The 44,677-nt window shown below is 60.7% G+C and carries 35 protein-coding genes and 1 pseudogene; 17 read left to right on the forward strand and 19 right to left on the reverse strand.

Translation table 11 applies throughout. From position 1 onward, the window contains the following. Positions 1–139: 139 nt before the first annotated feature. On the reverse strand, positions 140–2,665 hold the full coding sequence (locus HGO40_RS19145; protein WP_250964320.1) for a PepSY domain-containing protein: 2,526 nt from the start codon (positions 2,663–2,665) through the stop codon (positions 140–142). A gap of 320 nt (positions 2,666–2,985) precedes the next feature. Further along, positions 2,986–4,149 carry a type III PLP-dependent enzyme gene (locus tag HGO40_RS19150; protein ID WP_250964293.1) on the reverse strand — a complete coding sequence of 388 codons (1,164 nt, stop codon included), beginning with the start codon at positions 4,147–4,149 and terminating at the stop codon, positions 2,986–2,988. A gap of 798 nt (positions 4,150–4,947) precedes the next feature. Between HGO40_RS19150 and HGO40_RS19155 the strand changes: the two genes are divergently transcribed. Together HGO40_RS19155 and HGO40_RS19160 are read left to right on the forward strand one after the other, a co-directional pair. After that, on the forward strand, positions 4,948–6,393 hold the full coding sequence (locus tag HGO40_RS19155; RefSeq protein ID WP_250964294.1) for a DUF2599 domain-containing protein: 1,446 nt from the start codon (positions 4,948–4,950) through the stop codon (positions 6,391–6,393). A 45-nt stretch (positions 6,394–6,438) separates the two neighbouring features. Further along, complete coding sequence (locus HGO40_RS19160; protein ID WP_250964295.1) at positions 6,439–8,010, forward strand: hypothetical protein; 1,572 nt, start codon at positions 6,439–6,441, stop codon at positions 8,008–8,010. Between the two features lie 3 nt (positions 8,011–8,013). On the opposite strand, the gene HGO40_RS19165 is transcribed toward HGO40_RS19160, so the two are convergent. Genes HGO40_RS19165 through HGO40_RS19180 form a run of 4 tightly spaced genes read right to left on the reverse strand, consistent with a single transcriptional unit; the run spans position 8,014 to position 11,480 of the window. Next, positions 8,014–9,171, reverse strand: coding sequence for an osmoprotectant ABC transporter ATP-binding protein OsmV (locus HGO40_RS19165; protein WP_250964296.1), 1,158 nt, complete (start codon positions 9,169–9,171; stop codon positions 8,014–8,016). Continuing rightward, positions 9,168–9,821 (reverse strand): ABC transporter permease, encoded by a 654-nt coding sequence (locus HGO40_RS19170; RefSeq protein WP_250964297.1) that lies wholly within the window; start codon positions 9,819–9,821, stop codon positions 9,168–9,170. The genes HGO40_RS19165 and HGO40_RS19170 overlap by 4 nt, the downstream gene beginning before the upstream one ends. A gap of 15 nt (positions 9,822–9,836) precedes the next feature. Beyond that, positions 9,837–10,739 (reverse strand): glycine betaine ABC transporter substrate-binding protein, encoded by a 903-nt coding sequence (locus HGO40_RS19175; protein ID WP_250964298.1) that lies wholly within the window; start codon positions 10,737–10,739, stop codon positions 9,837–9,839. A 24-nt stretch (positions 10,740–10,763) separates the two neighbouring features. Continuing rightward, entirely contained in the window at positions 10,764–11,480 is a 717-nt protein-coding gene (locus HGO40_RS19180; protein ID WP_250964299.1) for an ABC transporter permease, read from the reverse strand. 331 nt (positions 11,481–11,811) lie between these two features. Here HGO40_RS19180 and HGO40_RS19185 point away from each other — a divergent pair, with 331 nt between their 5' ends. Next, the gene (locus tag HGO40_RS19185) at positions 11,812–13,395 is read left to right on the forward strand and encodes a peptide chain release factor 3 (RefSeq protein WP_250964300.1); all 1,584 of its coding nucleotides are present in this window, start codon (positions 11,812–11,814) and stop codon (positions 13,393–13,395) included. Between the two features lie 295 nt (positions 13,396–13,690). Here HGO40_RS19185 and HGO40_RS19190 read toward each other — a convergent pair. Beyond that, positions 13,691–13,828, reverse strand: a pseudogene (locus tag HGO40_RS19190) (DUF6124 family protein); the annotation flags it as partial. Between the two features lie 744 nt (positions 13,829–14,572). Between HGO40_RS19190 and HGO40_RS19195 the strand changes: the two are divergent. Then, the gene (locus tag HGO40_RS19195) at positions 14,573–14,824 is read left to right on the forward strand and encodes a hypothetical protein (protein WP_250964301.1); all 252 of its coding nucleotides are present in this window, start codon (positions 14,573–14,575) and stop codon (positions 14,822–14,824) included. Between the two features lie 216 nt (positions 14,825–15,040). Here the strand turns inward: HGO40_RS19195 and HGO40_RS19200 are convergent, their stop codons facing one another. The 8 genes from HGO40_RS19200 to HGO40_RS19235 form a co-directional block, all read right to left on the reverse strand. Further along, on the reverse strand, positions 15,041–16,021 hold the full coding sequence (locus HGO40_RS19200; RefSeq protein WP_250964302.1) for a peptide ABC transporter ATP-binding protein: 981 nt from the start codon (positions 16,019–16,021) through the stop codon (positions 15,041–15,043). Beyond that, positions 16,021–16,989 (reverse strand): ABC transporter ATP-binding protein, encoded by a 969-nt coding sequence (locus tag HGO40_RS19205; RefSeq protein WP_250964303.1) that lies wholly within the window; start codon positions 16,987–16,989, stop codon positions 16,021–16,023. Before HGO40_RS19205 ends, HGO40_RS19200 begins: the two co-directional genes overlap by 1 nt. A 10-nt stretch (positions 16,990–16,999) precedes the next feature. Then, entirely contained in the window at positions 17,000–17,911 is a 912-nt protein-coding gene (locus HGO40_RS19210; protein ID WP_250964304.1) for an ABC transporter permease subunit, read from the reverse strand. A gap of 10 nt (positions 17,912–17,921) precedes the next feature. Further along, on the reverse strand, positions 17,922–18,932 hold the full coding sequence (locus HGO40_RS19215) for an ABC transporter permease subunit (RefSeq protein WP_250964305.1): 1,011 nt from the start codon (positions 18,930–18,932) through the stop codon (positions 17,922–17,924). A gap of 75 nt (positions 18,933–19,007) precedes the next feature. After that, positions 19,008–20,603 carry an ABC transporter substrate-binding protein gene (locus tag HGO40_RS19220; RefSeq protein ID WP_250964306.1) on the reverse strand — a complete coding sequence of 532 codons (1,596 nt, stop codon included), beginning with the start codon at positions 20,601–20,603 and terminating at the stop codon, positions 19,008–19,010. A gap of 74 nt (positions 20,604–20,677) precedes the next feature. Then, positions 20,678–22,093, reverse strand: coding sequence for an OprD family porin (locus HGO40_RS19225; RefSeq protein ID WP_250964307.1), 1,416 nt, complete (start codon positions 22,091–22,093; stop codon positions 20,678–20,680). 169 nt (positions 22,094–22,262) lie between these two features. Beyond that, the gene (locus tag HGO40_RS19230) at positions 22,263–23,864 is read right to left on the reverse strand and encodes an ABC transporter substrate-binding protein (RefSeq protein ID WP_250964308.1); all 1,602 of its coding nucleotides are present in this window, start codon (positions 23,862–23,864) and stop codon (positions 22,263–22,265) included. A 305-nt stretch (positions 23,865–24,169) separates the two neighbouring features. Continuing rightward, positions 24,170–25,795 carry an ABC transporter substrate-binding protein gene (locus tag HGO40_RS19235; protein ID WP_250964309.1) on the reverse strand — a complete coding sequence of 542 codons (1,626 nt, stop codon included), beginning with the start codon at positions 25,793–25,795 and terminating at the stop codon, positions 24,170–24,172. Between the two features lie 1,441 nt (positions 25,796–27,236). Here HGO40_RS19235 and HGO40_RS30905 point away from each other — a divergent pair. The 4 genes from HGO40_RS30905 (at position 27,237) to HGO40_RS19255 (ending at position 29,361) form a co-directional block, all read left to right on the forward strand. Beyond that, positions 27,237–27,551, forward strand: coding sequence for a DUF6124 family protein (locus tag HGO40_RS30905; RefSeq protein ID WP_502943331.1), 315 nt, complete (start codon positions 27,237–27,239; stop codon positions 27,549–27,551). Between the two features lie 342 nt (positions 27,552–27,893). Further along, complete coding sequence (locus HGO40_RS19245; protein WP_144922719.1) at positions 27,894–28,178, forward strand: type II toxin-antitoxin system Phd/YefM family antitoxin; 285 nt, start codon at positions 27,894–27,896, stop codon at positions 28,176–28,178. Next, positions 28,144–28,452: a Txe/YoeB family addiction module toxin gene (locus tag HGO40_RS19250; RefSeq protein WP_250964311.1), complete on the forward strand. Its 309-nt coding sequence runs from the start codon at positions 28,144–28,146 to the stop codon at positions 28,450–28,452. Before HGO40_RS19245 ends, HGO40_RS19250 begins: the two co-directional genes overlap by 35 nt. A gap of 525 nt (positions 28,453–28,977) precedes the next feature. Further along, the gene (locus HGO40_RS19255; RefSeq protein WP_250964312.1) at positions 28,978–29,361 is read left to right on the forward strand and encodes a DUF6124 family protein; all 384 of its coding nucleotides are present in this window, start codon (positions 28,978–28,980) and stop codon (positions 29,359–29,361) included. A 200-nt stretch (positions 29,362–29,561) separates the two neighbouring features. On the opposite strand, the gene HGO40_RS19260 is transcribed toward HGO40_RS19255, so the two are convergent. Then, a complete protein-coding gene (locus tag HGO40_RS19260) occupies positions 29,562–30,290 on the reverse strand; it encodes an SIMPL domain-containing protein (RefSeq protein ID WP_250964313.1) in 729 nt (242 codons plus the stop codon). Between the two features lie 341 nt (positions 30,291–30,631). Between HGO40_RS19260 and HGO40_RS19265 the strand changes: the two genes are divergently transcribed. The 9 genes from HGO40_RS19265 (at position 30,632) to HGO40_RS19305 (ending at position 42,508) form a co-directional block, all read left to right on the forward strand. Next, positions 30,632–31,891 (forward strand): ATP-binding protein, encoded by a 1,260-nt coding sequence (locus tag HGO40_RS19265; RefSeq protein ID WP_207963268.1) that lies wholly within the window; start codon positions 30,632–30,634, stop codon positions 31,889–31,891. After that, the gene (locus HGO40_RS19270) at positions 31,888–32,448 is read left to right on the forward strand and encodes a response regulator transcription factor (protein WP_003177957.1); all 561 of its coding nucleotides are present in this window, start codon (positions 31,888–31,890) and stop codon (positions 32,446–32,448) included. The genes HGO40_RS19265 and HGO40_RS19270 overlap by 4 nt, the downstream gene beginning before the upstream one ends. A 91-nt stretch (positions 32,449–32,539) precedes the next feature. Beyond that, the gene (locus HGO40_RS19275) at positions 32,540–34,267 is read left to right on the forward strand and encodes an ABC transporter ATP-binding protein/permease (RefSeq protein ID WP_250964314.1); all 1,728 of its coding nucleotides are present in this window, start codon (positions 32,540–32,542) and stop codon (positions 34,265–34,267) included. 145 nt (positions 34,268–34,412) lie between these two features. Continuing rightward, a complete protein-coding gene (locus HGO40_RS19280) occupies positions 34,413–35,159 on the forward strand; it encodes a FadR/GntR family transcriptional regulator (RefSeq protein ID WP_250964315.1) in 747 nt (248 codons plus the stop codon). Positions 35,160–35,669: 510 nt separating this feature from the next. Next, entirely contained in the window at positions 35,670–36,581 is a 912-nt protein-coding gene (gene kdgD, locus HGO40_RS19285; protein ID WP_250964316.1) for a 5-dehydro-4-deoxyglucarate dehydratase, read from the forward strand. 129 nt (positions 36,582–36,710) lie between these two features. Next, complete coding sequence (locus HGO40_RS19290) at positions 36,711–38,156, forward strand: aldehyde dehydrogenase family protein (protein ID WP_250964317.1); 1,446 nt, start codon at positions 36,711–36,713, stop codon at positions 38,154–38,156. A 166-nt stretch (positions 38,157–38,322) separates the two neighbouring features. Continuing rightward, the gene (locus tag HGO40_RS19295; RefSeq protein ID WP_250964318.1) at positions 38,323–39,687 is read left to right on the forward strand and encodes an MFS transporter; all 1,365 of its coding nucleotides are present in this window, start codon (positions 38,323–38,325) and stop codon (positions 39,685–39,687) included. A gap of 12 nt (positions 39,688–39,699) precedes the next feature. Further along, positions 39,700–41,253 carry a galactarate dehydratase gene (gene garD / locus HGO40_RS19300; RefSeq protein WP_250964319.1) on the forward strand — a complete coding sequence of 518 codons (1,554 nt, stop codon included), beginning with the start codon at positions 39,700–39,702 and terminating at the stop codon, positions 41,251–41,253. 313 nt (positions 41,254–41,566) lie between these two features. Then, entirely contained in the window at positions 41,567–42,508 is a 942-nt protein-coding gene (locus HGO40_RS19305) for an AEC family transporter (RefSeq protein WP_186710660.1), read from the forward strand. 143 nt (positions 42,509–42,651) lie between these two features. Here the strand turns inward: HGO40_RS19305 and HGO40_RS19310 are convergent, their stop codons facing one another. Genes HGO40_RS19310 through HGO40_RS19320 form a run of 3 tightly spaced genes read right to left on the reverse strand, consistent with a single transcriptional unit; the run spans position 42,652 to position 44,517 of the window. After that, positions 42,652–43,032 carry a carboxymuconolactone decarboxylase family protein gene (locus HGO40_RS19310; RefSeq protein WP_003177973.1) on the reverse strand — a complete coding sequence of 127 codons (381 nt, stop codon included), beginning with the start codon at positions 43,030–43,032 and terminating at the stop codon, positions 42,652–42,654. Next, positions 43,029–44,090, reverse strand: coding sequence for a calcium/sodium antiporter (locus HGO40_RS19315; protein ID WP_250964321.1), 1,062 nt, complete (start codon positions 44,088–44,090; stop codon positions 43,029–43,031). Before HGO40_RS19315 ends, HGO40_RS19310 begins: the two co-directional genes overlap by 4 nt. Positions 44,091–44,139: 49 nt before the next feature. After that, a complete protein-coding gene (locus HGO40_RS19320; protein ID WP_122568889.1) occupies positions 44,140–44,517 on the reverse strand; it encodes a septal ring lytic transglycosylase RlpA family protein in 378 nt (125 codons plus the stop codon). Positions 44,518–44,677: the final 160 nt, after the last annotated feature.

A 44,677-nucleotide genomic window follows, 5' to 3' on the forward strand; every position in this document is an offset into this window, starting at 1 on the left:
CCGCTCCGCCACTCCGCCCCCCGCGGCGCCCCCTCCGGCCGCCCTATACCGGTGGCCCCGCCCACAAAGGCCGGTCTGACACACCGCTATCGCGAGCAGGCTCGCTCCCACAGGGGGTAGTGCCCTGGCAGGGGGCCCCTCAGTAAACATCCCGCCGATACCGCCCCTGCTCGATCAGTCGTTCCACTGCCTCGCGCCCCAGCACGCTGTTGAGCACGTGGTCCACCCCGGAGGCCATGCCCTGCAAGCTGCCGCAGACATAGATCACCGCACCATCGGCCAGCCATTGCTTGAGCAGCGCGGCCGATTCCAGCAGGCGGTCCTGGACGTAGATTTTCTGCTTCTGATCCCGGGAGAACGCCAGATCCAGGCGTTCCAGGTCGCCGGAGGTCACCCATTCCTGCAGCTCATCACGGCAGTGGAAATCGTGCTCGCGATTGCGTTCGCCAAACAGCACCCAGTTGCGCTGCATGCCTTCGGTGACACGCGCCTTGAGCAGGCTGCGCAGGCCCGCCAGGCCGGTGCCGTTGCCCAGCAGGATCATCGGTACACCCTGGGCCGGTAGGTGGAAGCTGCTGTTGCGGCGCAGTCGCAGGCTGATGGCGCTGCCCAGCGCTGCGTGCTCGGTCACCCAGCCGGAGCCGACGCCCAGGCTGCCGTCGGGGTGGCGTTCCTGGCGCACGATCAGCTCCAGCATGCCGTCGGCCGGGATCGAGGCGAGGGAGTATTCGCGTATCGCCAGCGGTGCCCGCGCATCCACCAGGGCCTGGGCATGCAGGCCGACCAGATGAGCGCGGTTTTCCGGCAACTGGCGCGTCGCCAGGGCCTGGTCGAGGCTCTGGGGCAGGCCATCGACCTGTACGCGCGCGTGGCCGGCGAGGCCGAGGCCAGTGAGGAAGTGTTCGATGGCCGACAGGTCATTGCGCGGCAGGATTTCCACCAGGTCACCGGCCAGCCAACTGCTCGGCCCGGGGGCGGTGAGGCCCAGCAGGTACACGCCCGAGCCGCTGCTGTCGGGGTTGAGCAGGGTGCGTTGGCTCAGCGTCCAGTTTTCAAAACGAGGGGCCTGCCAGGTCTGCGCGGGCGCGTGGCCGGTCAGTTCGGCCAGTTGTTGTTGCCAGTGACGCAGGGCATAAGGGTCGCCGCTGTCGACTTCCACCGGCGCGAACAGGGTCTTGCCGCCGTGTTCCGCCAGCCAGGCGTGCAGTCGCCGGGCGAAGCCGCAAAAGTGTTCATATTGGCGGTCGCCCAGGCCCAGCACCGAATACTGCAGGCGCTCCAGGCTCAAGGCCTGGCCCAAGACCTTGCGTTCGAAACCGCGGGCACTGTCCGGGCCTTCGCCGTCGCCAAAGGTGCTGACGACAAACAGCGCGTGGGTGGCGTTGTTCAGGTCTTGCTCACGAACACCGGCCAGTGGCTGGACGTTCACGGGCAAGCCGGCGGCCTGGAGTTGGCCTGCGGTCTGCCAGGCCAGTCGCTCGGCGAAACCGCTTTGGCTGGCGAAACCGATCAGCCAGGCCGGTGCATCGGTCGGGTTGGCGCTCAGGGCCTGGCGGGCGTTCCTGGCCTGGCGCTGCTTGCGGCGACGGTCCAGGTACAGCAACCAGCCGGTGATGAAGAACAACGGCATGGTCAGCGCGGCCACGGTGACCAGGATCCGCCCGACCAAGCCGAAATAGCTACCGATATGCAGGGCATAGACGCTGGTGAGCAACTGTGCCTTGAGGCTCTTGTCGCTGTAGCGGCTGTGCCGACTGACGACGCCAGTGGCCGGGTCGAGGATGAGCTGGTTCAGTGCCCTGTCGTGGGGCGAATTTTCCAGCAGATAGAACACGGTCGCCGGTTGCCCGGCCATCGGCGGCATGCGCACGTTGTAGGCGGACAGGCCCGGGCCGGCGGCGCTGTAGATGCTGCTCCACATCGCCCGATAATCAGCCACGGGAAGTGGACCGCTCGGCGCCGGGCCGCGATTGCGCACCCGTTCCTCTTCCGGCGAATCGGAGAGCAGGCGGGTCACGCCTTTGTTGTACCACTCGTAGGACCAGGTCAGTCCGGTGAGTGCCGCCAGTAGATAGAACACCAGGCACCAGGTGCCCGCCACCGAGTGCAGGTCCCAATTGAAGCCGCGGCCTTTTTTTCGCCAATCGAGGGTCAGCCAGGCGCGCCAGTTTTTCCACTGGCGCGGCCAGCGCAGGTACAACCCGGACAGGCAGAAGAACACCAGGATCAGCGTGCAGGCACCGGTGATCTGCCGACCCACGTCGTCCAGGGTCAGGACGCGGTGCAGCCTGAGCACCAGGCCGAAGAAATCCTGGCCGGTCACCTCACCCATGAACTGCGCGGTGTAGGGGTTGAAATAGCGCATGGCGCCGCGTTTTTCCCCAGGGGGCGCGGCGAAGATCACCCGTGCGGCGTTGCCGCTGTCGGTTTCGACCCAGAGCATGGCGACGGTCTTACCGGCGGCGGCTTCGATCTGTTCCACCAGTTCGGCGGGCGGCAGGACGCCGGCCGGCTGTTTCGCCACCGTCAGCACCTGCGGGTTCAAGGCCCGCAGGATTTCATCCTGGAACGACACCACCGCCCCGGTAACGCCCATCAACGCCAGGACCAGCCCGGCACTGATGCCGAAAAACCAGTGCAACTGGAACAGGGTTTTCTTCAACACGTCGCCTGCCTTGTTCATTTACTGTTCATCACGGCGTGCATTATGCCGTGTGTTATCGAGAAGCATTCATAAACACACCTAAAAGCCTCGATCATTTGCATGAACGGGCAGGCGACGAAATCCTGTGAGAGCGAGCTTGCTCGCGAAGAGGCCGGCACATCCAACATCTTCCTCGATTGAGACGCCGCCATCGCGAGCAAGCTCGCTCCCACCATTGGATCGGAGTACGAGCGGAAAAAAACGGCGCCTTCCATTTCTGAAAAGCGCCGTTTTTTATTACGCAACAGGGCAAGGACTACGAGCTCAAACGCCCAAACGCATCACACGTAAAACGATTTCAGCGGCGGGAAGCCATTGAATTCCACCGCGCTATAGCTGGTGGTATAGGCCCCGGTCGACAGCCAATACAAGCGCTCACCAATGGCCAGGTTCAACGGCAACCCGTACTTGTAGTTCTCATACATGATGTCGGCGCTGTCGCAAGTCGGGCCAGCGATGACCACTTCTTCCATCTCGCCTTTCTTCTCGGTCCAGATCGGGAACTTGATGGCTTCGTCCATGGTTTCGATCAGGCCGGAGAACTTGCCCACAACTGTGTACACCCAACGCTCGACAGCGGTACGGGACTTACGCGCCACCAGCACCACTTCGCTGACCAGGAACCCGGCGTTGGCGATCAACGAACGGCCCGGCTCCAGGATGATTTCCGGCAGGTCGTCACCGAAGTCTTCCTTCAGGAAGCGGATGATTTCCTCGGCGTAGGTTTCCAGGCTGTTGGTGCGGGTGATGTAGTTGGCCGGAAAGCCGCCACCCATGTTGATCAGCTTCAGGACGATGCCGTCTTCTTCCTTCAAACGCTCGAAGATCACCTTGACCTTGGCGATGGCCGCGTCCCAGACGCTGATGTCGCGCTGTTGCGAGCCGACGTGGAACGAAATGCCGTACGGCACCAGGCCCAGGTCGCGGGCCAGGATCAGCAGGTCCATGGCCATGTCGGTCTGGCAGCCGAACTTGCGCGACAACGGCCAGTCAGCGGTGGTCGAGCCTTCGGTGAGAATTCGCACATAGACCTTCGAGCCCGGCGCGGCCTTGGCGATGTTGCGCAGGTCGGCTTCGGAGTCGGTGGCGTAAAGGCGCACCCCCTTCTCGTAGAAGTAGCGAATGTCCTTGGATTTCTTGATGGTGTTGCCGTAGCTGATCTGCTCCGGGCCGACGCCACGGCTCATGACCTTGTCCAGCTCATAGATCGAGGCGATGTCGAAGTTCGAGCCTTTCCCCTTGAGCAGGTCGATGATTTCCACCGCCGGGTTGGCCTTGACGGCGTAGTAGACCTTGGCGAACTCGAAACCGGCGCGCAGGTCGTCATAGGCCTGGGAGATCATCGCGGTGTCGATCACCACGAACGGGGTTTCCTGCTTGTCGGCGAACGCTTTCATTTTCTGGAAAGTTTCGCGCGCGAAATAATCTTCGACCTGGATCGACATACTTGGGACTCCTACTGGCAAACATCAGGATCAATGGGTGTGAGGGCAAGCAGCCCTCGTGAACGTCCTCCGTATCCCCACTTTGGTTCGCCTACTTCCCAAGGCATGTCGCCGAAAGCAAAAAGGCCATGGGACGCTTGATTCCCTTGGCCTTGCTGTCTCGTCGTCAGTACTTGAGCCGGATGGATCGTTTCCAGCATGGACGTTCGGCGCGAACTTTAGGGCGTGAGGGGCCTGAGATCAACTAAAAATGTCGCGTTTTTGCACGTCTCCGTCGTGCGGCCCGCGACAGCTCATGATGTAACCGACCAGCGTGACAGATTGACGTTCCCTCGGATCGGTTTCACGCATGCTCTTGTGGCGAGGGAGCTTGCTCCCGCTGGGTGGCGAAGCCGCCCTGAAAAGCGCGATCAGGCGGACATTGCGACTACGTCGTTAGGCGCTTTTGAAATACCCGGATGTTTTTAGACTATCGAGCCGTCCGCATTTTTCAAAAAAAACGCGCCGCTCCTGCGTTCAACCAAGCGCATGAATGAGCGGCATAGACCATGGTGCCTCGACGCTTCCCTCAGTTCGTTTGTTGATAAATGATCGGTTGGTTATGAGGAAAACGTTTAGATAAGTTCTATGAACTGTAAGTTCTGACAGTAGGCGCGTCGAAGTGACTACCGAACAATGAAGGCCGGATTTTTCCAGCGCTCAATGGAGCAGGTATTTGGATTTTGTCCAAGTGCGCAGTTTTATTGAGCGGGTTTTTAATGCTGGCCGAGTTGAGCGCGAAGCGCGCTAGGAGAGATCATGTGCAAGCGTCGGGTCATACAGTTATTAAATACGTCTTTGTTTTTGGGGGTTGTATCAGCTTCCAGCCTGTTACAGGCAGATCCAGGCACTGATACCGCCAAATTGATGGAATACTGGTATCGATTGACCGCACGGGATTGTGGAAGCGGCAGGCTGGCGTCTGATTGCTCTGGGCTAATACTTCGAGGTATCGCCAGTAAACAAAGTTATTTGCCGTGGGATGCCAGTCCGTTTTCACATAGTCTTGAGGCTGGGGGGACGGGTATTGCGGCGGGTGGCACATCGGTTTCATATTTAAGAAAAGATGCAGAGTTCAACGGGCTAGGCATGCTTAGGTTCAACGGTTTTGCCTTTACGCCAAACGATTTTGTGGATGAAAAGACCCAGTTCAAAATCAAAGTGCTGTGTGCCTTTCCTATCGATTCCTGGACGAATGACCGAACCAATAGCGGTTGTGGTGACTACCAGGAGAAGGCGAATACACTGGGCGTCGTCGAGGACCATTGCCAGAAACTGAGTATCAGCAATGCCAAGGCGTGGATGGAGCACTATAACCGGCAAACCCGGGATCCTGAGGCGACCAAGGCACACAGATTTCAATGCGGTTTCGATACCACGAAAGACTACTTTGGTACCTATAACAAGGCCGATGCATTCAACACCTTTATCGAAGCACGGAAAATTCTTGCCACCGATCCTGATGAAATGGGCGATGCGATACATACCCAGACGGAGCTGCGAATTGAAACCTGGCCGGATAATAAATACTGGAAAAGGGATTGGAGCAGCCGCGAACGGGTGAAGTTTGATGCGTCCGTCGCCAGTGATGGTGACTCGGCGAAGGCCACGTATCTGGAACTTCCCATTGCCGCATTTATTTATGAAAGTGGTGTGGATTATATTGACAGAACTACGAAAACGTATACCGCGCGTGATCTCGCACGAGATGATCAACGCCGTTGGGTGGAGCAAGGTAATACTTGGAGGCCCATCGTCAAAATACAATTTCCGAACTCGATCGCTGAAGACGCGAAATTTCTTTACGTTTCCGTCGATCAGCAGGTTCAACCCCCCGTGGACAGTCGTTCCTGCGACAACTACATAGAAAAGATCGAGTGGGATAACAATTATATAGAGCCCGTCCTCGGGAAAATTTCATCACTCAAGATCACGCCTACGGCGTGTGGTAGAAAAGCCGGCGTAGGGAAAACCAACGTCGTCCTGGCCGAATTGGCGATCAAGGCTGCTGCCCTTGACCCGAATCGCAAGGACTGGAGTTTCGACAACATGGGCAGCAGCATGCGCCGGCAGCTGGCATGTCATCTTGATTCCCCCGACATTGCCGAGAATAAATCGATGTGGAGCCTTGAGCCCGCGCGTCCCTACGTTGCCCATGACGTGATTATGAAGTTGCCAGGTGATAACCGGTGCAATCCTCATTAAAAGGCTGGGATAGCCTGTTGGCCTGTCCGGAATCACGGAGAGAACATGACAAATTTTATTCGTAAAGAATCAAAGAGGATGTTGATACTGCTGGCGGGTTTTTGTCTTTCTCCGCTTTCTTTTGGCGAAGCGCTGGTGGATAAGACCGCGCAATCAGGGGAAGCGACGGCGGCTGCCTTGACCCGCAGCTATTACGACACTGCGGTTAACTGCGGTTCTGCCACGGCTCCGGCATTTTTATGTTCAGGTGTCGTAGCGCGCACGACCTACGCAGGAAACTTCGATCCTTGGGACCATAGCGAATTTTCCAGGACGACCGGTGCGGGTTCGTTTTCCTACCTGAGGGCCGACGCCAAGTTTGGTGCTGCGCCTTGGGGCAACAACGACGCCCGGCATGGCTATATTTTTTATCCCACCCTTCACGCACCACAGGGAAAGATAAGGCCCTCGATCCTCTGTTATTTCCCCTACGATGGCGCCACGGTCTATCGCAGTAAACCGGGCGCTCGAGGCTGCCGTGACAGTATCACTCAGTTTGTCTACCCCTTGAGCAAGCCCTGCAATGAACAGAATATTTTCACTGCCAAGGCCTGGCTGGTTCATTTTCGAAGGGTGGGTTACGGAAATCCTGCCAGTTGCGCCTGGATGGTCAATGATGCGTTGAATGAGCAAGCGGTGGCTAACTTCAATGCGGGACTGCAAGTCAGAAAGCTTGTTGAACTCGATGCCGGAGGCGCCGAGTACAACTTCAAGGATCACAACGAACTTCGAATCGAAGCCTGGGCGCAAAGAAACCCGGCACCGCTGCCTATCCAGGCATTCTTCTGGATCTCTGGCTCAAACGATCTGGAAGCTTCCAGGACCGCCCAAAAGAACTTTCATGAGCGCACCAACGGCCTCTTTGTCCCTATCGTTCGGGTCACATTGCCCGCCACCCCACAAGGTCATTTCAGTTTCCAATATGTGAAGACGGACCAAGCTGTCTCTGCGGTTATCCCTACACCTGTTTTGGTCGCGCCCACCGTCCCCAAGGCTTACAGCGCCGAATCTGGCGACCGTCTAATCACCCGCGATATCTATCGAGATGAATATCTCAGCGTGCAATTACCCATCGATGGCATTGCGGCCGCCGATAGCTTGAGCATTCATTGGGGAGGCCGCGTGCCGTACCGTAGCCCGCCGCTCGTGTATGGCGACCTCCCGGCAAACAAACAGGTGCAGATTCCCCGCACCGAGGTGATCGATAGCATCGGGCTCATCGTCCCGGTGAGCTACACCATCACGAAAAGCGGCACCGGTGAAACCCTGGAGTCCGGGACGCGTTTTCTGACGATTGATCCCCAGGCGTTGTTTCTTTCGGCGCCCAGTTACTCGTCGCGGACCGTTACGGTCAACGCTCCAGCTCCGTCCGGCTCGACCTTGCGCGTACGAGCCGTGGGAGAGAGCATTCTTGATACGCCCCACCAGTTGGTGACGGCCGGTAGACCCAACCTTTTTGTTCTTGACCCGATCTGGGTATCGAAAAACAAGGGCAGAACCGTAGAGATCAACTATTCGGTGTTCACCAAGCTCAGTCCGCAATGGTTGTTTTCCCAGGTGCTCAGGGTCCAGTTATAAGCGTCAGGTGGACGCTATTTCGGCCGGCGAAACAATACTGGTCTTGCCCCCACGAGACTTACCGGAGCTCAGGTACTCGGCAATCGATTCCTGGGTCACTTCGCCAAGGAACACCCGCTCGGCATCCAGCACCGGCAGCCACGAGCGATTGAACTCGTACATGCGCGACAGCAGGATCCGCAGGTGTTCGTCGTAGGCGGCGGTGGCGTTGAACTCGCGCAGGTATTGTCCGCACGTGCCGGTCTGGCGGTGCAGGTCGCGACGGCGGACGTAACCCAGGGCCTTGTTCTCGGCACAGGTGACCACCACGTAGCGCCGGTCGTGTTCGTCCATCAACTCCAGCGCCTCGGCCACCGGCGTCTCGGGGCTGACCGACGGGGCGTTGTCCGCCGCGTCTTCGGCCTTCACCAGCAACAGCCGCTTGAGCGTACTGTCCTGGCCCACGAAGTTGCTGACGCACTCGTCGGCCGGATGCGCCAGCAGCGTATCCGGGTGATCGCATTGCACCAGCTTGCCGGCGCGGAAGATCGCGATCTTATCCCCCAGCTTGATGGCCTCGTCGATGTCGTGGCTGACCATGATTACGGTCTTGTTAAGCGCCCGTTGCATCTCGAAGAACTCGTTCTGGATCATCTCGCGGTTGATCGGGTCGACTGCGCCGAACGGTTCGTCCATCAGCAACAGCGGCGCATCGGCCGCCAACGCACGGATCACGCCGATCCGCTGCTGCTGACCGCCGGACAATTCACGGGGGTAGCGGTGCAGGTATTGCTTGGGTTCGAGTTTGATCATGCTCATCAATTCGCGGGCACGGTCGTGGCATTTCTGCTTGTCCCAACCCAGCAGGCGCGGGACCACGGTGATGTTTTCCTCGATGGTCATGTTCGGGAACAGACCGATCTGCTGGATCACGTAGCCGATGTTGCGGCGTAGGGTCACTTCGTCGAGGCCGGTGGTGTCTTCGCCGTTGATCAAGACCTTGCCCGAGGTCGGCGGGATCAACCGGTTGATCATCTTCAACGTGGTGCTCTTGCCACAGCCCGACGGCCCGAGGAACACGCAAATCTCGCCTTCGTTGACGATCAGGTTCACCGAGTCCACGGCCTTGACGTCTTTGCCGTTGCTCTTGAAGGTTTTGCTGAGGTTCTGAAGTTCGATCATTTCAATAATCCTTTTGGGGTCAGCGAGCGTTGCAGCCATTGCAGAAGCAGGTCGGCGAAGATGGCCAGGAGGCTGACCAACACGGCGCCGACGATCAGCATCGACATGTCGCTGCGGCTGATGGAAGCGAGGATGAGCACGCCCAGGCCACCGGCGCCGATGGTGGCGGCGATGGTCATGACGCCGATGTTCATGACCACGGCGGTGCGTACGCCGGCCAGGATCACCGGCACGGCGATGGGCAGTTCGACCATGCGCAGGCGCTGGGCGAAGGTCATGCCGATGCCGCGAGCGGCCTCACGGATGCCCGGTTCGACGCCGGTCAAGGCCAGGTAGGTGTTGCGCATGATCGGCAGCAGTGAGTAGAGAAACACCGCGGTGATCGCCGGCATCGGCCCCAGGCCCTGGCCGAACTTGGAGTAGAACGGCAACAGCAGCCCGAACAGCGCGATTGACGGGATCGTCAGCAGCACCGTGGCGCTGGCTTGCAGAGGGCCGGCAAGCGCCGGGAAGCGGGTCATGAAAATGCCCAGTGGCACACCGATGACAATCGCCAGGGTCACGGCGATGCCCACCAGGGTAATGTGCTGCCAGGTCAGGTGCAGCACCAGCGGCCAGTCCAGATGGGAAAAGGCGTCAAGAAAATCCATGGCTTTTCCTCCAGGTCATTGGGTTGAGAGCAGCGAATGCTGGCGCAGGAAATCGGCGGCAACGGCGGAAGGGCTTTCGTGATCGACGTCTACCCGGGCGTTGAGCTGGCGCATGGTTTCATCGTCGAATAGCTCGGCCAGGGGCTTGAGCTGCGCGGCCAATTGCGGATGCGTATCGAGGAATGCCTGGCGCACCACCGGCGCGGCGGTGTAGTCGGGGAAGTAATGCTTGTCGTCTTCCAGCAGCTTCAATTTGAACGCATTCAGGCGCCCGTCGGTGGTGTAGACCAAGCCGGCGAAGACTTGGCTGTTGCGCAGGGCGGTGTAAACCAGGCCCGCGTCCATTTGCCGGATGCTCTTGCGGGTCAGGTTCATGCCGTACTGTTCGACCATGCCGGCCAGACCGTCGGAGCGGTTGGCGAACTCGGTGTCCAGCGCCACCAGATGGTGCTCGTCGGCCTCGGCCTGCAACACCGCGTTCAACTGGCTGATGGAGTTGATCTGCGGGTATTTCTTCGCGACTTTCTCCGGCAGGGCCAGGGCGTAGGTGTTGCTGAATTTCGACGGTGCGAGCCAGACCAGGCCTTTTTTCGCGTCGAGTTCTTTCACCCGGGCGTAGGACTGGGCGCTGTCGAGTTTTTCCGTGACATGGTTGTAGGACACCAGTGACACGCCGGTGTATTCCCAGAGCAAGTCCAATTGCCCGGTCTCATGGGCACTGCGGGCCAGGGTGCTGCCCAGGCCGCCGGTGACCTGCGCGTCGTAGCCCTTGCTGCGCAAATACTGTGCGGTGATTTCCGCCAGCAGTGTCTGCTCGGTGAACACCCGGGCGCCGAGACGGATCAGCGGTTTTTCTGCGGCTTGGGCAAACCCTGCGAACAGCAACAGGCAGCCCAGGAGCAAGCTCAACTTCTTCATAACGATTCCTTTATCCAGCCAGGCTCAGGACGGGCGCAAGCCACGTTCCAGCCAGAGGCGGCTGGCGAGTGTCACCAGACCGTCGAGCAGCAATGCCAGCAGCGCCGTGCAGGCGGCGCCGAGCAACAATTGCGGCTGGTTGTTCAAGGCAATGCCGGGGAAGATCAGGCTGCCGAGGCTGTTGGCACCGATCAGGAAAGCCAGCGGGGCGGTGCCGACGTTGATCGCTAACGCTACGCGCACGCCACCGACGATGATCGGCACGGCGTTGGGCAACTCGACTTTCCACAGCACCTGGCGCGGGGTCATGCCGATGCCGACGGCGGCTTCCTTGAGGGAGCCCTGGACGTTTTTCAGGCCTTCATAGGTGTTGCGCACAATGGGCAACAGCGAGGCGAGGAACAGGGCGAAGATGGCGGGCCCGCTGCCGATGCCCAGGATGCCGAGGGCGATGGCCAGCACAGCCAGGGGCGGCACGGTATTGCCGATGTTGAACACTTGCATGAAGCGTTCGGCGCGCCCGACCATGCCGGGGCGGCTGAGGACGATGCCGGCGGGGATGCCAACCATCAGGGCCGCCAACATGGAAGCCAGTACAAGCATCAGGTGCGCTTGCAGGTAGAACAGCAGATCGTCGCGGTAGCGTTGGATCGTATCGATGCCGATCCAGTGGACCAACAGGGCCAGGAGGGCGACGACGACCGCACCCCCGATAAGCCCTTTGCCATAGCGGATAGCCACAGGCGGACTCCTTTGTCTTTCAGTCGGCGCACGCCTCCCCGGGCGGCAAACCATCACGGGTTGCCGGGAAAACGTTCGCGAGAAGCAGCTCTTTTCGAGGCCGGTAAACGACCGTCAAAGCGAGCCATGAGCGCAGCCTCGTCAGGCTAACTTGCTGATTTTTCAGGCCCTGACGGTTGCTCGTATCAGGGAGGTGGACGCCTCCACGGGGCAAAAGGTTCCCATGTGGGGCAGCATTTGGCCACCCCGGATATGCTCAACGGTTCGGTTCCTGGCACAAGTTGAGCTATAATCGCCGCCCTTTTTTGAATCACCTGCCAGGCGATTTCCCATGACCAAACAGGCCGCCGAAGTCGCGAAACGCCGCACTTTCGCCATTATTTCCCACCCCGATGCCGGTAAGACCACCATCACCGAAAAGCTCTTGCTGATGGGCAAGGCGATTGCGGTGGCCGGCACGGTGAAATCCCGCAAGTCCGACCGCCATGCCACCTCCGACTGGATGGAAATGGAAAAACAACGGGGTATTTCCATTACCACGTCGGTCATGCAGTTCCCGTATCGCGAGCACATGATCAACCTGCTCGACACCCCGGGCCACGAAGACTTCTCCGAAGACACCTACCGCACCCTGACCGCGGTGGACTCGGCCTTGATGGTCCTCGACGGCGGTAAGGGCGTCGAGCCACGGACCATCGCGCTGATGGACGTCTGCCGTCTGCGGGACACGCCGATCGTCAGCTTCATCAACAAACTCGACCGTGACATCCGCGACCCGATCGAATTGCTCGACGAGATCGAAGCGGTCCTGAAGATCAAGGCCGCACCGATCACTTGGCCGATCGGTTGCTACCGCGACTTCAAGGGCGTGTACCACCTGGCCGACGACTACATCATCGTCTACACCGCCGGTCACGGGCACGAGCGCACCGAAGTCAAGATCATCGAGAAGCTCGATTCCGACGAAGCCCGCGCCCACCTGGGCGACGAGTACGATCGTTTTGTCGAGCAACTGGAACTGGTGCAGGGCGCCTGCCATGAGTTCAACCAGCAGGAATTCCTCGACGGCCAACTGACCCCGGTGTTCTTCGGGACCGCCCTGGGCAACTTCGGCGTCGACCATGTGCTCGACGCGGTAGTCGACTGGGCCCCGCGTCCGCTGGCCCGTGTCGCCAACGAACGCACCGTGGAGCCGGTGGAAGAAAAGTTCGCCGGCTTCGTGTTCAAGATCCAGGCGAACATGGACCCCAAGCACCGCGACCGCATCGCCTTCATGCGCATCTGCTCTGGCAAGTACGAAAAAGGCATGAAGATGCGCCACGTGCGCACCGGCAAGGACGTGCGCATCGGCGACGCCCTGACGTTCTTTTCCTCGGAGCGCGAGCAACTGGAAGAGGCCTTCGCCGGTGACATCATCGGCCTGCACAACCACGGCACCATCCAGATCGGCGACACCTTCACCGAAGGCGAAGCCCTGGGCTTCACCGGCATCCCGCACTTCGCCCCGGAACTGTTCCGCCGCGTGCGCCTGAAGGACCCGCTCAAGTCCAAGCAACTGCGCCAAGGCCTGCAGCAACTGGCCGAAGAGGGCGCCACCCAGGTGTTCTTCCCGGAGCGCAGCAACGACATCATCCTGGGTGCCGTCGGTGTGCTGCAGTTCGACGTCGTCGCCAGCCGCTTGAAAGAGGAATACAAGGTCGAATGCTCCTACGAGCCGATCACCGTGTATTCCGCTCGTTGGATTGAATGCGACGACAAGAAAAAGCTCGAGGAATTCTCCAACAAGGCCGTGGAAAACCTTGCGCTGGATGGTGGTGGGCATTTGACCTACCTGGCGCCGACACGGGTCAACCTGGCGCTGATGGAAGAGCGCTGGCCGGACGTGAAGTTCCGTGCGACGCGGGAGCATCACTAAGTATCAAGTGTGACCCATTGTGGGAGCGAGCTTGCTCGCGATAGCGCTGGATCAGTCAGCATTTATGTTGAATGTGCCGCCGTCTTCGCGAGCAAGCTCGCTCCCACAGGGGATTTGTGTTGGGCACTGCAACTGTGTCCAACCCCCTGCCTCACATGGGGCCTGTGCCAGTACTCAATTTCCCGGTCAGCCGAAACTCCCCTGTGGGAGCGAGCTTGCTCGCGATGGCGGTGGGTCAGCTTGCATAAAAGCGGGCTGCCGGGCTGAGGTCCAGCCCTTTCATTGGAGCAAGTTGCTAACGTGGATCGGCGATATCCAGCGCCCGGTTCGCCAGCAATTCACTGACCTCAATCACTTGCAGGATCCCCATCGCAACCTGTCGACGAGAGCCTTCAAGGGCGAATGCCAGGTCGCTGATCATGGCGTTGGCGGAATTTTTCCGGGTCTAGGCTGGAGTAGGAAGATGTTGGGTCTGATTCTGGTGGGTTGGGTGTGGCTTTGAACATGGTAACGCTCCTATGGGGAATAGAAGCCGCCAAGACCTGTCGCTAAACAGAATGGCGGCGACTGCACGCAGGTTAGCGAACCGGACATAGGCACCCGGCAGACCCGAAGGTCTCCCACATACAGCCGCCATAACGTAATTGCGATGAAATCCCGCAATAAAGCATGGCTGCTTACGTGCCTATGGTTCAGGTCGCTAAACCCGACCGCTGATTTTCAGCGACCCGGTAACCATAAAGTCCCGCCCCCAGGCGCACAAGCGGGCGGATTCTGGCTTAGTTGTAGGCAAAGGCGCAAGGCGATGTAGCCTCGGGACTAGCACTCCGTGTGCCTGGGTATTTGTCTGTAAGGCTCGATGCCTGCCGTTAAAGTGGCCGGGGTCTTCACACCAATCTCGTGGACCCAACCTGTGGGAGCAAAGCCTGCTCGCGATAGCGGTGGGTCAGCTTGCCTGGATGTTGGATGTGCCGGCCTCTTCGCGAGCAGGCTCGCTCCCACACTGGGTTTGGGTGTTAGTTGGTTTTGAGATAACGCTTATTCGAAACCATTCTGTCGTGCGGGGGCATTTCTGGTGGTTCGGTGGCGTCTTATCTGGTGAACCGGGCAGTTCAGAACTAGATTCTCTTGAATGCCGTCGGGCCCCGGCTTTAATCCGGAAAAGAAGGAAATGGCTATGAATAATCTGCTACGCATGATGTTTTTGCTGAAGGTGTTGGTGATGCTGTCCCTCGGTTCAACGGTTGCCTGGGCTGAGTGCGATGAGCATGAAAAACATGCATCGAGCGGATCGGTGGCGCAGGGCGAGTTGATGCTTGCCGCGACCGATGCGGATGCAGGCGATCCGGATGATGGCGAGGATGATGATGGTTCGCCAATCGACACGCCGGATGACGATGAGGATGCGGAGGGCGATAGCCAGACGTAGATGTCCGACATAAAAAACCTCCAGCCCTGATCGGACTGGAGGTTTTTTATTGCCCGTGGCGAGGGAGCTTGCTCCCGCTGGGGCGCGTAGCGGCCCTTTTTGGGGACTGCTGCGCAGTCCAGCGGGAGCAAGCTCCCTCGCCACAAGGGCTTTTCTGCCTTAAGTGCTTTGCTGCCTTTTAGCCTTTTAGCCTTTTAGCCTTTTAGCCTTTTAGCCTCACGCCGCGCCGTCGAGGAACCGCTCGGCGTAGTGACACGCCACCAGCCGGTTATCCAACGGCCGCAACGCCGGCTCTTCAGCCTTGCAACGCTCGGTGGCATACGGGCAGCGCTTGTGGAAAGCGCAGCCGGACGGCGGGGTGAGCGGGTTGGGCAGTTCGCCGACGATCTTGATCTTCGGCTTGGTCGGGGCCGGGGGGATGGCCGGGGTGGCCGACAGCAGCGCCTGGGTGGACGGGTGCAGTGGGCGGCTGTAGATGGACTCGTTGGGGCCCATTTCAACTGGGCGGCCGAGGTACATCACCATCACGTCGTCAGCCACGTGCTGCACCACCGCCAGGTTGTGGGAAATGAACACGTAGGCGGTGTTGAATTCCTGCTGCAAATCCATGAACAGGTTCAGCACCTGGGCCTGGATCGACACGTCCAGCGCCGACGTTGGCTCATCCGCCACCAGCACCTTGGGCTGCAGCATCATGGCGCGGGCCAGGGCGATGCGCTGGCGCTGGCCGCCGGAGAACATGTGCGGGTAGCGCTGGTAGTGCTCGGGACGCAAGCCCACCTGCTTCATCATCGCCTGGACTTTCTCCCGCCGCTCGGTGGCCGACAGGTTGGTGTTGATCAGCAATGGCTCGGCCAGTTGATCACCGATTTTCTGCCGCGGGTTGAGGGACGCGGAAGGGCGCTGGAAGACCATCTGCACGTCTTTGCGCAGCTGCTTGCGTTCGGCCTTGTTGGCGCCGGCCACTTCTTGCCCGGCGATCTTCAAGGAGCCGGCGGACGGCTCTTCGATCAGCGTCAGGGCCCGGGCGAGGGTGGATTTGCCGCAACCTGATTCGCCCACCACGGCCTGGGTCTTGCCGGCTTCCAGTTCGAACGACACACCGTTGAGGGCGCGCACGGTCGCATGGCCCTTGAACATGCCACGGGACACTTCGTAATGACGGGTCAGGTCACGGGCGGTAAGTACGACGGCCATCACGCCACCTCCTGGTTCAACGGGTAGAAGCAGCGGGCGAGGCTGTTGGATTTCGGATCGAGGCCTGGACGTTGTTGACGGCAGTTGTCCTGCACGTACGGGCAGCGCGGCGACAGCAAGCAACCTTGCGGACGGTCGTAGCGACCGGGGACGATGCCGGGCAAGGTCGCCAGGCGCTCGGCGCCCATGCTGTGTTCCGGAATCGCCGCGAGCAGCGCTTCGCTGTACGGATGAGCCGGAATGTCGAACAGCTGCGGCACCTGGCCAACTTCCACGGCTTGGCCGGCGTACATCACGCACACGCGCTGGGCGGTTTCAGCGACGACGGCCAAGTCGTGAGTGATCAGCACCAGGCCCATGTTCTGCTCTTTTTGCAGGGCCAGCAGCAGGTCCATGATCTGGGCCTGGATGGTCACGTCGAGGGCGGTGGTCGGTTCGTCGGCGATCAGCAGCTTCGGCTCGCCGGCAATCGCCATGGCAATCGCCACGCGCTGGCTCATGCCGCCGGACAATTGATGCGGGTAGGCGTCCATGCGGCTAGAGGCGCCGGGGATCTCGACTTTTTCCAGCAGCTCGATGGCGCGCTTGCGGGCGGCCTTGCCGGACATCTTCAGGTGCAGGCGCAGCACTTCTTCGATCTGGAAGCCCACGGTGTAGCTGGGGTTGAGCGCGGTCATCGGGTCCTGGAAGACCATCGCCAGGTCCTTGCCGACGATCTGCCGGCGCTGGCGGTTGCTCAGCTTGAGCATGTTCTTGCCGTCGAAGTTCAGCGCATCGGCGGTGACGATGCCGGGGTGCTCGATCAGCCCCAGCAGCGCCATCATGGTCACGGATTTACCCGAGCCCGATTCGCCGACGATCGCCAGGACTTCGCCTTTGTCTACGCTCAGGTCGAGGCCGTCGACCACCGGCACGGCGGTGGCGTCGCCGCAGCGGACGTTGAGATTCTTGATTTCTAGCAGTGACATGGGAATCTCCTCAGGCGGCATTCTTGAGTTTCGGGTCCAGCGCATCGCGCAGCCCGTCGCCCATCAGGTTGATTGCCAGCACGCTGAGCAAAATGGTCAAGCCAGGCAGGCTCACGACCCACCAGGCGCGTTCGATGTAGTCGCGGGCCGAAGCCAGCATGGTGCCCCACTCAGGGGTCGGTGGCTGGACGCCGAGGCCGAGGAAGCCCAGGGCGGCGGCGTCGAGGATCGCCGAGGAAAAGCTCAAGGTCGCCTGGACGATCAGCGGTGCCATGCAGTTGGGCAGCACGGTGATGAACATCAGGCGCGGCAGGCCGGCGCCGGCCAGGCGGGCGGCGGTCACGTAGTCGCGGTTCAGCTCGCCCATCACGGCGGCACGGGTCAGGCGCACGTAGGACGGCAGCGAGACGATGGCGATGGCGATCACGGTGTTGATCAGGCCTGGGCCGAGGATGGCGACGATCGCCACGGCCAGGAGCAGCGACGGCAGGGCGAGCATGATGTCCATCAGGCGCATGATGGTCGGGCCGAGGATGCGCGGGAAGAACCCGGCGAACAGCCCCAGCAGAATGCCCGGAATCAACGACATCACCACCGATGACAAGCCGATCAGCAGCGACAGCCGCGAACCTTGGATCAGGCGCGACAGCAGGTCGCGGCCCAGTTCGTCGGTGCCCAGCAGAAACTGCATCTGCCCGCCTTCAAGCCACGCCGGCGGCGTCAGCAGGAAGTCGCGGTATTGCTCGCTCGGGTCGTGCGGCGCGACCAACGGCGCGAAGATCGCGCAGAACACGATCAGGATCATGAACAGCAGCCCGGCGACGGCGCCCTTGTTGCGGGAAAACGCGTGCCAGAATTCTTTGTACGCGGACGGGTACAGCAGGCTTTGATCGACTGCTACCGCGGTAGTTGGAGTACTCATGGTCTTGATCTCAGCGCTGGTGACGGATGCGTGGGTTGGCAAAGCCGTAGAGGATGTCCACGACGAAGTTGACCAGAATCACCAGGCAGGCGATTAACAGGATGCCGTTCTGCACCACGGGATAGTCCCGGGCGCCGATGGCTTCGATCAGCCACTTGCCGATGCCCGGCCAGGAGAAGATCGTTTCGGTCAGGACCGCACCGGCCAGCAGCGTGCCGACTTGCAGGCCGACCACGGTCAGCACCGGGATCAGTGCGTTGCGCAGGCCGTGCACGAACACCACGCGCGATGGCGACAGGCCCTTGGCCTTGGCGGTGCGGATGTAGTCTTCGCGCAGCACTTCGAGCATCGAAGAACGGGTCATGCGGGCGATCACCGCCAGCGGAATGGTGCCCAGCACGATGGCCGGCAGGATCAAATGATGCAGGGCATCGAGGAACGCGCCCGGCTCGTCGGCCAGCAGCGTGTCGATGAGCATGAAGCCGGTTTTCGGCTCGATGTCGTAGAGCAGGTCGATCCGTCCCGACACCGGCGTCCAGCCCAGGGACACCGAGAAGAACATGATCAGGATCAGGCCCCACCAGAAGATCGGCATCGAATACCCCGCCAGGGAGATGCCCATCACCCCATGGTCGAACAGGGATCCTCGCTTGAGGGCCGCGATCACCCCGGCCAACAGGCCCAGGATACCGGCGAACAACAGGGCGGCCATGGACAGTTCCAGGGGCGCGGGAAACAGGGAGCTGAACTCGGTCCAGACGCTTTCACGGGTGCGCAGCGATTCGCCGAGATCGCCCTGGGCCAGTTTGCCGATGTAGTCCAGGTATTGGGCATACAGCGGTTTGTTGAGGCCAAGGCGTTCCATTGCCTGTGCATGCATTTCGGGATCGACCCGACGTTCGCCCATCATCACTTCCACGGGGTCGCCGGGGATCATGCGAATCAACGCGAAGGTCAGCAAGGTGATGCCGAAGAACGTGGGGATCAATAATCCCAGTCGGCGGGCAATAAAACTAAACATCTTCAGGTGTACCTCATCAGCCGGTTAGGCGTGCCCGGCAATCCCTGGGATCAGGGATACCGGGCGTTTTCTTATCTACTTCACCTGGGTGGTGGCGAAGTTGTTGGTGGTGAGCGGGCTAATCACGTAGCCCTCTACGTTCTTGCGCATTGCCGTGAACATGCGGGTGTGGGCCATGCTGATCCATGGCTGGTCCTGGTTGAAAATCACCTGGGCCTGCTCATAGAGCTTGGCGCGCTCCTCGGGGTTCACTGTGGCGCGTGCCTGGTCGAGCAGCGCCTGGAATTTCTCGTTGCACCAGCGCGCGTAGTTTTCGCCGTTCTTGGCGGCCTCGCAACTGAGCATAGGCGTCAGGAAGTTATCCGGGTCGCCGTTGTCGCCCGCCCATCCGGCGGAGACCATGTCGTGCTCGCCGTTTTTCGCGCGCTTGAGCATTTCGCCCCATTCCATCACGCGGATGTCGACCTTGATCCCGACTTTCGCCAGGTCGGCCTGCATCATCTGCGCGCCGAGCATCGGGTTGGGGTTGGTCGGGCCGCCACCGTTGCGGGTGAACAGGGTGAACACGGTGCCTTCCGGCACGCCGGCTTCCTTGAGCAACTGGCGGGCTTTGTCCAAGTCGCGGGTCGGGTTCTTCAGGTCGTGGTTGAAACCCAGCAGTGTCGGCGGGTAGGGGTTGACCGCCACGGTGGCGTTGCCCTTGCCGAACAGCGCGTTGACGTAGGCTTCCTTGTCGAAGGCCAGGTCGATGGCTTTGCGCACCCGCACGTCGCTCATGTACTTCTTGCTGGTGTTCAACGCGGTATACGAGACGGTCATCGCGTCCAGCTCGGTGACCTTCAGGTTCGGGTCTTTCTTGATGCTGGGGATGTCATCGGGTTTTGGATACAGCGCGATCTGGCACTCGTTGGTCTTGAGCTTCTGCATGCGCACGTTGTTGTCGGTGGCGATGGCCAATACCAGCGCATCCGCCGGTGGCTTGCCGCGGAAGTAGTCCGGGTTGGCCTTGAAGCGAACCTGGGCGTCCTTGTTATAGCGCTGGAACACGAACGGGCCGGTGCCGATCGGCTTGCTGTTCAAGTCGCCGGCCTTGCCTGCCTTGAGCAACTGGTCGGCGTATTCAGCCGGGTAGATCGAAGAGAACGCCATGGCGATGTCGGCCAGGAACGGCGCTTCGCGGCGGGTCAGGGTGAACTTGACCGTGTGCTCGTCGACTTTCTCGACGTTTTTCAGCAGCTCCTTGAAGCCCATGCTTTCAAAGTACGGGAAACCCACGCTCGACAGTTTGTGCCAGGGGTGGTTCGGGTCCAGCTGGCGCTGGAAACTCCAGACCACGTCGTCGGCGTTCATGTCGCGGGTCGGCTTGAAATAGTCGGTGGTGTGGAACTTGACGCCCTTGCGCAGGTGGAAGGTGTACGCCAGGCCGTCGTCACTGATGTCCCAGGATTCGGCCAGGGCCGGAATCACTTCAGTGGTGCCGGGCTTGAAATCGGCCAGGCGATTGAAAATGGTTTCCGCCACGGCATCGGCGGTGACTGCAGTCGTGTACTGGACCATGTCGAAGCCTTCCGGACTGGCTTCTGTGCAGACCACCAGGGGCTTGGCCGTGGCGCCAACGGCAACGCTCAGCAGCGCGGCGGCGATGGCGGCGCGTAGGGGAATCATGTTCATCGTCAATCCTCTGCAATCGGGTAATGGCAAAAGACCGGGCGGACGACCTCGTGAGTCGACCGCCCGGTGGCAGTTTAGAGAATGTTGAACGGAATGGTGGTGACCAGGCGGAACTCGTTGAGGCTGCCGTCGGCCTGGTTTTCGCTGGCGCGGTGTGCGGTGTAGGTCGCACGGATCGCGGTGGCTTTCAGAGGGCCGCTCTGTACGGCATAGGACGCGCCGACGCCGTATTCATAGTGGTGCTCACCGTCCATGGCCCGCACGTCGCTATAACCGGTGCTGTTGTAATGCGTACCGTCGATGCCCCAGCCGCGCGCCTGGTAGATGTTGAACTTCAGGCCTGGCACGCCGTATTCAGCCATGTTCAGGCCGTAGGCGATCTGGAAGGATTTCTCGTTCGGGCCGTTGAAGTCCGACAGCAGGGAGTTGGCCAGGTAGATGCCGTTGGTTTCGTGCAGGTAGTCGAAGTACTCGTTACCGTTCACTTCCTGGTACGAGAACGTCAGGCTATGGGCCTGGTGCGTCAGGCCGAACGACAGGGAGTAGGTGTCGTTGTCGATCTCGCCCAGCTTGCTTTTGCCTGAATCCACGGTCTTGTAGTAGTTCAGGCCGGTGGTCAGGCTCAGCACCGAGCTGTCGCCCAGTTCATGGGTCGCGCCGAAGTAGTACTGGTTCCACATGTCCTCGGCTTCGGTCGCCCACAGGCTGGTTTTCAGGCTGGCCAATGGCTGGTAGGTGATACCAGCGGTGTTGACGTGATCGGTCTCGACGCTGCTGTCACCGTATTCGGAGCGGAACTTGCGCTGGCTCTGTTCGGTACGCGGCGAGTTGCGGTCGAAGGTGGCGATGTCGAACGCCAGGTTTTCGAATTCTTCGCTGTGCAGGCTCACACCCTGGAAGCTGGAAGGCAGGGCACGGTTGCCGATGACGTCGACCATCGGGCTGCTGAAGTTCTGGCGACCGGCGGTCAGGGTGGTGTTGGACACGCGGGCCTTGAGGTTGGCCAGGCCCAGTTTGCTCCACTGGCCCACGGCGTCGCCGCCTTCGCGGGTCAGGGTACGGTTGTTGCCGGCGCCAGGACGGGTGGTCGGTGCGCCGCCGTTGTTGGACGCCAGGTCCTTGCGGTCCTGGTCCAGGGCGATGGCGTTGTAGGCAGCCACTTCGGTGCTGAAGCCTACGGTGCCTTCAGTGAAACCCGAGTTGTACTTGATGATGGTGCCTTGCAGCCAGTTGATCCGGCGGTCGGTCTCGCGTGCTTCGCCGTTCTTGCGATAGGTGAGTTTCGTGCCGCGCTTGAATTGCTCGTTGGCGTACCAGTTGCGCGTGCTACCCGTGACGGATTGACCGTCGATGAAGCCTTTGGCTTCGCTTTGCTCGCTGGTGGTCTTGAGGGTCACCGGGGTGACCGCCTGGCTCTGGGATTCTGCGAAAGCCGTTGCGGTAATGCTGCTGATGGCCAAGGCCAGTATCGCGGTGCTGCTCAGTTTCATCGGTAACGCTCCTTTTTCTTTTTTTTGTGCCGATCCTTTTGGATGATTCGGCTAACGGTTTACAACTCATTCACAGCTAGCAAACGTTTGCATCACGCCTGATCGACGAATTCAGGCAAGACGTCTGCGTGAGGGCTTCCAGGGAAGCCCTCGCTGTGCGGCTAGACGGTTATGGGTTCAGGCTGACGCCCGAGAACACGTTGCGACCGAAGGGGCTGACTTTGAACCCTTCGACTTTGGCACTCAGCGGCTGGTTGACCGTCGAGTGGGCAACAGGAGTGATCGGCACTTGCTGCTTGAGCAACTGCTGGGCCTGTTTGTAGAGCACGGTGCGCTGGTCGCGGTCGGTGACGACCTTGGCCTGCTTGATCAGCTTGTCGTAATCCTGGTCACACCACATGGAGTAGTTGTTGCCGCCAATGGCATCGCAGCTGTACAGCGTGCCCAGCCAGTTGTCCGGATCACCGTTGTCGCCGGTCCAACCGATCAGGCTGATGTCGTGCTCGCCGTTCTTGGTGCGCTTGATGTACTCGCCCCATTCGTAGCTGACAATCTTCACTTTCAGGCCGATCTTCGCCCAGTCGGCCTGGAGCATTTCGGCCATCAGCTTGGCGTTGGGGTTGTACGGGCGTTGCACGGGCATGGCCCAGAGGGTGATTTCGGTGCCTTCCTTGACCCCGGCGGCCTTGAGCAGCTCCTTGGCTTTTTCCGGGTTGTAGGGCGTGTCCTTGATGGTGTCGTCGTAGGACCATTGGGTCGGCGGCATGGCGTTCTGCGCCAGTTGGCCGGCGCCCTGGTACACGGCGTTGAGAATGCCTTGCTTGTTCACCGCCATGTCCAGGGCCTGGCGCACTTCGACCTGGTCGAACGGTTTGTGACGGGTGTTGTAGGCGATGTAGCCGAGGTTGAAGCCAGGTTTTTCGATCAGTTGCAGCTTGGGGTCGTTCTTCAAGGCCGGCACGTCGGCCGGACGTGGATGCAGGGTGACCTGGCATTCGTTGGCCTTGAGCTTCTGCACCCGCACCGAGGCGTCGGTGTTGATGGAGAAAATCAGGTTCTTCAGTTTCACCCGTTCCGGCGCCCAGTACTTATCGTTGGCGACGTAGCGGATGTTGGAGTCTTTCTGATAGCTCTTGAATTCGAACGGCCCGGTGCCGATCGGCTTCTGGTTGATGTCGCTCGGCTTGCCGCTCTTGAGCAGTTGGTCGGCGTATTCGGCCGACAGGATCGCGGCGAAGCTCATGGCGATGTTCTGGATGAACGCGGCGTCCACGCTGTTGAGGGTCATGACCACCGTCAGCGGCCCGGTCGCTTCCACCTTGGCGATGTTCTTGTTCAGGCTCATGCCGTTGAAGTACGGGAAGTCGGTGGGGTAGGCCTTGCGGAACGGATGCTGCGGATCGAGCATTCGGTTGAAGGTGAACAGCACGTCGTCGGCGTTGAAATCCCGGGTCGGCGTGAAGTAGTCGGTTGTGTGGAATTTCACCCCTTCGCGCAGGTGGAAGGTGTACTTCAAGCCGTCTTCGGAAATGTCCCAGCTTGTCGCCAGGCCAGGGACGACGGTGGTCGCGCCTTTTTCAAACTCGGCCAGGCGGTTGTACAGCGGATCGGCGGCATCGATATCAGTGGCGGTGGTGTACTGCGCGGTGTCGAAACCGGCGGGGCTGCCTTCGGAACAGAACACCAGGCTGCCGCCGGCGGCTTGGGTGGCGGATGTCGCTGCCAGCAGGCCGGTGCCCAGCAATGCGGATAAAACCAAGGTATGGCGCATGACGCTCCCTCTCTCGTTCGGGGTGTTTGACAGTGAACCGGTGTCCTTCCGGGGACAGGTCCGGCGCACTGAGCTCATTCCATTGCGTAGCGATGCCGCAGGGCTGGCAAGTCGCCCCGGTGACGACGGTATGAGCCGTGGGCCGGGCGGTAAATGCGTAATACCTGAAAGACTGGTGGGAAAAGGCGATACGGCCTAAACCGACTGCTGTGGTACGCAGTGCTTTTGGATGTAGGCGATTTCCTGAGTCTTGGTCTCGGCAGATAAAGCAACGGCGACGTTGAGAACGCCGCCGTTGCTTGTCTTTATTTGCTGACGCTGACGCCGTAGAAGGAGTTCAAGCCAAATGGGCTGATCTTGAAGTCCTGCACGTTGGCGCGCATGGGTTGATACACCGTCGAGTGAGCGATAGGTGTCATCGGCACGGCATCCTTGAGGACGTGTTGTGCCTGTTTGTACAGTTCGGTGCGCTTGGCCTGGTCGGTGGTGCGCTTGGCTTCTTTCACGAGGCCGTCGAACTTCTTGTCACACCATTTGGAGAAGTTGTTGCCGGCCAGCGAGTCGCAGCCGAACAGCACATTGAGCCAGTTGTCCGGGTCACCGTTGTCGCCGCTCCAGCCAATGATCATGGCCTGGTTCTCGCCACCTTTGGAACGCTTGATGTACTCGCCCCATTCGTAGCTGACGATGTTGACGTTCAGGCCGATCTTCTTCCAGTCGGACTGCAGCATCTCGGCCATCAGCTTGGCGTTCGGGTTGTATGGACGCTGTACCGGCATCGCCCACAAGGTGATGTTGGTGCCTTCCTTGACGCCGGCTTCCTTGAGTAGCTCCTTGGCTTTCTCAGGGTCGTACTTGGCATCCTTGATGGTGGTGTCGTAGGACCATTGGGTTGGCGGCATGGCGTTGACGGCCAGTTGGCCAGCGCCCTGGTAGACCGAGTCGATGATCTGCGGCTTGTTGACCGCCATGTCCAACGCCTGGCGGACTTTCAGGTCTGCCAACACGTTCGGCTCGTTGCTGCCCTTGATCTTGTCCATCACGTTGTAGGCGATGTAGCCCAGGTTGAAACCCGCCTGGTCGGGCATCTTCAGTGCCTTGTCTTCCTTCAGGGCCTTGAGGTCGGCCGGGCGTGGGAAGAGGGTGATCTGGCATTCGTTCTTCTTGAGTTTCTGCATGCGCACCGACGGGTCGGTGGTGATGGCGAAGATCAGGTTGTCGATCTTCACGTCGTCAGGCTTCCAGTAGTCCTTGTTCCCGGTGTAGCGGATGTTGGAGTCTTTCTGGTAGCTCTTGAACACGAACGGGCCAGTGCCGACCGGCTTTTGGTTGATGTCCGGGGCCTTGCCATCCTTGAGCAGCTGGGCAGCGTACTCGGCGGACTGGATCGAGGCGAAGCTCATGGCCAGGTTCTGGATGAACGCAGCGTCGACATCTTTGAGGGTGAACTTGACGGTGTGGTCGTCGACTTTATCGATCTTGGTGATGTTGGTGTCCATCCCCATGTCGGTGAAGTACGGGAATTCGGTCGGGTACGCCTTACGGAAAGGGTCGTCCTTGTTGATCATGCGATTGAACGTGAACAGTACGTCGTCGGCGTTGAATTCGCGGGTCGGCTTGAAGTACGGGGTGGTGTGGAACTTGACGCCTTCACGCAGATGGAAGGTGTAGGTGAGGCCGTCTTCGGAAATGTCCCACTTGGTGGCCAGGCCAGGAATCACGGCGGTGCCGCCGCGCTCAAACTGGGTCAGGCGGTTGAACATGGTCTCTGCAGAGGCGTCGAAGTCGGTTCCGGTGGTGTACTGACCAGGGTCGAAGCCGGCCGGGCTGCCTTCGGAGCAGAACACCAGGTTAGTCGCGGCGGAAGCGAAGGGAGCGCTGGCTAACAAGCCTGCACCGACTAAAAACGGAATGACCGCGTGTTTAAGCATGTTGGCCTCATGATTTGTTGTCATTTTTGGATTTGAGGGCGACCTCGTGAGTCGTCCTGCGGATACTTATGCAGGCCCCATACCCAATGCAAGATCCAGAGCGGTTCCAAGTCTGAAACAGTGGCACGAACGTACCTTAATGTCGCATCTGTGTAACTTCTGACGCATTTGATCGTTTGCGCGTGTTTTTTCGGGGCGATTTGCGCCCTTTGCCGGTGCGCCGCGTGGCTTTGGCGCACCGGGAAGGGGCGGGTTTTACTTCTTCAAACCCACGCCGTAGAGCGGTATAGGGCTGAATGGGCTGAGTTTGAGATCCGGCCCTTTTTGTTTATCGCTGTCGGGGGCGCCGTTATCTTCGGCCCAGGGTTCAATCGATGCACCGGCATTGCCCATGGGGGCGAGGGTGGCGCCTGGCGCAACCTTTGGCTTTCTGGAGTGGCGCCTGGGATTTTGCGCATGCTTCGGGGCGAGTCGGTCTTTTAGCCATTGATGGGGTACATATCCGTTGCTGCGGTAACGGCTACTTAGGGTTCCGCCCTTACGGCGGCTCACTTTTTTTCAAACGCCAAAAAAGTAAGCAAAAAAGGCTTGCCCCACCACTCGGTGCCTCGCCTAGGCTCGGCATGCCCGAACGCAGGCATTGCTCCGTGGGCCGCCGCGAAGGGCCATCCATGGCCCAGCGCGGCTATCCCGGCATCCATGCCGGGATGCCCACTGCGCAATGCCTGCGTTCGGCCATCGTGGTTAACGGGGCCTCAAGATCAAAAGCCGGGCCGAGGCGGCCTTATAGCCGACGTGGCTCTTCCGCTCGTACATCTGTCAGATCTGTGGGAGCAAAGCTTGCTCGCGAGGCGGCCTGGTAGCCGACCTGGCTCTCCCGGTCATACCCCAATCCATTGTGGGAGCGAGCCTGCTCGCGAAGGCGGCCTAGTAGCCGGCCTACCTCTCACGGATGTACCCGATCAGTTATGTGCGAGTTTGTTCGCGAAGGCCTGAAAGCCTAGGCGTGAAGGATGCTCATTTCATGCTTAAGAAAAATCTTTTGATTTTTCAAGAAGGCCTGATTTTTCGCTGTCCACATACCATAAAACGTGGACAGTGCTCTCGTGCTGTTTTGGAAATGTCAAAACTATTACGCGACCCCGTTCTGAGAAGATCCCAGCAGAGGTCGAATCAAGATGGCTATGTCCCGTCGACCACCAAACCCGTGGCGAGGGAGCTTGCTCCCGCTGGGGCGCGAAGCGGCCCCAACAGCAGCGACTGCATCCATCTGACGTACCGAGGCGTCAGGTTTGGGGGCTGCTGCGCAGCCCAGCGGGAGCAAGCTCCCTCGCCACGGGTTTGCTGCGCCAGAAAGCGGGATGAGTCATTCATTTGTGTCGGAAGGATCACCGGCCTTGAAACGAAACATCCCACAGCTTTTTAAGATTGCCGCTCGGAAGTGGGCTCTCTAAACTTTTTACTGTCGCTGCAAAACAGCGACCGGGAGTGGGAACCCGAAATTAATAGGTCGCACCGATCAGCGCATCGACAGCCTGTTTTCCGTCCCCGCGAAAGCCGATGCCGACACGCTGTTGACCAGACCTCCGAACCCCTGGCCTCGATAACAGCCATGGCCGAGGACTTGGCTTTCGAAGTGGAAGGCACGCGGCGCAGCGTGGCGTCAGGGATTCATCAGTTGGTGGAGTTGTGTCAGTTGCTGGTGGATAAGGCGTTGGATCAGTTGCAAGCGCCGGCCAGTCCGGCTGAGGGGTAGACAGGGGCGGTCCACCTCATGGTTGGCGCCACCCGGTGAATGAGGAAGCTTGCTCCCTCGTCATTTCGTACACGTCCGAGTTGTTTGGCGCATGGTTGACTGTTGTACAGAACGTTGTACTATGCGCGAACTCAGCTCCCATCGCTTTTGCTGGATGATTGAGGAGGCACCGAGGTTTTGCCAGGTGTCAGATACCTTGTTTCCCCGCTTACCGGCGTGGATTTCAAGTACTCCGTGACTCAGCGGAGGAGACAAGTACCCCGCTTCGATTCTGCGGGAAACTCTCAAACCACCAGGATGGCCCTGGTTTCGCCTGAGCTGGCCTCAGGAGGGAATTAGACGATGCATGTAATAACTTTTAGCCAGGCTCGTGCCGGCCTAAAGCAGACGATGGACGATGTATGCCGAGATCATGAGCCCACGGTCATCACCCGTCAGCGTGGTGATCATGTCGTAATCCTCTCATTGGAGGACTACAACTCAATGGCCGAGACGATGTATCTGTTGGGTACAGAGTCGAATGCCACGCGCTTACGCCGCTCTGTTGCGCTGCACAAAGCCGGGAAAGCCTTTGCCAAGGAGCTCCCTTTAAATGTCGGCAAAACAGAAACAGAAGAACAAAGCTAACGCCCGCGAGAACGTGGTAGTTGCATTCGTGCCAGACGGATGGGAAGACTACCAATACTGGGACGCAAACGATCCAGGCAAACACGCGACGGTAAACGAGCTTATCGAGGCATGCCTCCGTAACCCATTCAAGGGGGTCGGTCGACCCGAACCGTTGAAAGGGGATTTAACGGGCTATTGGTCCCGTCGTATCGACAAAGAACATCGCTTTGTCTATGCCTATGAGAATGACACGCTGACAGTCATTTCATGCCGCTTCCACTACACGAAGTAACGCCTGACAAAAAGCCCGCGATTGCGGGCTTTTGTATTTGTGGTGCCTTGAAAGGTGAAGTTGTCGCAGAGGGCCCGACTCCATTCATCTGACACATTGCGGTGCCGGGTTTGGGGCCGCTGCGCAGCCCAGCGGGAGCAAGCTCCCTCGCCACGGGGGTTGCTGCGTCAGGAGGCGTGATGAGTCATTCATTTGTGTAGGAAGGATCACCGGTCCTGAAACGAAACATCCCACAGCTTTTTAGGGTTGCCGCTCGGAAGTGGGCTCTCTAACCTTTTTCTTGTCGCTGCAACTCAGCGACCGGGCGTGAGAAACCCGAATAATAGGCATCCAGCCTCTGTACCTGCATAATTGCCGCCAGCTTATCCGCTGTCTGTAGATGCGTTATGGCGGCTGTGTGCGGGCAGGCTTCGGTCTGGCCGAGTACCTATTCTCGGATTTCTCACCCCTGCACACAGCTGCCACCACTTTGCCGAGTGAGAAACGGCAAGTGATGGTCCTCATCACAAAAATAGGTACAAATAAATGGTTAAGTCAGTCCCCGACCCACCCTTCAACAAAACCAACCCCCTTTCCGGCTTCGATTCCATCGAAGACCTACTCAAAGACCGCGCCGCCGCCGAGCGTGCCCTCAATCATTACCTCAACCCCAAACCTTCTGAACCTAGCACCGACCAGCGCATCGACAGCCTGTTTTCCGTCACCGCCAAAGCCGACGCCGACACACTACTGACCAGCACCTCCGAAACCCTGGCCTCGATCAAGGCCATGGCCGAGGACCTGGCCTTTGAAGTGGACGGCACGCGCCGCAGTGTGGCGTTGGGGATTCATCAGTTGGTGGAGTTGTGCCAGTTGCTGGTGGACAAGGCGTTGGATCAGCTTGAAACACCGGTCAGCCCAGCACCGTGACCCCCTGTGGCGAGGGAGCTTGCTCCCGCTGGGGCGCGAAGCGGCCCCAACAGCGGCGACTGTATCCATCTGATACACCGAGGTGTCAGGTGTGGGGCCGCTGCGCAGCCCAGCGGGAGCAAGCTCCCTCGCCACGGGAGTTTTGTCGCAGGGCTTCAGGGTTCAGCCAGTACGAAGCTGGCTGAACCCGCTGTCCATCATCACTGCATCAACACCTCAATCGCCCCGTCCGCCGTCATCGTCACCTTGCTGGTGCCCGCTTCCACCTCAGGCGTCACCGACTCAGCATCCATCGACGCCGCTTTCATCATCATCTGCGGGCGCATGTACGGTTGCGGATAACCGTTGGTGTTGAAGTTCAGGTTGACGATTTTATAACCCTTGCCGCCCAAGGCTTCAGTGGCCAGTTGGGCGCGGGCCTTGAAGGCGTTGACGGCGTCCTTGAGCAGGGCGTCCTCGCTGGTCTGGCGGGTGGCGGTGGCGATGGCGAAGTCCATGCCGCCCATTTTCATGTCGCCCAGCAGTTCGCCGGTGAGCTTGGACAGGGCGGCGAAGTCGGCGCTTTCCAGGCGCAGTTCCGCGCGGTCGCGCCAACCGGTGATTTTCCCACCTTTGTTGTCGTAGATCGGGTAGCTGTTGCGGCTGCCCTGGCTCAAGTTGATGCCCTTGACCTGTTTGGCCTGGCCGATGGCTTTGTTCAGGGTGGTGCTGACGGCGGCGGCGAGTTTGGCCGGGTCGGTGTTCTGTTCTTCGGTGTAGAGGGTGACGATCATCAGGTCGCGGGCCACTTCCTGGCTGGCTTCGGCGCGCAGGGAGATCTGGTTGTAGTGCAGCTCATCGGCGGCCAGGGCCGGCAGGCTGGCGACGGTGCCGAGGCTGAGGCTGAGGCTGAGGGCGAGCAGGGCGGCGGGGCGACTGAACGTGTGCATGAAAGCTCCTTGGGATGATGCGCAGGGGTTGGTTCCGGGCCTGCGTGAACGATAAGACTCTAGCGTTTATGGTTGGGTTCGCACAGTTACAACTTCTATACAGATGCGAAACGGATGCGAAGGTTGGTGGAGCTTTTGTGGCGAGGGAGCTTGCTCCCGCTCGGCTGCGTAGCAGTCGTAGTCTTTTGGGCCTGCTGCGCAGCCGAGCGGGAGCAAGCTCCCTCGCCACAGGGGGTATAGGTAGCTTTAGGGCTGTGGCGCTTTGCCGCATATCTGCCGCTGCACGCCGCGCCTTGGTTATACTCCGTGCGATTCGCCTGGAGCGCTCATCAGGAGAGCTCATGCTCGCCCCTTTGCAAATGACTTCCGCCTCTCGCCAGAACCTCTGGCGCCTGACATTCATCCGCATCCTGGTTCTGGCGGCCCAGGCCGGTTCCGTGGGGCTCGCCTATTGGTTCGACCTGCTGCCGCTGCCCTGGCTGCAACTGGCGATCACCCTGGTCTGTTCCAGCGTGCTGTGCGCGCTGACGGCGATTCGCCTGCGCGCCTCGTGGCCGGTGACCGAGTTGGAATATGCCGTACAGCTGGCCTGCGATCTGTTTATCCACAGTGCGCTGCTGTATTTCTCCGGCGGCTCCACCAATCCTTTTGTCTCCTATTACCTGGTGCCGCTGACCATCGCCGCGGTGACATTGCCGTGGCGGTATTCGCTGATCCTTTCCGGCATCGCCCTGGCGCTGTACACCTTGCTGCTGGCGCGTTTCTATCCACTGGAAACCTTCCCCATCGCCCGGGAAAACCTGCAGATCTACGGCATGTGGCTGAGTTTCGCCCTGGCCGCGGCGGTCATCACGTTTTTTGCCGCGCGCATGGCCGAGGAGCTGCGTCGCCAGGAGGAGCTGCGGGCGATCCGCCGCGAAGAAGGCCTGCGGGACGAGCAACTGTTGGCCGTTGCGACCCAGGCCGCCGGTGCCGCCCATGAGTTGGGCACGCCGCTGGCGACCATGAGTGTGCTGCTCAAGGAAATGCGCCAGGATCATAAAGACCCGGCGTTGCAGGAAGACCTCAGCGTGCTGCAGGACCAGGTCAAGCTCTGCAAGGAAACCCTGCAATATCTGGTGCGCGCCGCCGAGGCCAACCGCCGGCTGGACATCGACATGCAGGCGGTCACCTTCTGGCTTGACGATGCCCTGAATCGCTGGCATTTGATGCGTCCGGAGGCCAGCTACCGCTTCCAGTGCCTGGGCAAGGGCACGGTGCCGCGCATGGCGCCGCCGCCGGATTTGACCCAGGCCTTGCTGAACCTGTTGAACAATGCTGCCGACGCCTGCCCCGAAGGCTTGGAAGTGGTATTGGATTGGGATGCCTATGAATTGACGATCTGTATCCGCGACCACGGCGCCGGTGTGCCGCTGGCGATTGCCGAGCAGATCGGCAAACCGTTTTTCACGACCAAGGGCAAGGGTTTCGGCCTGGGCCTGTTCTTGAGCAAAGCCAGCGTGACACGCGCTGGCGGCTCGGTGAAACTCTACCCCCATGAGGAAGGCGGCACGCTCACCGAGCTGCGCCTGCCCCATGCCGACCGAGGAGACGAAACATGAGCGACGAGATCCAAGTCGACGGCGAAGAACTGCCGCACCTGCTGCTGGTGGATGACGACGCCACCTTCACCCGCGTCATGGCCCGGGCCATGTCCCGCCGCGGTTTTCGCGTGAGCACTGCAGGTTCTGCCGAGGAGGGCCTGACCATCGCCCAGGCTGACCTGCCGGACTATGCCGCCCTCGACCTGAAGATGGACGGCGATTCGGGCCTGGTACTGCTGCCCAAACTGCTGGAGCTGGACCCGGAGATGCGCGTGGTGATCCTCACCGGTTATTCGAGCATCGCCACCGCGGTCGAGGCCATCAAGCGCGGCGCTTGCAACTACCTGTGCAAACCAGCGGATGCCGATGACGTGCTGGCGGCGCTGTTGTCCGAACACGCCGACCTCGACACCCTGGTGCCGGAAAACCCCATGTCGGTGGATCGCCTGCAATGGGAACACATCCAGCGCGTGCTGACCGAGCACGAAGGCAATATCTCCGCCACCGCCCGCGCCTTGGGCATGCATCGGCGAACCTTGCAGCGCAAATTGCAAAAGCGTCCTGTGCGTCGCTGAACCTGCGCTGAACAAATGCTGTCCACCCTCGCGACACATCGGGCCGTTGCTTTATGATCGGCCCGAGTTTTTTCTCCTATGAGCCTTAACCATGAATCAGAACGCTGAATATTCCGCGGTCAATGACGCGGTGCGCGGCCAGTTTTTCCGCCGTGTCTGGCAGATGACCACGCCGTACTGGCGCAGTGAGGAGAAGGGCAAGGCCTGGACGCTGTTGATTGCCGTCATCGCGCTGTCGTTGTTCAGCGTGGCAATCTCGGTGTGGGTCAACAGTTGGTACAGGGACTTCTATAACGCCCTCCAAGAGAAGGACACTGCGGCATTCTGGCGGTTGATCCTGTATTTCTGCGGCATTGCGGCGGTGGCGATCCTCGGCGCGGTGTACCGTTTGTATCTCACGCAGATGCTCACCATTCGCTGGCGGGCCTGGCTCACCGAGCAGCATTTTGCCCGCTGGCTCAACAACAAGAATTACTACCGGCTGGAGCAGGGCGGCTATACCGATAACCCCGACCAGCGGATTTCCGAAGACCTCAACAGTTTCACCTCCAACACACTGGAACTGGGCCTGGGGCTGCTTCGCACGGTCGTCAGCCTAGTGTCGTTCTCGATTATCTTGTGGGGCGTGTCAGGCAGCATCGAAGTGTTCGGCTACACCATCCCTGGCTATATGTTCTGGTGCGCGTGGGTATATGCGGCGGTGGGCAGTTGGCTGACGCACTTGATCGGCCGTCGCCTGATCGGCCTGAATAACAACCAGCAGCGTTTCGAAGCCGACCTGCGTTTTTCCATGGTGCGGGTGCGCGAGAACGCCGAGAGCATCGCGCTGTATGGCGGCGAGCCCAACGAGAATCGTCGCCTGAGCGGTCGTTTCGGCCTGGTCTGGCACAACTTCTGGGACATCATGCGGGTGTCCAAGCGCCTGACGTTCTTCACGTCCGGCTACGGCCAGATCGCGATCATCTTCCCGTTCATCGTCGCCGCGCCGCGTTATTTCGCGGGCAAGATCCAGCTGGGCGAGCTTATGCAGATCAACTCCGCGTTCGGTAACGTGCAGGAGAACTTCAGTTGGTTCATCACCGCCTACGCCAACCTCGCCGCGTGGCGCGCCACCTGTGACCGTCTGCTGAGTTTCCGCCAGGCGATGAGTGACAACGAAGACCGCGTGCCGGCCATCGATGTGCAGAACCAGGGCGACGCGTTGGCGGTCCGCAACCTCGGGTTGGACCTGGCTGACGGGCGTCATCTGCTCGACAACGCCGATATGAATGTGGAACCTGGCGAGCGGGTCATGCTCAGCGGTCGTTCCGGCAGCGGCAAATCCACCCTGTTGCGCGCGATGGGGCATTTGTGGCCTGCGGGGCACGGGACGATCCGGCTTCCGGCGGCGCGCTATTTGTTCCTGCCGCAAAAACCCTACCTGCCGATTGGCAGCCTGCGGGAAGTATTGAGTTATCCACAGGCCGGCGATGTCTACCCCAACGAACGTTATGCACAGGTGCTGGAAACCTGCCGCCTGCCGCACCTGATCCCGCGCCTGGACGAAAGCAACCACTGGCAGCGCATGCTCTCGCCTGGCGAGCAACAACGCCTGGCCTTTGCCCGCGCATTGCTTTATGCACCGCTTTGGTTGTACATGGACGAAGCGACCTCGGCGATGGATGAAGAAGACGAGGCGACGCTGTATCAGGCGCTTATCGACCAGCTGCCGGGCCTGAGCATTGTCAGCGTTGGTCACCGAAGCAGTTTGAAACGGTTCCATCCGCGACATGTGCGTATCGAAAATGGCCAACTGGTGGAGCGCACCGTAACCGTCTGACCACCGAAAAACCTGTGGGAGCGGGCTTGCTCGCGAAGCAGCCGACTCGGTGCCAGCACCCGACTCGCCACTGCACCCCCGGTGATCGTACAACCACGTTGCGCTATGATGTTGTCATTCAGCCGCTTGCCGAGACACAGACACAATGGAAAACCCGATCGACGTACCCCGCCTTCCCCGCAAGCGCCGCAGCCTGGCGCAGGAGCTGGTGACGGTGCTGACCGAGCAGATTCGCGACGGTCTGCTCAAGCGCGGTGATAAATTGCCCACCGAGTCGGCGATCATGGAAGCCCATGGCGTCAGCCGCACCGTGGTGCGCGAGGCGATTTCCCGGTTGCAGGCGGCCGGCCAGGTGGAAACTCGCCATGGCATCGGCACCTTCGTGCTGGACACGCCCAGCCCGAGCGGTTTCCGCATCGACCCGGCCACCGTGGTTACCTTGCGGGACGTGTTGGCGATCCTGGAATTGCGCATCAGCCTGGAAGTGGAATCCGCCGGGCTCGCGGCGCAGCGTCGCAGCGACGAGCAACTGGCGACGATGCGTGCCGCCCTCGACGCCTTGCAGGAAAGCGCCGCCCATGCCAGCGACGCGGTGGCCTCGGACTTCGCCTTCCACCTGGAAATCGCCCTGTCCACCGGCAACCGCTACTTCACCGACATCATGACCCACTTGGGCACCAGCATCATCCCGCGTACCCGGCTGAACTCGGCGCGCCTGGCCCACGACGACCACCAGCACTACATGGACCGCCTGAGCCGTGAGCACGAGGAAATCTACGAAGCCATCGCCCGCCAGGACTCCGACGCCGCCCGTGCGGCCATGCGCTTGCACCTGACCAACAGCCGGGAAAGGCTGCGCCAGGCCCATGAAGAGGCGCAGGCGCAGGGCTAGCTTTTGTCAGTTGAGATGAGGTGAGCCACTGCTTTTGTGGCGAGGGGATTTATCCCCGCTGGGGTGCGAAGCAGCCCCGGAACTGACGCCTCCGTGTGTCATATCTGATTGAGTCGTCGCCTTTCGGGTTGCTGCGCAACCCAGCGGGGATAAATCCCCTCGCCACAGCGGAGCGGTGTCCGGCTTTGTATCCGTGTGCCCGTCTGGACCTACGGCCGGGCCTCGCACGGCCATACGTGGGTTAGGGCCCCATGCCGTAACGGCGCCTACTGGCAGCGTTGACAGTGACGACGAGCGGTCCTGATGCTCGTCCGGCAAGTTTCATCCGTCTTCCAATCTCCTCCAAAGCCCCGGTTTGCAAGGCTGCAAGGCGATTTCCCCTGGGCCAGGCCCCGACAAAAGACGAAATGCAGTTGACGTTCACATTTTAAGTTGTACGATGACCTACAACTTCACATGAAGCTGAACCGTTTCCTACAACACAACATTTGCGTCCAGGGTGTTCGAATAATGAATCCACAAGAACTGAAGTCCATCCTCTCGTCTGGCCTGCTGTCGTTCCCGGTCACCGATTTCACTGCCAATGGCGATTTCAATCGCGACAGCTACATCAAGCGCCTTGAGTGGCTGGCCCCGTACGGCGCCTCTGCACTGTTCGCAGCGGGCGGCACCGGTGAATTCTTCTCCCTGGCCGCCAGCGAGTATTCCCAAGTCATCAAGACGGCTGTCGATACCTGCGCCACCAGCGTGCCAATCCTCGCCGGCGTCGGCGGTGCCACCCGCCAGGCCATCGAGTACGCTCAAGAAGCCGAGCGCCTGGGTGCCAAGGGCCTGTTGCTGCTGCCGCACTACCTGACCGAAGCCAGCCAGGACGGCGTTGCCGCCCACGTTGAAGCCGTGTGCAAATCGGTAAAAATCGGCGTGGTGGTGTACAACCGCAACGTTTGCCGCCTGAACGCCGCTCAGCTGGAGCAACTGGCCGAGCGCTGCCCGAACCTGATCGGCTACAAGGATGGCCTGGGCGATATCGAACTGATGGTGTCGATCCGTCGTCGCCTCGGCGATCGTTTCAGCTACCTGGGCGGCCTGCCGACCGCTGAAGTCTACGCTGCGGCCTACAAGGCCCTGGGCGTGCCGGTCTACTCCTCGGCGGTGTTCAACTACATCCCGAAAGCCGCGATGGACTTCTACCACGCCATTGCCCGCGAAGATCACGCCACTGTCGGCAAGATCATCGACGACTTCTTCCTGCCTTACCTGGACATCCGCAACCGCAAGGCTGGTTACGCGGTGAGCATCGTCAAGGCCGGTGCGAAGATCGTTGGCTATGACGCGGGCCCTGTGCGCACGCCGCTGCCCGCCCTGCTGCCAGAAGAATACGAAGCCCTGGCCGCGCTGATCGACAAGCAAGGCAAGCAGTAACAGACCCGACAAGGCCGCTGAGCAATCAGCGGCTTTTTGCGTAAGGCTTGATCGTTTCCGCGCATCGCGTGGAAATGCAGCCAGGGACGCACTGCGTTCCTAGACAGCTTTTGTGAGAGGAGAAGCTCCGTGGCAGATGCAAAGCGTTTCGATAACTACATCAACGGTGAGTGGGTGGCCGGTGCTGACTATTGCACCAACATTAACCCGTCTGACTTGTCCGATGTCATCGGTGAATACGCCAAGGCTGACGCAGCGCAAGTCAACGCCGCCATCGAAGCCGCCCGCGCCGCGTTCCCGGCCTGGTCGACCTCGGGCATCCAGGCCCGCCATGATGCGCTGGACAAAGTCGGCACCGAGATCCTCGCCCGCCGTGAAGAACTCGGCCAACTGCTGGCCCGGGAAGAGGGCAAGACCCTGCCCGAAGCCATCGGCGAAGTGACCCGCGCCGGCAACATTTTCAAATTCTTCGCCGGTGAATGCCTGCGCCTGTCTGGCGACTACGTGCCATCGGTGCGCCCGGGCGTCAACGTCGAAGTGACCCGCGAAGCCCTCGGCGTGGTTGGCCTGATCACCCCGTGGAACTTCCCGATCGCCATTCCCGCCTGGAAAATCGCCCCGGCCCTGGCCTACGGCAACTGCGTGGTGATCAAGCCCGCCGAGTTGGTGCCGGGCTGCGCCTGGGCCCTGGCCGAGATCATTTCCCGCGCCGGTTTCCCGGCCGGTGCGTTCAACCTGGTGATGGGCAGCGGCCGCGTGGTCGGTGACATCCTGGTCAACAGCCCGAAAGTCGACGGCATCAGCTTCACCGGTTCCGTGGGCGTAGGCCGCCAGATCGCTGTCAACTGCGTGGCGCGCCAGGCCAAGGTGCAGTTGGAAATGGGCGGCAAGAACCCGCAAATCATCCTCGACGACGCCGACCTCAAGCAGGCCGTCGAACTGGCGGTGCAGAGCGCGTTCTACTCCACCGGCCAGCGTTGCACGGCCTCCAGTCGCCTGATCGTCACCGCCGGCATCCACGACAAGTTCGTCGAGGCCATGGCCGAGCGCATGCAGTCGATCAAGGTCGGTCATGCGCTGAAAGCTGGCACCGACATTGGCCCGGTGGTTTCCGAAGCCCAGCTCAGCCAGGATTTGAAGTACATCGACATCGGCCAGAGCGAAGGTGCGCGGCTGGTCAGCGGTGGCGGCCTGGTGACGTGCGACACCGAAGGTTATTTCCTGGCGCCGACTCTGTTCGCCGACAGCGAAGCCTCGATGCGCATCAGCCGCGAAGAGATCTTCGGCCCGGTGGCCAACGTCGTGCGCGTGGCCGACTACGAGGCGGCGCTGGCGATGGCCAACGACACCGAGTTCGGTCTGTCGGCTGGTATTGCTACCACCTCGCTGAAGTACGCCAACCACTTCAAGCGCCATTCCCAGGCGGGCATGGTGATGGTCAACCTGCCAACCGCCGGCGTGGATTACCACGTGCCATTCGGCGGGCGCAAAGGTTCGTCCTATGGTTCGCGTGAGCAAGGTCGCTACGCGCAAGAGTTCTACACCGTGGTGAAGACCGCTTATATCGGCTCCTGATACACCGCAACACACCTGTAGGAGCTGCCGAAGGCTGCGATCTTTTGACTTTCGCTTGGAGCTCAAGTGTCTGGGGCAAGATCGCAGCCTCGTTGCACTCGACAGCTCCTACAGGGCTTAACACAACATTTACCCGCATAAAAATAAATAGTGGGAGTACTGTTACATGCAAGAGACCAAGCCGACCCGCGTCCGCTATTTGATCCTGCTCATGCTGTTTTTGGTGACGACGATCAACTATGCCGACCGCGCCACCATCGCAATTGCTGGCTCCAGCCTGCAAAAAGACCTCGGCATCGATGCCGTCACCCTCGGTTATATCTTCTCCGCTTTCGGCTGGGCCTACGTGGCCGGGCAGATTCCCGGCGGCTGGCTGCTCGACCGTTTCGGCTCGAAAAAAATCTATGCCTTGAGCATTTTCACCTGGTCGCTGTTCACCGTGCTGCAGGGCTATGTCGGTGAATTCGGCGTGTCCACGGCCGTGGTTGCGCTGTTCATGCTGCGCTTTTTGGTGGGGTTGGCCGAAGCGCCTTCGTTCCCGGGCAACGCCCGGATCGTCGCCGCCTGGTTCCCTACCGCAGAACGCGGCACCGCCTCGGCGATCTTCAACTCGGCGCAGTATTTCGCCACCGTGTTGTTCGCACCGCTGATGGGCTGGATCGTCTACCGCTTCGGCTGGCAGCACGTGTTCATCGTGATGGGCGTGATCGGCATCGTGTTCTCGTTGATCTGGTTGAAAGTGATCTACAGTCCGCGTCAGCATCCGATGATCAACGAGGCCGAGTTCAATCACATCGCTGCCAACGGCGCGATGGTCGACATGGACCAGGACAAGGGCAAGGATAAAAAAACCGACGGTCCGAAGTGGGATTACATCCGCCAACTGCTGACCAACCGCATGATGCTCGGCGTATACCTGGGCCAGTACTGCATCAACGGCATCACCTACTTCTTCCTGACCTGGTTCCCGGTGTACCTGGTGCAGGAACGCGGCATGACCATCCTCAAGGCCGGTTTCATCGCCTCCTTGCCGGCCATCTGCGGGTTTATCGGTGGCGTCCTCGGCGGGGTGATTTCCGACTACCTGCTGCGCAAGGGCCACTCGCTGACCTTCGCCCGCAAGGCGCCGATCATCGCCGGCCTGCTGGTGTCGAGCAGCATCGTGGCGTGCAACTACGTCGACATCGAATGGATGGTGGTGGGCTTCATGGCCCTGGCGTTCTTCGGTAAAGGCGTCGGCGCACTGGGCTGGGCGGTGGTGTCCGACACCTCGCCAAAACAGATCGCCGGAGTGAGCGGCGGCCTGTTCAACACCTTCGGCAACCTGGCGTCGATCACTACGCCAATCGTCATCGGCTACATCATCAGTTCCACCGGTTCGTTCAAATGGGCGCTGGTGTTCGTCGGTTGCAACGCGCTGATGGCGGTGTTCAGCTACCTGGTCATCGTGGGCCCGATCAAGCGTGTGGTGCTCAAGGAACCCACGGCCAAGGATGCCGATATCTCCAGCCTGTCTGAAGCCAAATCCTGAGGAATGGCGTCCATGAATCTGATTGAACATGCCGATTCGCCCCGTTACATCCGCTTGCACGAGCGGGACAACGTGGTGATCGTCGTCAACGACCAGGGCGTACCGGCCGGGACCGAATTCCCGGACGGCCTGGTCACCGTCGACTTCGTGCCGCAGAGCCACAAGGTTACCCTGGTGGACATTCCCGAGGGCGGCGAGGTGATTCGCTACGGCCAGGTCATCGGCTACGCGCTGCAACCGATCCCTCGCGGCAGTTGGGTCAAGGAAGACCAGTTGCGCATGCCTACCGCGCCGCCACTGGACAGCTTGCCGTTGTCCACCGACGTGCCGGTGGCCGATGCGCCGCTGGAGGGCTACACCTTCGAGGGTTACCGCAACGCCGACGGCACCGTCGGCACGCGCAACATCCTCGGTATCACCACCACGGTGCAGTGCGTGACCGGTGTGCTGGACCATGCGGTCAAGCGCATCAAGGACGAACTGCTGCCCAAGTACCCGAACGTCGATGACGTGGTGGCGCTGACCCACAGCTATGGCTGTGGCGTGGCGATCACCGCCACCGACGCCTACATCCCGATTCGCACCGTGCGCAACCTGGCGCGCAACCCGAACCTGGGGGGCGAGGCACTGGTGATCAGCCTGGGCTGCGAGAAATTGCAGGCCGGGCAGGTGATGCATGAAGGCGACAGCTCGGTGGACCTCAGCGAGCCGTGGCTGTATCGCTTGCAGGATTCCAGTCACGGTTTCACCGAGATGATCGAACAGATCATGGAGCTGGCCGAGACCCGCCTGAAGACACTCGACCAACGTCGCCGCGAAACCGTGCCCGCCTCGGAGCTGATCCTGGGCATGCAGTGCGGTGGCAGCGAAGCGTTTTCCGGTATCACCGCCAACCCGGCCCTGGGCTATGCCTCGGACCTGTTGCTGCGGGCCGGTGCGACGGTGATGTTTTCCGCAGTCACCGAAGTACGCGATGCGATCTACCTGCTGACCTCCCGGGCGCAAACCGAGGAAGTCGCCCAGGAGCTGGTGCGGGAAATGGACTGGTACGACCGTTACCTGGCCATGGGCGAAGCCGATCGCAGTGCCAACACCACACCGGGCAACAAGAAGGGCGGGCTGTCGAACATCGTCGAGAAGTCCCTGGGCTCGATCGTCAAGTCTGGCAGCAGCGCAATCAACGGCGTGCTTGGCCCGGGCGAGCGATTCAAGCAAAAGGGCCTGATTTTCTGCGCCACACCGGCCAGCGATTTTGTCTGCGGCACGTTGCAACTGGCGGCGGGGATGAACTTGCATGTATTCACCACCGGCCGGGGCACACCGTACGGCCTGGCGATGGCGCCAGTGGTAAAGGTCTCGACCCGTACCGAACTGGCCCAGCGCTGGCCGGACCTGATCGACATCGACGCCGGCCGCATCGCCACTGGACGGGCGACCATCGAGGAACTGGGTTGGGAGCTGTTTCACTACTACCTGGACGTGGCCAGCGGCAAGAAACAGACCTGGGCCGAGCGGCACAAGCTGTACAACGACATCACCTTGTTCAACCCGGCGCCGATTACCTGATCCGGCGCTGATCGCGAGCAAGCTCGCTCCCACAGGGAGGTGGGGTGAGTGTGGGTTTTGCGATCGCAGGAGAACCAGTGTGGGAGCGAGCTTGCTCGCGATGGGGGCGGTACATTCAGCATTGATGCAAGCTGACCCGGCGCCTTCGCGAGCAAGCTCGCTCCCACAGGGGGATATGGGGTGAGTGTGGATTTGTGTTCGACGCAGGACAAATGTGGGAGCGAACTTGCTCGCGATAGCGCTCTAACAGACGCCAATGCCGTGAGTGGCTTATCATTAGCCACCTAACGACACCCTTCTCAAGGTTCCCGGCATGCTGGCAATTTTCCTCGAAACCCTGAACGTCACCGCGCCGGTGTTCGCCATGCTGTTTCTGGGGACGCTGCTCAAGCGCATCGACTGGATCAACGACAACTTCATCCACATCGCCTCGTCCCTGGTGTTCAACGTCACCATGCCGGCGCTGTTGTTCCTTGGCATCCTGCACGCCGACCTGCACGCGGCGTTGCAGCCTGACCTGCTGATTTATTTCTCCATCGCCACCCTGGTGAGCTTTGCAATGGCCTGGGGCTGGGCCATCTGGCGTTGCCCGCGCGAAGACCGCGGCATCTACACACAGGGCGCGTTTCGCGGCAACAACGGTGTGATCGGCCTGGCGCTGGCGGCGAGCATGTATGGCGACTACGGGATTTCCCTGGGTTCGATTCTCGCGGCGCTGGTGATCCTGTTCTACAACACCTTGTCGACCATCGTGCTGGCGGTCTACAGCCCGGTGATCAAGTCCGATCCGTGGAGCATCTGCAAAAGCGTGATCAGCAACCCGCTGATCATCAGTGTGATCGCCGCCGCGCCGTTCGCCTATTGGCAGATCGGCCTGCCGAACTGGTTCGAGACCTCGGCCAAATACCTGTCGCAAATGACCTTGCCCCTGGCGCTGATCTGCATCGGCGGCACGCTGTCCCTGGCGGCCCTGCGCAAGAGCGGCAAGATGGCCCTGAGTTCGAGCCTGGTGAAAATGGTCGGCCTGCCGCTGGTGACCACCCTCGGTGCGTGGCTCTGGGGCTTTCGCGGGGCGGAACTGGGGATCCTCTTCCTGTACTTCGGCAGCCCCACCGCGGCGGCCAGTTTCGTCATGGCCCGGGCGGCCGATGGCAACCATGAACTGGCGGCGGCGATCATCGTCATCACCACCTTGATGGCGGCGATTACCACCAACCTGGGGATCTTTGTGTTGCAGTGGGGTGGGTGGATCTAGCTTCAGGTTTGCAGCGCTCTTTCGTTCCATTCGCGAGCAAGCCCGCTCCCACATTCGCTCGCATTTCCATGGAAGAACGCAGTCAATGTGGGAGCGGGCTTGCTCGCGAAGAGGCCTGGCCTGTCACCGCAAGGCTTGGGCCTTCACTCAGGTTTCTGGTAGCTATCGATCACTTCCTGCGCCGCCCGAAACGCATCGATCGCCGCCGGCACGCCCGCATACACCGCGCAATGCAGCAACGCCTCGCGAATCTCCTCAACGGTGCAGCCATTGTTCAGCGCGCCGCGCACGTGGCCCTTGAGTTCCTGGGGGCACTTGAGGGCGGTGAGGGCGGCGAGGGTGATCAGGCTGCGGGTCTTCAGCGGCAGGCCTTCGCGGCTCCAGACACTGCCCCAGGCGTGCTCATTGACGAAGTCCTGCAATGGCTGGGTGAACTCGGTGGCATTGCCCAGGGCGCGGTCGACGAACGCATCGCCCATCACTTGGCGGCGCATGTCGAGGCCGGTCTTTGGAGTGTCGGTCATGGCAAATCCCTCTTGTGGTGTTGGCGGCGCCAGGCGCGCAGGGAGGTGAACAGCAAAAACGCGAGCAGGGCCGGCAGCACGTAGAACAGCATCAGTCGTTCCAGTTGGCCGGCCAGGGGCATGCCGGTGGTGAACGAGATCACGTGCAGCCCATAGGCCGTGTACAAGCCCAGGAACAGCAGGCCTTCGGCGCGAGTGACGCGGTAGCCGGAATAGAACACCGGCAGGCACAGCACCGCCACGCCGAGCATCACCGGCAGGTCGAAATCCAGGGCGTTCGGCGACACCGACAGTGGCGTGGGCGCGGTGAGGGCGGTCACACCGAGCACGCCCAGCAGGTTGAACAGGTTACTGCCGATCACGTTGCCCACCGCAATGTCCCGCTGGCCGCGCAGGGCGGCGAGCAGCGAGGTGGCCAGCTCCGGCAGCGAGGTGCTGACGGCGACGATGGTCAGGCCGATGATGCGTTCCGAAAGCCCGAGGTCCGTCGCCACTTCCACCGCCGCGCCCAGCAACAGGTGGCCGGCGAATATCAGCATGGTCAGGCCCGCCGCAATCATCAGCACACTCTTGACCCAGGACATGTGGGCCACGTCGCCGCCCACCGGGTGCGGTCGCGCCGAGTGCCGGGACTGGCGCAACAACAGCCCGAGGTACACCGCCAGGGCCAGCAGCAGCCAGGCGCCATCCAAGCGGGTCAGTTCCTCATTCAATGCCAGCACGAACACCAGCAGGCTGGCGCCGATCATCAACGGGATGTCCAGACGCACCAGTTGGCGCGAGACGCGCAACGGAATGATCAGCGCCGACAGCCCCAGCGTGACGAGGATGTTGAAGATGCTGCTGCCGATCACACTGCCCACGGCGATGTCGGCGTTTTGCGCCAGGGTCGCCTGCAGGCTGACGGCCATTTGTGGCGCGCTGCTGCCGAACGCGACGACGGTCAGGCCGATGATCAGCGGTCGTACCTGCAGGCGTGCCGCCAGGCCCACGGCGGCGCGCACCAACAGCTCGGCGCCGCCGATCAGCAACAGCAGGGCGCCGAACAACTCGATCAGGCTGAGCAGCGGTAGGGCGGTGAGTAGGGAAATGGCCGGGCTCCGTCTATCAGTCGTCGAGGGCTTGCACACGCACCCGGGCAGTGCCGCTGCGCAACATGCCCAGTTGCTCGGCGGCTTCGCGGGACACATCGATCAAACGGCCACGAGTATACGGGCCGCGGTCGTTGATGCGGACCACGACGCTGTCGTTGTTTTTCAGGTTGGTGACTTTCACCCGGGTGCCGAACGGCAACTGGCGATGGGCGGCGGTCAGGCCATGCTGGTTGAAACGCTCGCCGCTGGCGGTGCGCTTGCCATGGTGCCGGGCACCGTAATAAGAAGCGACGCCGGTCTGGTCGTAGCCGTGTGGATCGACCGTCCCGCTCTGGCTGGCGCAACCGGCCAGCAGGGACAGCAGGGCGCAGGCGCCGAGGAGACGCTTCATGTAGGGGCTTCCCACATCAGTGTGGTTGTGAAAGTTATTGTGGCGAGGGAGCTTGCTCCCGCTGGGTCGCGCAGCGGCCCCCAACAATCTGTTGCCAGACATAGGGGGCCGCTGCCCCCCCCCAGGCTCTTATAAACATCAGGCGCTGCCGACGAAGAGG

It is taken from the genome of Pseudomonas sp. CG7, assembly GCF_023701885.1.
In the GTDB taxonomy this organism is placed as follows: domain Bacteria; phylum Pseudomonadota; class Gammaproteobacteria; order Pseudomonadales; family Pseudomonadaceae; genus Aquipseudomonas; species Aquipseudomonas zanjanensis.

Excerpts from the sequence above, each read along its gene's own strand:
- HGO40_RS19320 (WP_122568889.1), bottom strand. The coding sequence starts at position 44,517 with ATGAAGCGTCTCCTCGGCGCCTGCGCCCTGCTGTCCCTGCTGGCCGGT.
- HGO40_RS19215 (WP_250964305.1), bottom strand. The coding sequence starts at position 18,932 with ATGTTTAGTTTTATTGCCCGCCGACTGGGATTATTGATCCCCACGTTC.
- HGO40_RS19165 (WP_250964296.1), bottom strand. The coding sequence starts at position 9,171 with ATGATCGAACTTCAGAACCTCAGCAAAACCTTCAAGAGCAACGGCAAA.
- HGO40_RS19255 (WP_250964312.1), top strand. The coding sequence starts at position 28,978 with ATGGTTAAGTCAGTCCCCGACCCACCCTTCAACAAAACCAACCCCCTT.
- HGO40_RS19250 (WP_250964311.1), top strand. The coding sequence starts at position 28,144 with ATGTCGGCAAAACAGAAACAGAAGAACAAAGCTAACGCCCGCGAGAAC.
- HGO40_RS19305 (WP_186710660.1), top strand. The coding sequence starts at position 41,567 with ATGCTGGCAATTTTCCTCGAAACCCTGAACGTCACCGCGCCGGTGTTC.
- HGO40_RS19265 (WP_207963268.1), top strand. The coding sequence starts at position 30,632 with ATGCTCGCCCCTTTGCAAATGACTTCCGCCTCTCGCCAGAACCTCTGG.
- HGO40_RS19295 (WP_250964318.1), top strand. The coding sequence starts at position 38,323 with ATGCAAGAGACCAAGCCGACCCGCGTCCGCTATTTGATCCTGCTCATG.
- HGO40_RS19235 (WP_250964309.1), bottom strand. The coding sequence starts at position 25,795 with ATGCTTAAACACGCGGTCATTCCGTTTTTAGTCGGTGCAGGCTTGTTA.
- HGO40_RS19200 (WP_250964302.1), bottom strand. The coding sequence starts at position 16,021 with ATGGCCGTCGTACTTACCGCCCGTGACCTGACCCGTCATTACGAAGTG.
- HGO40_RS19260 (WP_250964313.1), bottom strand. The coding sequence starts at position 30,290 with ATGCACACGTTCAGTCGCCCCGCCGCCCTGCTCGCCCTCAGCCTCAGC.
- HGO40_RS19185 (WP_250964300.1), top strand. The coding sequence starts at position 11,812 with ATGACCAAACAGGCCGCCGAAGTCGCGAAACGCCGCACTTTCGCCATT.
- HGO40_RS19280 (WP_250964315.1), top strand. The coding sequence starts at position 34,413 with ATGGAAAACCCGATCGACGTACCCCGCCTTCCCCGCAAGCGCCGCAGC.
- HGO40_RS19195 (WP_250964301.1), top strand. The coding sequence starts at position 14,573 with ATGAATAATCTGCTACGCATGATGTTTTTGCTGAAGGTGTTGGTGATG.
- HGO40_RS19220 (WP_250964306.1), bottom strand. The coding sequence starts at position 20,603 with ATGAACATGATTCCCCTACGCGCCGCCATCGCCGCCGCGCTGCTGAGC.
- HGO40_RS19245 (WP_144922719.1), top strand. The coding sequence starts at position 27,894 with ATGCATGTAATAACTTTTAGCCAGGCTCGTGCCGGCCTAAAGCAGACG.
- HGO40_RS19160 (WP_250964295.1), top strand. The coding sequence starts at position 6,439 with ATGACAAATTTTATTCGTAAAGAATCAAAGAGGATGTTGATACTGCTG.
- HGO40_RS19225 (WP_250964307.1), bottom strand. The coding sequence starts at position 22,093 with ATGAAACTGAGCAGCACCGCGATACTGGCCTTGGCCATCAGCAGCATT.
- HGO40_RS19310 (WP_003177973.1), bottom strand. The coding sequence starts at position 43,032 with ATGACCGACACTCCAAAGACCGGCCTCGACATGCGCCGCCAAGTGATG.
- HGO40_RS19175 (WP_250964298.1), bottom strand. The coding sequence starts at position 10,739 with ATGAAGAAGTTGAGCTTGCTCCTGGGCTGCCTGTTGCTGTTCGCAGGG.
- HGO40_RS19205 (WP_250964303.1), bottom strand. The coding sequence starts at position 16,989 with ATGTCACTGCTAGAAATCAAGAATCTCAACGTCCGCTGCGGCGACGCC.
- HGO40_RS19210 (WP_250964304.1), bottom strand. The coding sequence starts at position 17,911 with ATGAGTACTCCAACTACCGCGGTAGCAGTCGATCAAAGCCTGCTGTAC.
- HGO40_RS19170 (WP_250964297.1), bottom strand. The coding sequence starts at position 9,821 with ATGGATTTTCTTGACGCCTTTTCCCATCTGGACTGGCCGCTGGTGCTG.
- kdgD (WP_250964316.1), top strand. The coding sequence starts at position 35,670 with ATGAATCCACAAGAACTGAAGTCCATCCTCTCGTCTGGCCTGCTGTCG.
- garD (WP_250964319.1), top strand. The coding sequence starts at position 39,700 with ATGAATCTGATTGAACATGCCGATTCGCCCCGTTACATCCGCTTGCAC.
- HGO40_RS19270 (WP_003177957.1), top strand. The coding sequence starts at position 31,888 with ATGAGCGACGAGATCCAAGTCGACGGCGAAGAACTGCCGCACCTGCTG.
- HGO40_RS19275 (WP_250964314.1), top strand. The coding sequence starts at position 32,540 with ATGAATCAGAACGCTGAATATTCCGCGGTCAATGACGCGGTGCGCGGC.
- HGO40_RS19155 (WP_250964294.1), top strand. The coding sequence starts at position 4,948 with ATGTGCAAGCGTCGGGTCATACAGTTATTAAATACGTCTTTGTTTTTG.
- HGO40_RS19150 (WP_250964293.1), bottom strand. The coding sequence starts at position 4,149 with ATGTCGATCCAGGTCGAAGATTATTTCGCGCGCGAAACTTTCCAGAAA.
- HGO40_RS19230 (WP_250964308.1), bottom strand. The coding sequence starts at position 23,864 with ATGCGCCATACCTTGGTTTTATCCGCATTGCTGGGCACCGGCCTGCTG.